General features: G+C 41.9%; 71 protein-coding genes and 2 other annotated features (1 of these 73 running past the window's edge). All 71 genes read right to left on the bottom strand.

Features of this window, described 5'->3' with window-relative positions; all coding sequences use genetic code 11:
* On the bottom strand, positions 1-912 hold the 5' portion of the coding sequence (locus tag RSX31_RS22350; protein ID WP_315636042.1) for a P-loop NTPase. It extends 138 nt beyond the left edge of the window; only the first 912 of its 1,050 coding nucleotides appear in the window; the start codon lies at positions 910-912; the stop codon falls past the left edge of the window.
* A 144-nt stretch (positions 913-1,056) separates the two neighbouring features.
* Positions 1,057-1,785 carry an N-acetylmuramoyl-L-alanine amidase CwlD gene (cwlD, locus tag RSX31_RS22345; RefSeq protein WP_148996564.1) on the bottom strand — a complete coding sequence of 243 codons (729 nt, stop codon included), beginning with the start codon at positions 1,783-1,785 and terminating at the stop codon, positions 1,057-1,059.
* Between the two features lie 93 nt (positions 1,786-1,878).
* Entirely contained in the window at positions 1,879-2,325 is a 447-nt protein-coding gene (locus tag RSX31_RS22340) for a DUF2521 family protein (protein ID WP_148996563.1), read from the bottom strand.
* 183 nt (positions 2,326-2,508) lie between these two features.
* The gene (rpsI, locus tag RSX31_RS22335) at positions 2,509-2,901 is read right to left on the bottom strand and encodes a 30S ribosomal protein S9 (protein ID WP_148971251.1); all 393 of its coding nucleotides are present in this window, start codon (positions 2,899-2,901) and stop codon (positions 2,509-2,511) included.
* Between the two features lie 22 nt (positions 2,902-2,923).
* Positions 2,924-3,361 carry a 50S ribosomal protein L13 gene (gene rplM, locus RSX31_RS22330; RefSeq protein ID WP_113970906.1) on the bottom strand — a complete coding sequence of 146 codons (438 nt, stop codon included), beginning with the start codon at positions 3,359-3,361 and terminating at the stop codon, positions 2,924-2,926.
* A 182-nt stretch (positions 3,362-3,543) separates the two neighbouring features.
* Complete coding sequence (truA, locus tag RSX31_RS22325; protein ID WP_315636041.1) at positions 3,544-4,296, bottom strand: tRNA pseudouridine(38-40) synthase TruA; 753 nt, start codon at positions 4,294-4,296, stop codon at positions 3,544-3,546.
* 14 nt (positions 4,297-4,310) lie between these two features.
* On the bottom strand, positions 4,311-5,108 hold the full coding sequence (locus RSX31_RS22320) for an energy-coupling factor transporter transmembrane component T family protein (protein ID WP_148971249.1): 798 nt from the start codon (positions 5,106-5,108) through the stop codon (positions 4,311-4,313).
* Positions 5,105-5,974 (bottom strand): energy-coupling factor ABC transporter ATP-binding protein, encoded by an 870-nt coding sequence (locus RSX31_RS22315; protein ID WP_315636040.1) that lies wholly within the window; start codon positions 5,972-5,974, stop codon positions 5,105-5,107. The genes RSX31_RS22320 and RSX31_RS22315 overlap by 4 nt, the downstream gene beginning before the upstream one ends.
* Positions 5,950-6,786 (bottom strand): energy-coupling factor ABC transporter ATP-binding protein, encoded by an 837-nt coding sequence (locus tag RSX31_RS22310; protein ID WP_315636039.1) that lies wholly within the window; start codon positions 6,784-6,786, stop codon positions 5,950-5,952. The genes RSX31_RS22315 and RSX31_RS22310 overlap by 25 nt, the downstream gene beginning before the upstream one ends.
* 282 nt (positions 6,787-7,068) lie before the next feature.
* Entirely contained in the window at positions 7,069-7,431 is a 363-nt protein-coding gene (gene rplQ / locus RSX31_RS22305; RefSeq protein WP_034765940.1) for a 50S ribosomal protein L17, read from the bottom strand.
* A gap of 46 nt (positions 7,432-7,477) precedes the next feature.
* Positions 7,478-8,422: a DNA-directed RNA polymerase subunit alpha gene (locus tag RSX31_RS22300; RefSeq protein ID WP_034765941.1), complete on the bottom strand. Its 945-nt coding sequence runs from the start codon at positions 8,420-8,422 to the stop codon at positions 7,478-7,480.
* Positions 8,423-8,593: 171 nt separating this feature from the next.
* The gene (gene rpsK / locus RSX31_RS22295; protein WP_032085294.1) at positions 8,594-8,983 is read right to left on the bottom strand and encodes a 30S ribosomal protein S11; all 390 of its coding nucleotides are present in this window, start codon (positions 8,981-8,983) and stop codon (positions 8,594-8,596) included.
* 25 nt (positions 8,984-9,008) lie between these two features.
* On the bottom strand, positions 9,009-9,374 hold the full coding sequence (gene rpsM / locus RSX31_RS22290; protein ID WP_034765943.1) for a 30S ribosomal protein S13: 366 nt from the start codon (positions 9,372-9,374) through the stop codon (positions 9,009-9,011).
* A gap of 24 nt (positions 9,375-9,398) precedes the next feature.
* Positions 9,399-9,512: a 50S ribosomal protein L36 gene (rpmJ, locus tag RSX31_RS22285; protein ID WP_003156543.1), complete on the bottom strand. Its 114-nt coding sequence runs from the start codon at positions 9,510-9,512 to the stop codon at positions 9,399-9,401.
* A 38-nt stretch (positions 9,513-9,550) separates the two neighbouring features.
* The gene (gene infA, locus RSX31_RS22280; protein ID WP_034765945.1) at positions 9,551-9,769 is read right to left on the bottom strand and encodes a translation initiation factor IF-1; all 219 of its coding nucleotides are present in this window, start codon (positions 9,767-9,769) and stop codon (positions 9,551-9,553) included.
* Positions 9,762-10,085: a KOW domain-containing RNA-binding protein gene (locus RSX31_RS22275; protein WP_148971246.1), complete on the bottom strand. Its 324-nt coding sequence runs from the start codon at positions 10,083-10,085 to the stop codon at positions 9,762-9,764. The genes infA and RSX31_RS22275 overlap by 8 nt, the downstream gene beginning before the upstream one ends.
* A gap of 15 nt (positions 10,086-10,100) precedes the next feature.
* Complete coding sequence (map, locus tag RSX31_RS22270) at positions 10,101-10,847, bottom strand: type I methionyl aminopeptidase (RefSeq protein WP_148971245.1); 747 nt, start codon at positions 10,845-10,847, stop codon at positions 10,101-10,103.
* Positions 10,847-11,497: an adenylate kinase gene (locus RSX31_RS22265; protein ID WP_113970899.1), complete on the bottom strand. Its 651-nt coding sequence runs from the start codon at positions 11,495-11,497 to the stop codon at positions 10,847-10,849. Before RSX31_RS22265 ends, map begins: the two co-directional genes overlap by 1 nt.
* A gap of 63 nt (positions 11,498-11,560) precedes the next feature.
* Positions 11,561-12,853, bottom strand: coding sequence for a preprotein translocase subunit SecY (secY, locus tag RSX31_RS22260; RefSeq protein WP_113970898.1), 1,293 nt, complete (start codon positions 12,851-12,853; stop codon positions 11,561-11,563).
* On the bottom strand, positions 12,853-13,293 hold the full coding sequence (gene rplO, locus RSX31_RS22255; RefSeq protein WP_113970897.1) for a 50S ribosomal protein L15: 441 nt from the start codon (positions 13,291-13,293) through the stop codon (positions 12,853-12,855). The genes secY and rplO overlap by 1 nt, the downstream gene beginning before the upstream one ends.
* A gap of 32 nt (positions 13,294-13,325) precedes the next feature.
* Positions 13,326-13,508 carry a 50S ribosomal protein L30 gene (gene rpmD / locus RSX31_RS22250; protein ID WP_044340532.1) on the bottom strand — a complete coding sequence of 61 codons (183 nt, stop codon included), beginning with the start codon at positions 13,506-13,508 and terminating at the stop codon, positions 13,326-13,328.
* A gap of 13 nt (positions 13,509-13,521) precedes the next feature.
* The gene (gene rpsE / locus RSX31_RS22245) at positions 13,522-14,022 is read right to left on the bottom strand and encodes a 30S ribosomal protein S5 (protein ID WP_113970896.1); all 501 of its coding nucleotides are present in this window, start codon (positions 14,020-14,022) and stop codon (positions 13,522-13,524) included.
* 23 nt (positions 14,023-14,045) lie between these two features.
* Complete coding sequence (gene rplR / locus RSX31_RS22240; protein WP_113970895.1) at positions 14,046-14,408, bottom strand: 50S ribosomal protein L18; 363 nt, start codon at positions 14,406-14,408, stop codon at positions 14,046-14,048.
* Positions 14,409-14,441: 33 nt separating this feature from the next.
* Positions 14,442-14,981 carry a 50S ribosomal protein L6 gene (gene rplF, locus RSX31_RS22235; RefSeq protein ID WP_148971243.1) on the bottom strand — a complete coding sequence of 180 codons (540 nt, stop codon included), beginning with the start codon at positions 14,979-14,981 and terminating at the stop codon, positions 14,442-14,444.
* Positions 14,982-15,011: 30 nt separating this feature from the next.
* Positions 15,012-15,410: a 30S ribosomal protein S8 gene (gene rpsH / locus RSX31_RS22230; RefSeq protein WP_060674108.1), complete on the bottom strand. Its 399-nt coding sequence runs from the start codon at positions 15,408-15,410 to the stop codon at positions 15,012-15,014.
* Between the two features lie 30 nt (positions 15,411-15,440).
* Positions 15,441-15,626, bottom strand: coding sequence for a type Z 30S ribosomal protein S14 (locus tag RSX31_RS22225; RefSeq protein WP_010191505.1), 186 nt, complete (start codon positions 15,624-15,626; stop codon positions 15,441-15,443).
* Positions 15,627-15,650: 24 nt separating this feature from the next.
* Entirely contained in the window at positions 15,651-16,190 is a 540-nt protein-coding gene (rplE, locus tag RSX31_RS22220; RefSeq protein ID WP_148971242.1) for a 50S ribosomal protein L5, read from the bottom strand.
* Between the two features lie 26 nt (positions 16,191-16,216).
* Positions 16,217-16,528: a 50S ribosomal protein L24 gene (gene rplX, locus RSX31_RS22215; protein WP_034765969.1), complete on the bottom strand. Its 312-nt coding sequence runs from the start codon at positions 16,526-16,528 to the stop codon at positions 16,217-16,219.
* Positions 16,529-16,568: 40 nt separating this feature from the next.
* On the bottom strand, positions 16,569-16,937 hold the full coding sequence (gene rplN, locus RSX31_RS22210) for a 50S ribosomal protein L14 (RefSeq protein ID WP_032085280.1): 369 nt from the start codon (positions 16,935-16,937) through the stop codon (positions 16,569-16,571).
* A 44-nt stretch (positions 16,938-16,981) separates the two neighbouring features.
* Complete coding sequence (gene rpsQ / locus RSX31_RS22205) at positions 16,982-17,245, bottom strand: 30S ribosomal protein S17 (RefSeq protein ID WP_032085279.1); 264 nt, start codon at positions 17,243-17,245, stop codon at positions 16,982-16,984.
* Between the two features lie 20 nt (positions 17,246-17,265).
* Entirely contained in the window at positions 17,266-17,469 is a 204-nt protein-coding gene (gene rpmC, locus RSX31_RS22200) for a 50S ribosomal protein L29 (RefSeq protein ID WP_032085278.1), read from the bottom strand.
* Positions 17,459-17,893 (bottom strand): 50S ribosomal protein L16, encoded by a 435-nt coding sequence (gene rplP / locus RSX31_RS22195; RefSeq protein WP_044340527.1) that lies wholly within the window; start codon positions 17,891-17,893, stop codon positions 17,459-17,461. The genes rpmC and rplP overlap by 11 nt, the downstream gene beginning before the upstream one ends.
* 2 nt (positions 17,894-17,895) lie before the next feature.
* Positions 17,896-18,552, bottom strand: coding sequence for a 30S ribosomal protein S3 (gene rpsC, locus RSX31_RS22190; protein ID WP_034765973.1), 657 nt, complete (start codon positions 18,550-18,552; stop codon positions 17,896-17,898).
* Between the two features lie 3 nt (positions 18,553-18,555).
* Positions 18,556-18,897 carry a 50S ribosomal protein L22 gene (gene rplV, locus RSX31_RS22185; RefSeq protein ID WP_034765976.1) on the bottom strand — a complete coding sequence of 114 codons (342 nt, stop codon included), beginning with the start codon at positions 18,895-18,897 and terminating at the stop codon, positions 18,556-18,558.
* A 19-nt stretch (positions 18,898-18,916) separates the two neighbouring features.
* Positions 18,917-19,195: a 30S ribosomal protein S19 gene (gene rpsS, locus RSX31_RS22180; protein ID WP_148971241.1), complete on the bottom strand. Its 279-nt coding sequence runs from the start codon at positions 19,193-19,195 to the stop codon at positions 18,917-18,919.
* Positions 19,196-19,255: 60 nt separating this feature from the next.
* Positions 19,256-20,086 carry a 50S ribosomal protein L2 gene (gene rplB, locus RSX31_RS22175; protein ID WP_044340525.1) on the bottom strand — a complete coding sequence of 277 codons (831 nt, stop codon included), beginning with the start codon at positions 20,084-20,086 and terminating at the stop codon, positions 19,256-19,258.
* Between the two features lie 31 nt (positions 20,087-20,117).
* The gene (gene rplW, locus RSX31_RS22170; RefSeq protein ID WP_058300085.1) at positions 20,118-20,402 is read right to left on the bottom strand and encodes a 50S ribosomal protein L23; all 285 of its coding nucleotides are present in this window, start codon (positions 20,400-20,402) and stop codon (positions 20,118-20,120) included.
* Positions 20,402-21,025 (bottom strand): 50S ribosomal protein L4, encoded by a 624-nt coding sequence (gene rplD, locus RSX31_RS22165; RefSeq protein WP_315636038.1) that lies wholly within the window; start codon positions 21,023-21,025, stop codon positions 20,402-20,404. The genes rplW and rplD overlap by 1 nt, the downstream gene beginning before the upstream one ends.
* A 30-nt stretch (positions 21,026-21,055) precedes the next feature.
* Positions 21,056-21,685: a 50S ribosomal protein L3 gene (rplC, locus tag RSX31_RS22160; RefSeq protein ID WP_148971239.1), complete on the bottom strand. Its 630-nt coding sequence runs from the start codon at positions 21,683-21,685 to the stop codon at positions 21,056-21,058.
* Between the two features lie 35 nt (positions 21,686-21,720).
* Complete coding sequence (gene rpsJ, locus RSX31_RS22155; RefSeq protein WP_007085291.1) at positions 21,721-22,029, bottom strand: 30S ribosomal protein S10; 309 nt, start codon at positions 22,027-22,029, stop codon at positions 21,721-21,723.
* Positions 22,030-22,665: 636 nt separating this feature from the next.
* The gene (gene tuf, locus RSX31_RS22150) at positions 22,666-23,856 is read right to left on the bottom strand and encodes an elongation factor Tu (protein WP_113970887.1); all 1,191 of its coding nucleotides are present in this window, start codon (positions 23,854-23,856) and stop codon (positions 22,666-22,668) included.
* A gap of 129 nt (positions 23,857-23,985) precedes the next feature.
* Complete coding sequence (gene fusA / locus RSX31_RS22145; protein ID WP_148971238.1) at positions 23,986-26,064, bottom strand: elongation factor G; 2,079 nt, start codon at positions 26,062-26,064, stop codon at positions 23,986-23,988.
* Positions 26,065-26,115: 51 nt separating this feature from the next.
* Entirely contained in the window at positions 26,116-26,586 is a 471-nt protein-coding gene (gene rpsG, locus RSX31_RS22140) for a 30S ribosomal protein S7 (RefSeq protein ID WP_034765993.1), read from the bottom strand.
* 44 nt (positions 26,587-26,630) lie between these two features.
* Complete coding sequence (gene rpsL, locus RSX31_RS22135; RefSeq protein ID WP_032085266.1) at positions 26,631-27,053, bottom strand: 30S ribosomal protein S12; 423 nt, start codon at positions 27,051-27,053, stop codon at positions 26,631-26,633.
* A 99-nt stretch (positions 27,054-27,152) separates the two neighbouring features.
* On the bottom strand, positions 27,153-27,401 hold the full coding sequence (locus tag RSX31_RS22130) for a 50S ribosomal protein L7ae-like protein (protein ID WP_148971237.1): 249 nt from the start codon (positions 27,399-27,401) through the stop codon (positions 27,153-27,155).
* Between the two features lie 160 nt (positions 27,402-27,561).
* Entirely contained in the window at positions 27,562-31,161 is a 3,600-nt protein-coding gene (rpoC, locus tag RSX31_RS22125; protein WP_315636037.1) for a DNA-directed RNA polymerase subunit beta', read from the bottom strand.
* A gap of 51 nt (positions 31,162-31,212) precedes the next feature.
* Positions 31,213-34,770, bottom strand: a complete 3,558-nt coding sequence (rpoB, locus tag RSX31_RS22120) for a DNA-directed RNA polymerase subunit beta (protein ID WP_148996557.1) — start codon at positions 34,768-34,770, stop codon at positions 31,213-31,215.
* Between the two features lie 232 nt (positions 34,771-35,002).
* On the bottom strand, positions 35,003-35,611 hold the full coding sequence (locus tag RSX31_RS22115; protein ID WP_148996569.1) for a class I SAM-dependent methyltransferase: 609 nt from the start codon (positions 35,609-35,611) through the stop codon (positions 35,003-35,005).
* Between the two features lie 156 nt (positions 35,612-35,767).
* Positions 35,768-36,127 (bottom strand): 50S ribosomal protein L7/L12, encoded by a 360-nt coding sequence (gene rplL / locus RSX31_RS22110; protein WP_148971233.1) that lies wholly within the window; start codon positions 36,125-36,127, stop codon positions 35,768-35,770.
* 57 nt (positions 36,128-36,184) lie between these two features.
* Positions 36,185-36,685: a 50S ribosomal protein L10 gene (gene rplJ, locus RSX31_RS22105; RefSeq protein WP_148971232.1), complete on the bottom strand. Its 501-nt coding sequence runs from the start codon at positions 36,683-36,685 to the stop codon at positions 36,185-36,187.
* A 42-nt stretch (positions 36,686-36,727) separates the two neighbouring features.
* Positions 36,728-36,872: a sequence feature (ribosomal protein L10 leader region), on the bottom strand.
* 51 nt (positions 36,873-36,923) lie between these two features.
* Positions 36,924-37,670, bottom strand: a complete 747-nt coding sequence (gene rplA, locus RSX31_RS22100; RefSeq protein ID WP_282139298.1) for a 50S ribosomal protein L1 — start codon at positions 37,668-37,670, stop codon at positions 36,924-36,926.
* 74 nt (positions 37,671-37,744) lie between these two features.
* Entirely contained in the window at positions 37,745-38,170 is a 426-nt protein-coding gene (gene rplK / locus RSX31_RS22095) for a 50S ribosomal protein L11 (RefSeq protein WP_032085258.1), read from the bottom strand.
* 175 nt (positions 38,171-38,345) lie between these two features.
* On the bottom strand, positions 38,346-38,879 hold the full coding sequence (gene nusG, locus RSX31_RS22090) for a transcription termination/antitermination protein NusG (protein WP_098353402.1): 534 nt from the start codon (positions 38,877-38,879) through the stop codon (positions 38,346-38,348).
* 169 nt (positions 38,880-39,048) lie between these two features.
* Positions 39,049-39,228: a preprotein translocase subunit SecE gene (gene secE, locus RSX31_RS22085; protein ID WP_044340513.1), complete on the bottom strand. Its 180-nt coding sequence runs from the start codon at positions 39,226-39,228 to the stop codon at positions 39,049-39,051.
* Positions 39,229-39,276: 48 nt separating this feature from the next.
* Positions 39,277-39,423, bottom strand: coding sequence for a 50S ribosomal protein L33 (gene rpmG, locus RSX31_RS22080; RefSeq protein WP_079534455.1), 147 nt, complete (start codon positions 39,421-39,423; stop codon positions 39,277-39,279).
* Positions 39,424-39,495: 72 nt separating this feature from the next.
* A complete protein-coding gene (sigH, locus tag RSX31_RS22075) occupies positions 39,496-40,140 on the bottom strand; it encodes an RNA polymerase sporulation sigma factor SigH (protein WP_374056919.1) in 645 nt (214 codons plus the stop codon).
* Positions 40,141-40,217: 77 nt separating this feature from the next.
* The gene (locus RSX31_RS22070) at positions 40,218-40,727 is read right to left on the bottom strand and encodes an NYN domain-containing protein (protein WP_148971230.1); all 510 of its coding nucleotides are present in this window, start codon (positions 40,725-40,727) and stop codon (positions 40,218-40,220) included.
* A 6-nt stretch (positions 40,728-40,733) separates the two neighbouring features.
* Positions 40,734-41,477, bottom strand: a complete 744-nt coding sequence (gene rlmB / locus RSX31_RS22065) for a 23S rRNA (guanosine(2251)-2'-O)-methyltransferase RlmB (protein WP_148996555.1) — start codon at positions 41,475-41,477, stop codon at positions 40,734-40,736.
* Positions 41,474-41,899 carry a Mini-ribonuclease 3 gene (locus RSX31_RS22060; RefSeq protein ID WP_148996554.1) on the bottom strand — a complete coding sequence of 142 codons (426 nt, stop codon included), beginning with the start codon at positions 41,897-41,899 and terminating at the stop codon, positions 41,474-41,476. The genes rlmB and RSX31_RS22060 overlap by 4 nt, the downstream gene beginning before the upstream one ends.
* The gene (gene cysS, locus RSX31_RS22055; protein ID WP_315636036.1) at positions 41,899-43,299 is read right to left on the bottom strand and encodes a cysteine--tRNA ligase; all 1,401 of its coding nucleotides are present in this window, start codon (positions 43,297-43,299) and stop codon (positions 41,899-41,901) included. The genes RSX31_RS22060 and cysS overlap by 1 nt, the downstream gene beginning before the upstream one ends.
* Positions 43,296-43,946 carry a serine O-acetyltransferase gene (cysE, locus tag RSX31_RS22050; protein WP_148971226.1) on the bottom strand — a complete coding sequence of 217 codons (651 nt, stop codon included), beginning with the start codon at positions 43,944-43,946 and terminating at the stop codon, positions 43,296-43,298. Before cysE ends, cysS begins: the two co-directional genes overlap by 4 nt.
* A gap of 338 nt (positions 43,947-44,284) precedes the next feature.
* Positions 44,285-44,505: a binding site (T-box leader), on the bottom strand.
* A gap of 43 nt (positions 44,506-44,548) precedes the next feature.
* Positions 44,549-46,006 carry a glutamate--tRNA ligase gene (gene gltX, locus RSX31_RS22045; protein WP_315636035.1) on the bottom strand — a complete coding sequence of 486 codons (1,458 nt, stop codon included), beginning with the start codon at positions 46,004-46,006 and terminating at the stop codon, positions 44,549-44,551.
* Positions 46,007-46,092: 86 nt separating this feature from the next.
* Positions 46,093-46,569 carry a 2-C-methyl-D-erythritol 2,4-cyclodiphosphate synthase gene (ispF, locus tag RSX31_RS22040; protein WP_315636034.1) on the bottom strand — a complete coding sequence of 159 codons (477 nt, stop codon included), beginning with the start codon at positions 46,567-46,569 and terminating at the stop codon, positions 46,093-46,095.
* Positions 46,562-47,266 carry a 2-C-methyl-D-erythritol 4-phosphate cytidylyltransferase gene (gene ispD / locus RSX31_RS22035; protein WP_148996550.1) on the bottom strand — a complete coding sequence of 235 codons (705 nt, stop codon included), beginning with the start codon at positions 47,264-47,266 and terminating at the stop codon, positions 46,562-46,564. The genes ispF and ispD overlap by 8 nt, the downstream gene beginning before the upstream one ends.
* Positions 47,267-47,341: 75 nt before the next feature.
* On the bottom strand, positions 47,342-48,433 hold the full coding sequence (locus tag RSX31_RS22030) for a PIN/TRAM domain-containing protein (RefSeq protein WP_148971222.1): 1,092 nt from the start codon (positions 48,431-48,433) through the stop codon (positions 47,342-47,344).
* Between the two features lie 214 nt (positions 48,434-48,647).
* Positions 48,648-49,721 carry a DNA integrity scanning diadenylate cyclase DisA gene (gene disA, locus RSX31_RS22025; protein WP_113970866.1) on the bottom strand — a complete coding sequence of 358 codons (1,074 nt, stop codon included), beginning with the start codon at positions 49,719-49,721 and terminating at the stop codon, positions 48,648-48,650.
* 3 nt (positions 49,722-49,724) lie between these two features.
* A complete protein-coding gene (radA, locus tag RSX31_RS22020; protein WP_148971221.1) occupies positions 49,725-51,101 on the bottom strand; it encodes a DNA repair protein RadA in 1,377 nt (458 codons plus the stop codon).
* A gap of 459 nt (positions 51,102-51,560) precedes the next feature.
* Entirely contained in the window at positions 51,561-54,008 is a 2,448-nt protein-coding gene (clpC, locus tag RSX31_RS22015) for an ATP-dependent protease ATP-binding subunit ClpC (protein WP_315636033.1), read from the bottom strand.
* Position 54,009: 1 nt separating this feature from the next.
* Positions 54,010-55,092, bottom strand: a complete 1,083-nt coding sequence (locus RSX31_RS22010; protein WP_148971219.1) for a protein arginine kinase — start codon at positions 55,090-55,092, stop codon at positions 54,010-54,012.
* Positions 55,089-55,637 (bottom strand): UvrB/UvrC motif-containing protein, encoded by a 549-nt coding sequence (locus RSX31_RS22005; RefSeq protein ID WP_148996548.1) that lies wholly within the window; start codon positions 55,635-55,637, stop codon positions 55,089-55,091. The genes RSX31_RS22010 and RSX31_RS22005 overlap by 4 nt, the downstream gene beginning before the upstream one ends.
* 19 nt (positions 55,638-55,656) lie before the next feature.
* The gene (locus tag RSX31_RS22000; protein WP_148971217.1) at positions 55,657-56,118 is read right to left on the bottom strand and encodes a CtsR family transcriptional regulator; all 462 of its coding nucleotides are present in this window, start codon (positions 56,116-56,118) and stop codon (positions 55,657-55,659) included.
* Positions 56,119-56,819 lie beyond the last annotated feature (701 nt).

The following is a 56,819-nucleotide window of genomic DNA, read 5'->3' as shown; positions in this document are numbered from 1 at the left end:
GGTACGGAGTTCTTCCGTTAGCTTCTCTCCCCCACCTTGACCGAATACGAATTCTTTTTCGCCTGTTAATTTACTTTCGAAATAAGACATGTTTTCAACCACACCAATAATGTCATGGTCAGTTTGCAGGGCCATGGCACCTGCTCGAGCCGCTACGAATGCTGCTGTTGGATGCGGTGTCGTGACGATGATCTCCTTACAATGTGGAAGCATCGTGTGAAGATCAAGGGCAACGTCACCTGTTCCAGGCGGCAGGTCCAGCAGTAAATAGTCCAGTTCTCCCCACTCTACTTCTGAGAAGAAGTTATTCAGCATTTTCCCTAGCATAGGACCTCTCCAAATAACGGGAGCATTGTCTTCAACAAAGAAGCCCATGGAAATGACTTTTACTCCAAAACGTTCTACTGGAATAATTCTCTCTCCCCGAACGACTGGTCTTTTCACGATTCCCATCATATCCGGCACACTGAAACCGTAAATATCCGCATCCACGAGCCCGACTTTTTTGCCTTGACGGGCCAAGGACACAGCTAAGTTAACAGAAACCGTTGACTTTCCTACTCCGCCTTTTCCGCTGGCAATCGCAATAAACGTTGTTTTACTTGCAGGTGATAATAAATCCGTTCCTTGTCCGCCGGATCCTCTATGCTTTTCAAGCTCTTCCTGTGGAAGCTCCGTGAACCGGATTCCGACAGAATCCGCTCCGTTATCCTTTAAGACTTGTACGATCTTTTGTTGGAATTGCATTTGTTCACCAGTACCTGTCTTGGCAATGGCGATCTTCACGCTTACATGCTTCTTTTCTTCCTTGATTGAAATTTCTGCGATACCGTTTGTTTCTTGTAACGTTTTATTTAAAAAAGGATCTTTTAATCCAAATAAAAGTTCGCGTGTCTGTTGTTCAGTTAACATGAATAACCACCCTTTTCTATGTATTCGTTTTCAATCTATCTGCTTTCAGTATAACATATTCTTAGTTGAATGAATGATCAAAAGGTTATGAATGCTTTTGTTGAATAATGAAATGATTCATTGAAAAAAATAAAAGCTGAGAGGTTATTCCTCATCAGCTTTTTCTTTATCTTCTTCTTCCATTGTTAAATAATTGAGAACACCCTGGTATACAGAGGCAGCGATTTTTTGCTGGTAGTCTTCTTTAAGTAAGTTAGCCCGCTCACCTGGATTGGATAAGAACCCGATTTCCACTAAGGCTCCCGACTTTTTGGCGTGTTTTAATATATATACATTCTGAATGCCCTTCGCTTCACGTGTGGTGTTTTCTAAATTACGAATAAGCTCTCCCTGAATGGCTTTTGCAAGGGCTTTATTTTCTTTATACTTTGGGTTATAGAATGTTTGTGCACCACTCCACTTAGCAGATGGAATGGAGTTTAGATGGATGCTTAAAAATAAGTCGGCTTCAGATTCATTGATTAAACTTAGCCTCTTCTTCAGATCTTCCACTTTCCGGCGGCTGTATCCTTTGGTTCCTTCATCGGCAAGATCTTCATCTTTTTCACGTGTCAGTATTACGAGAGCCCCTTGTTCCTGGAGATAATCCCTTACCATCAGAGAAACATTTAAAGCGATGTCCTTTTCCAGGGCATCCTGATCACCAGCCCCACCGTCCGGACCGCCATGTCCGGGATCTATATAGATGATTTTACCTGATAAGGGGAGATTCCAGGAATCCCACGTATCCTTGTCCAGAATCTTATATTGAATAATGAATAATAATATAGCCAGTGCAGAAATCATCCCGATTACCTTTAGTTTCTGAATCATTCCAGTCCTCCCATTTCAGTTTCAACCCGGAGTAAAGCTCCGCTGTCCTTACTAAAAAATATGGGACGAGAATGATTTTTAGAACTGAAATGATTAATTCAAACGCAGTTTATGACGCTTGATCCCCTTTTCATACCCTTCTGCCCACCATGTTTCCACAAAGTGCTCGCAGCAGTAATAGAAGGATTCATCCACTTGATTAGAGACGCCCATCTCTGACCAATACAACCAGAAATTATAAAGTGTATCAATAAAGTGTTTTAATTCTTCCTCGCACCGCTTTTTCACGAGGTCTGTGGGCTCACCGGTATAACCAAACTTGCTGACCTTTCCACCGAGCAGATAGGCTTCGATGGCCACATCAAAGCATGCCTCATCAAAACCCTGTTGCATAAATACTCCGCCTTGAACCTTTATATATCCAAAATGCTTTCGGACACTCTCCTGAAGCATTTTAATCGAAATCTCTTTCAGCAATGTTCTTTCCGTCTTAATTTGCTTTTCTCTTCTCTTTGTATTGAAAGTTGTAATAACGTTCAAAGATCATCCACCCCTTTGAACGTATTTTCCTACTTAACACACCACTTCATTCGAGTAACTGTTACCAATTTTTTTGAGGGACGGACCTCCGTTTTTTATGTAAAACAGAAGGTCCGTCCCTCTCTCACATAACAAAAAAAGCCCAACCGAATGAATCGGTTGAGCTTTTGTTTGAAATAATAATTAACGCTTAGAGAATTGTGGCGCGCGACGTGCACCTTTAAGACCGTATTTTTTACGCTCTTTCATACGAGAGTCACGAGTTAATAATCCAGCGCGTTTTAGAGTTCCACGGTACTCAGGGTCTGCTTGTAGTAAAGCACGAGCGATTCCGTGACGGATCGCACCAGCTTGACCAGCATAGCCTCCACCATGGACGTTTACTAAAACGTCATAGTTACCAAGAGTTTCAGTTGCAACTAGTGGTTGCTTAATTACTTCTCTTAGTGCTGCGAATGGGATATAAACTTCTACTTCACGATCATTGATAACAATGTTTCCGTTACCTGGTACTAAACGTACACGAGCTACTGAGCTCTTACGACGACCAGTTCCGTAATATTGAACTTGAGCCAAGATAATAACCTCCTCTTATTAATTATCCACGAAGTTCGTAAACTTCAGGTTGTTGTGCTTGATGCTTATGCTCTGCTCCAGCATACACATGTAATTTCTTGAACATTTGACGACCTAGAGAACCTTTTGGAAGCATACCTTTGATAGTAAGCTCTAACATTTTCTCTGAGTAGTTTGTACGCATTTCTAATGCTGTACGTTGCTTTAAACCACCTGGGTGATTAGTGTGACGGTAGTAAATCTTATCCGTTAACTTTTTACCAGTTAGTTCAATTTTTGAAGCATTAAGAATGATAACATGATCACCAGTGTCTACATGTGGTGTGAATGTTGGTTTGTGTTTTCCGCGTAGAATAGAAGCAACTTCACTAGCTAAACGTCCTAGAGTTTTGCCTTCAGCATCTACAACGAACCATTTACGATCGATTTCGTTGGCTTTTGCCATATACGTTGTACGCATGATTTAACCTCCTATTTAATGAATCCGTAGTATTTATTTTCTAATCACAATAAGTTTCCGGGGCTTATCGTGGGGTTAATAACATACCATATGCTATATTATCTTGTTCCCAGTCTATTGTCAAGAGAATGTTACACCAGGATTAGTTGTTTTAGAATTTTTTTTGAAAGTAAGATACAATACTACTTCACAGTAAGATCATAATCAACCTTCCACAGATATAACCCATGAGGTGGCGCTGTCTTCCCTGCCCTATTGCGATCCCGTGCTTCCAGTATTTCAGGGATCTCCTCTACCGGTAAATCCCCTGAGCCTACTTCTAATAAGGTACCCACCAATATCCTTACCATATTGTATAAAAATCCATTTCCCACAAAGGAAAAAATGAATTCTTCTTCATGCTCTTGAATGTCGATATGGTGAATGGTTCTTACTTTGTCTTCCACTTCCGTCTTAGCAGAACAAAAGCTCGTGAAGTCATGTTCCCCGATCAGATGCCGGGCAGCTTGTACCATATCCGTCACTGAAAGATCATGCGGATAATGAAGGGAAAAGTGACGGTTAAACGGACTTCTCGATTCTCCCGTATAAACACGGTATCGATATTCCTTCTGTAGGACAGAGAACCTTGAGTGGAATTCAGTTGGAACAAACTCAGCTTCTTTAACGGTTACTTCATCCGGTAAGCGTGTGTTCAGCACGACCGGCCATTTCTCTTCAGGGATGGATAAGGGTGTATCAAAATGAAAAACCTGCCCGTTCGCATGAACACCAGCGTCGGTCCGCCCAGACCCACTGATCCGGATTCTTTCCCCTTTATGGATAGTGGACAGAATATCTTCTATGAGCCCCTGGACGGTTCGCTGATTGGGTTGTACCTGATAACCATGAAAATAGGTGCCATCATAAGCGATGGTACACTTCACTCTCTGCATACACGACACTCCCGTTATCCTCTAAAAATAATCAATACAACTGTTAGAAGGGCCAGTACAACTAATGCCCCCGTATCCTTCTTGTGCCAGGATAACAGGCGGTATTTTGTCCTGCCCTCTCCACCTTGATACCCTCTTGCCTCCATGGCGGTTGCCAGGTCCTCAGCCCTTTTAAAAGCACTGACGAAGAGTGGGATCAATAGAGGGATGATGGCTTGGATCCGATCTTTGATGGGACCGGAAGAAAACTCAGCACCCCTTGCAATTTGGGCCTTCATGATTTTATCCGTTTCCTCCATCAAGGTCGGAATGAACCTCAAGGAAATCGACATCATAAGGGCCAGCTCATGAACGGGAAACTTCACTTTTTTCAATGGGTTCAATAGCGTCTCGAGTCCGTCCGTAATCGTGATGGGGGAGGTCGTCAGCGTTAATAAAGACGTGACGAGAATCAGATAAAAGAATCGTAAAGAAATGAATATCCCCTGCCTTAACCCCTCTTCATGAACAGATAATATGCCTAAGTCCAGGATGACGGGACCTTCCTTGGTGAAAAACACGTGTAAAAAGAACGTAAAAAGAATCAACCAGAGGATAGGCTTCAATCCACCGATAATAAAACGCAAGGAAAGATTAGAAAGAATGAGTGCGCTAAATGTAAAAAGACCGAGCAATGCATACGTAACAAAATTATTTGCAAGAAAGACGACACAAATAAATCCAAAGATAAATAATAGTTTTGCCCTCGGATCCATCTGATGAAGGATGGATTTAGCAGGTACGTAGCGGCCAAAGATCATTTTCTCCATCATAGGGCTTCACCTCCGTCCATGACTTTGCGGATGGCTGAAGCTAATTCCTCTATCGTTAAACAGGTCTTCGGTAGCTTCTTCCCTGTTTTGTGTTCAAGTTGATATTGAAAACGAACGACGTCCGGCACGTCCAATCCCATCTCAAACAGTTCATCCGCCGAAGAGAATATCTCTTCAGGACTTCCTTTTCTCTTAAGACGGCCTTTCTGCATAATCACAATCTCTTCTGCATAATGAGCAGCGTCTTCCATGCTATGGGTGACGAGAATGGTCGTCAGTCCTTTTTCCTTATGAAGGTCATAGAACATGTCCATAATTTCACGTTGACCCCTTGGATCGAGCCCCGCAGTAGGTTCATCGAGTACAATGACCTCCGGGTTCATAGCAAGTACACCTGCAATGGCTACACGTCTCATTTGTCCCCCTGATAAATCAAAAGGGGATTTATTAAGTACTTCTTCTGAAAGTCCAACCTTTACGATCAGTTCCTTGGCTCTTTTTATCGCTTCTTCTTCTGATACGCCAAAGTTCATTGGTCCGTAACAGATATCTTTAAGGACTGTTTCTTCAAACAACTGATGCTCAGGAAATTGAAAGACGATGCCTACCTTCTGTCTGACCGGCTTTAGACTTTTCGCCTTTTGTTTGGCTTTTATTTGATGTTCCCCTACTTGGACAACTCCCTTTGTAGGCTTTAACAGTCCGTTTAAATGCTGCAAGAGTGTTGACTTCCCTGAACCAGTGTGACCGATCACCGCAAGGAATTGACCTGTCGGGATGGTAAGATCGATATCTTGAATGGCGAGTTTTTCGAATGGAGTGTTGAATGAATACCGGTATTCTACCTGATGAAATGTGATTTGCATAATTCATTCACCAACTCTTCTTCTGTAAAATATGTTTTTGACAAGGGTATCCCCACTTCTTTAAGAGCCCCGGTAAGCTTTATTGTGAAAGGAGAGTCCAGGCCAAGCTTGATTAACTCGTCCTCTAATAAGAAAATTTCTTCCGGGGTTCCTTCCTTAAAGACCATCCCCTGATTTAATACAATCATTCGATCGGCTTTTGTCGCTTCTTCCAGGTCGTGGGTAATGGAGATCACCGTCAGGTTTTCTTCCTCTTTCAGCTTGCGTACTGTTTCAAGAACTTCTTTTCTTCCTTTGGGATCAAGCATCGATGTCGCTTCATCTAAAATGATGATTGATGGCTGAAGGGCTACGACCCCGGCAATTGCTACACGCTGCTTTTGACCACCTGATAAATGGTGCGGCTCTTGATTAAGAAAATCCTCCATATGGACACTTTTTAAAGCATCATTGACTCGCTGTACCATCGATTCATAAGGTACTCCATGGTTTTCTAACCCAAAAGCCACATCATCTTCTACTGTAGCACCAACAAATTGATTATCGGGATTCTGAAAGACCATACCCAGCTTTGAACGGATGTCCCAGATAGAGCTCTCTTCAAGAACGATCCCGTCCACCGTTACCTTTCCCTTTTCAGGAAAATGAAGTCCATTCAACATTTTGGCAAGAGTCGATTTACCGGATCCGTTATGACCGACAATCGCTAACCATTCACCTTGATTGACAGTCAGGCTAATCCCTTTAAGGGCGTAGGAATTCTGATCAGGGTATCTGAAATGTACATCGTCTACTTGAATGATTTCTTTCATTTTTTGCAACCTCCTCTACGCTCTTCATACTCAGCTCAGCTAAAAAATCTCTGCATATAAAAAAAAGCCTGCACCCCGACCAAAGAAAAGAGAACTTTTCTTGTTCAACCATTGAACAGCTTCTATGAAAATAGAAGTTGGAAGGGGTGCACGAGCTAGACGAGTCAGCCGGAGCTGCTCATCGTAACGCTCTGCTTTTCATCAACATGCACTTATACAAAAAGGGCAAAGAAGCAGTTAAGGATTAACTGTCCTGCCCTTAATGTTAGAAGTCACGAATTATTAAACTAATTCGATGATTGCCATTGGAGCACCGTCACCACGGCGAGGACCAACCTTCATAATGCGAGTATATCCGCCTTGACGCTCTGTGTAACGAGGAGCGATGTCAGAGAATAACTTTTGTAAAGCATCTTGGTTGTTTTCAGCGTTTGCAACTTCTTTACGAATGAATGCACCAGCTTGACGACGCGCGTGAATGTCACCACGTTTACCTAGAGTGATCATTTTTTCCACAACTGAACGAAGCTCTTTCGCACGAGTTTCAGTTGTTTCGATGCGCTCGTTAATGATTAGGTCTGTAGCTAAATCACGTAGCATTGCTTTACGTTGAGCACTGGTACGTCCTAACTTTCTGTAAGCCATTAAGGGTTCCCTCCTTTGTTGAATCTATATATGAAAGAAGATGTTATCAGTCGTCTTTACGTAAGCCAAGTCCAAGGTCTTCAAGTTTAACTTTAACCTCTTCAAGTGATTTACGTCCTAAGTTACGCACTTTCATCATATCTTCTTCTGTCTTGTTAGCAAGCTCTTGAACAGTATTGATTCCAGCACGCTTCAGGCAGTTATAAGAACGAACAGAAAGATCTAATTCTTCGATCGTCATCTCAAGAACTTTCTCTTTTTGGTCTTCTTCTTTTTCTACCATGATTTCAGCATTCTGCGCTTCATCTGTAAGGCCAACGAAAATATTTAAGTGTTCTGTTAGAATCTTAGCACCCAAAGAAATCGCTTCTTTTGGTCCAATACTTCCATCAGTCCATACATCAAGAGAAAGTTTATCGTAGTTCGTCATTTGACCAACACGAGTATTTTCTATTTGATAGTTAACGCGTGAAACTGGAGTGTAAATAGAATCGATTGGGATCACGCCAATAGGAAGATCCTCACGTTTGTTCTGGTCTGCCGGTCTGTATCCACGTCCACGTGATGCGCTTAAACGCACACGGAAGTGTCCACTCTTAGATAATGTTGCGATGTGTAAATCAGGATTCAGCACTTCTACATCACTATCATGAGTAATATCAGCAGCCGTTACAACTCCTTCGCCCTGTACATCAATTTCTAGCGTTTTTTCTTCATCAGAGTAGATCTTTAACGCTAACTTCTTGATATTCAAAATGATGGATGTGACATCCTCTACGACGCCTTCAATTGTTGAAAATTCATGCAGTACTCCATCTATTTGAATAGATGTGACAGCAGCACCTGGGAGTGACGATAGTAGGATACGACGTAAGGAGTTACCCAAAGTTGTACCATATCCACGCTCAAGTGGTTCTACGACGAACTTTCCATATGTGGCATCATCGCTGATCTCAACCGTTTCAATTTTTGGCTTTTCAATTTCGATCATTAATATTTACCCTCCTTCAAAACGTCGAAACTCCGGGCTAAATAAGTTAAAGTCCGAAATTCCCCATGTTTACGTTCCCTATTGTGCACCAACAACTGGTTACTTTTCTGAATGAACGTATCTTGTATCATATCCCATTATAGACAACGATACAAAATTTATACAGAAAAATTAAACGCGGCGACGTTTTGGTGGACGGCATCCATTATGAGGAACTGGAGTAACGTCTCTGATTGCAGTAACTTCTAGACCTGCTGCTTGAAGAGCACGGATAGCTGCTTCACGACCAGCACCAGGACCTTTAACTGTTACTTCAAGAGTTTTTAAACCATGTTCTTGAGAAGCTTTCGCTGCAGTTTCAGCTGCCATTTGCGCTGCGAATGGAGTGGATTTACGAGAACCTCTGAATCCTAGTGAACCTGCACTTGACCAAGCAACAGCATTTCCGTGAACATCAGTAATAGTTACGATTGTGTTATTGAATGTAGAACGAATGTGTGCAATACCAGCTTCGATATTCTTTTTCACACGACGTTTACGAGTGTTTGTTTTACGTGCCATACTAAGAAGTAACCTCCTTTACCTATTATTTTTTCTTATTAGCTACAGTCTTACGAGGACCTTTACGTGTACGAGCATTGTTCTTCGTATGTTGTCCACGAACAGGTAGTCCACGACGGTGACGAAGACCGCGGTATGAACCGATTTCCATAAGACGTTTGATGTTTAGTGATACTTCACGACGAAGATCACCTTCTACTTTTAATTTATCAACGATATCACGAATCTTTCCTAGTTCGTCGTCAGTTAGATCGCGAACGCGAGTATCCTCAGATACACCAGCTTCAGATAAGATTTTCGCTGCAGTATTTTTACCAATACCGTAGATGTATGTTAATGAAATGACAACACGTTTGTCACGTGGAATGTCTACACCAGCAATACGTGCCATAGTGATAGCGCACCTCCTTTAAGATTAGCCTTGTTTTTGTTTGTGTTTAGGGTTTTCACAGATAACCATGACTTTACCTTTTCTACGAATAACTTTACATTTTTCGCAGATTGGCTTAACAGATGGTCTAACTTTCATCTTATTCTAACCTCCTTAATAGTACGGAGTGCAATAGATTATTTATAACGATAAGTGATTCTACCACGAGTTAAGTCATACGGTGATAATTCTACTGTTACCTTGTCACCAGGTAGGATACGAATGAAATGCATACGGATCTTTCCTGAAACATGTGCCAGTACTGTATGACCATTTTCTAATTCTACCTTAAACATCGCATTGGGCAAAGTCTCGGCGACCTTACCTTCAACTTCAATTACATCATCCTTAGCCATCGAACATGTCTCCCTTCTTCTCATCATTTAAAACTTCGTTAACAAACTTTGAAACAGCATAACGCAGTTTACCGTTCGTAACTCTTCCTGTTTCTATAATACTGTTTTGAACTTCTGGAGAAACATAGTCACACAAGTGAAGATGAGCGATGTTCTTTCGCTTGGCGCGATCAAACTTTCTTCGATCTCCATCTGCTATGAGTACAAAACGTTCATCCAATTGCTGAACAACGACCGAGTAGCTTCCTGTTTCTCTCCCTTTAAGGGTTTGAACAATCTGGCCTATCCTCGGAATCGTCGAATCTGACTCGATCAATCCAATCACCTTCACTTAGGCTTTCGTCAATATCTCATAGCCGTCTTCAGTAATTGCAATGGTGTGTTCAAAGTGCGCACACATTTTATCATCTACTGTGACGACTGTCCAGTTATCTGATAACGTTCTAACATATCGACTTCCTGCATTAACCATAGGTTCAATAGCCAGTACCATGCCAGGCTTTAAACGAGGGCCTTTGTTGGGTGGTCCATAATGAGGAATTTGCGGGTCCTCATGTAAGTCTTGACCAACTCCGTGTCCCACATACTCTCGAACGATAGAAAAGCCATTAGCCTCAACAAATGTTTGTATACTATGAGAGATATTCGACAGACGCTCGCCTGGTTTAGCTTCCTTAAGTCCCAGAAATAATGATTCTTCCGTAACATCCAGAAGCTTCTGGGTTTCATCATCTATTGTTCCAACTGGATATGTCCAAGCTGAGTCACCGTGATAACCGTTATACTTAGCACCGATATCGATGCTGATAATATCGCCATCCTTCAATACCCGATCGCCTGGAATTCCATGAACCAACTCATTGTTGACGGATGCACAGATGCTGCCACGAAACCCATTATACCCTTTAAAAGATGGAATTGCATCATGTTTACGAATGAATTTTTCAGCAATTGCATCCAATTCTTTCGTCGATATTCCCGGAGAAATATGCTTTTGCAATTCCGCATGAGTTAATGCCACAATCTTTCCAGCTTGCCGCATAATCTCAATCTCCCTCGGAGTTTTAGAAATGATCATTATGAAAGGCCTCCAAGTAGTTCATCAATGTCATCAAACACTCTATGGATGTCTTGTTGACCGTCAATGTTTTTCAGATAGCCTTTATCTTCGTAGTAAGCCAATAGTGGTTGAGTTTGCTTGATGTTTACGTCTAAACGGTTTTGAACCGTTTCTTCGTTATCATCTGCGCGTTGATATAACTCACCGCCGCAGCGATCACAAACGCCCTCTTCTGTTGGCGGATTAAAGACAAGATGATAAGTAGCGCCGCACTCTTTACAGATCCTGCGACCTGTCAAGCGCTCCATCAGGATGTCCTTATCTACATTTATATTAATGACATAATTCATTTTTTTACCAAGATCAGCCAGGATGTTTTCAAGTGCTTCTGCCTGAGCAACCGTTCTTGGAAACCCATCCAGTAAGAAGCCTTTTTCACAGTCCTCTTTGCTTAAACGTTCACGAACGATACCGATTGTCACTTCATCAGGAACAAGATCGCCATTATCCATGAATGATTTAGCCTTCAAGCCTAGTTCAGTACCGCCTTTAATAGCTGCACGGAACATATCGCCAGTAGAGATATGGGGGATACCATATTTATCTACGATCTTTTCAGCTTGAGTGCCTTTTCCTGCGCCTGGTAAGCCCATAAGAACTATATTCACTCTCGAACTCCCCCTAATTGTCTATAAAATGGCTTCAGGAACAAAATGTTCCCGAAAACCCTCTTATTTAATAAATCCTTTGTAGTGACGTTTCACTAACTGTGCTTCCAGTTGCTTCATTGTCTCAAGTGCAACACCTACTACGATGAGTAAGCTTGTTCCACCGATTTGAGCTGCAGGAGGTAATCCCGCAAAGTTAATGAAGAAAACAGGAAGTATAGAGATGACAGCTAAGAAGATTGCCCCAACAAATGTTAGACGATACAGAACGCGAGTGAGATACTCTTGTGTGGTTTTACCTGGACGAATACCAGGGATATATCCACCTTGCTTCTTCAAGTTTTCAGCCATTTGTTCTGGATTCACTTGAATGAAAGCATAGAAATACGTAAAGGCAACGATCAGAGCTACATAGATGATCATACCAACTGGTTTAGTGTAATCAAAGATGTACTGAATAGTACTTGTCACATCGTTTTCTCCGAAGAAAGATGAAATGGTCTGTGGCGTGATTATGAAAGAAATCGCAAAGATAACTGGAATAACACCCGCAGCATTTACCTTTAACGGTAGATGTGTTGATTGTCCACCAACCGGACTACGCCCCACTAAACGTTTTGCATATTGAATCGGAATCTTACGAAGTGCTTGTTGAATAAACACGACACCAACCACGATTGCAATAACTGCTAAAACAAGAAGTGCAAGAACCACAATTCGAAGGAAGAGCTGTTCGCCTGCCCCTTCAATTTGTTGAGCATAGATTTGGTTTACTGTGTTAGGGATAGCAGCAACAATACCTGCAAAGATCAGGATCGAAATACCATTCCCTACACCTTTAGCCGTGATTTGTTCACCCAACCACATAAGAAAAGCCGTACCAGCTGTTAGAACTAACGCTATTAGTAGGTACGTACTAACTCCCGGGCTTTGGATAAGCATTCCACCATATATTCTATTGAAGCCATAGGACATACCTAAAGCTTGGATGAATCCGAGAACGATGGTGAAATAACGTGTGAACTGAGCTAATTTTCGGCGTCCGACTTCACCTTGCTTAGACCACTCTGTAAACTTCGGCACAACATCCATTTGCAGGAGTTGTACGATGATAGAAGCAGTAATGTAAGGCATAATTCCCATCGCAAAGATGGAGAAGTTTTGCAGTGCACCGCCACCAAATGTATTCAGGAATCCGAGAATTCCTGCCTGGTCTTGCATTTTCAATACATTAGCGTCTACGTTTGGCACCGGAATGAAGGTACCAAGACGAAAGACTATTAACATTAGAAGGGTGAAAATAATTTTATTTCTTATATCACCCACGCGCATAAAATTGGAGATAGTTTGAAACATTAGATCACCTCGGATGTACCGCCAGCAGCTTCGATAGCTTCTTTAGCAGTGGTTGAGAATTTTTGTGCTTTTACTGTAAGCTTTTTCTCGATTGAACCTTTACCAAGAATCTTAATTCCCGCTTTTTCGTTACTCACTACGCCAGTTTCTACTAGTAGAGCTGGAGTAACTTCTGTACCATCTTCGAAGCGATTCAATGCGTCAAGGTTGACGATTGCATATTCTTTACGATTGATGTTCGTGAATCCACGTTTTGGTAGACGTTGGAATAATGGTGTTTGACCACCCTCAAAGCCAGGACGAGTTCCGCCACCTGAACGAGCGTTTTGTCCTTTATGACCTTTACCAGAAGTCTTTCCATTACCTGAACCAATACCACGTCCTACACGATTGCGGACCTTACGTGAACCTTCTGTAGGCTTTAACTCATGTAATTTCATGTCGGCACCTCCTTTTTTTCGAAAGAAATCGATTATTTTTCTGTAACCGTTACAAGGTGAGCAACTTTATTGATCATACCGCGGATAGCAGCATTATCTTGTTGTTCAACTGTTTGATGCATTTTGCGAAGTCCTAAAGCTTCAACAGTTTTACGTTGATCTTGTGGACGACCAATTGTACTGCGAGTGAGGGTAATTTCTAGTTTGTTAGCCATCGTTATCCCTCCCTTATCCTAATATCTCTTCTACTGATTTACCACGTAATTTTGCAACGTCTTCAGCACGCTTTAATTGTTTTAAACCTTCGATAGTAGCGCGAACCATGTTAATTGGAGTGTTAGATCCTAAAGATTTAGATAGGATATCTTGAACACCAGCTAATTCAAGTACGGCACGAACAGGTCCACCGGCGATAATTCCTGTACCCGCAGAAGCAGGTTTGATCAGAATTTGACCAGCACCAAATCGTCCAGTTACTAGGTGAGGTGTAGTACCATCAACCATAGGAACTTCAATTAGATTTTTCTTCGCATCTTCAATCGCTTTACGGATTGCATCAGGTACTTCCTGAGCTTTACCAGTTCCGAAACCAACGTGACCGTTTTTGTCGCCTACTACTACAAGAGCAGCGAAACGGAAACGACGTCCACCTTTAACAACTTTCGCAACACGATTGATTGTAACTACGCGTTCTTCAAATTCTAGTTTACTTGGATCAATACGACGCATCTGGATTGTCCCTCCTTTTTTTATTAAAATTCTAAGCCGTTTTCACGAGCTGCTTCAGCTAAAGCCTTGATACGGCCATGATATAAATATCCTCCACGGTCAAATACCACGGATTTCATTCCTTTATCTACTGCACGTTTCGCAACTAGTTCTCCAACTTTTGCTGCTGCATCGATAGTAGCGGCTGAGTCTAGATCGAAATCTTTATCTTGAGAAGATGCACTTACTAGAGTAACACCGTTCACGTCATCGATAAGTTGAGCGTAGATATTTTTGTTAGAACGGAAAACGTTCAAACGAGGACGAGTTTCAGTTCCAGTAATTTTTGAACGGACACGAGCATGTCTCTTCTTACGTGTTTTGTTCTTATCTGGCTTAGTAATCACCTACGGTCACTCCTTTCTTTTGCCTACGCGGCATTATTTACCTGTTTTACCTTCTTTACGACGAACATATTCACCTTCGTAGCGAATACCTTTTCCTTTGTAAGGCTCAGGAGAGCGTACAGCACGAATGTTTGCAGCTAATGCTCCAACACGTTCTTTATCGATACCTTTAATAGATATCTTTGTGTTTGCCGGTACTTCGATCTCGATACCTTGTTCTGGTTCGATCTCAACTGGGTGAGAGTAACCAACGTTAAGTACAAGCTTAGTACCTTGTTTTTGAGCACGGTAACCTACACCGACTAGCTCAAGATTTCTTTGGAATCCTTTAGATACACCTTCAACCATGTTTGCGATTAGGGCACGAGTTGTACCGTGTAACGCGCGGTGTTCTTTTGCATCAGAAGGGCGAGTAACTGTTGCTACGTTTCCTTCCAATTCAACTTTAATATCAGAATTGAATGTACGAGAAAGTTCCCCTTTAGGTCCTTTTACAGTTACAGTGTTATCTTCACCTACTGTTAGAGTAACGTCAGATGGAATTTCGATTGGTAGTTTTCCTACACGTGACATCCTGTTGCACCTCCATTCATATAAAAAATATTACCAAACGTAAGCTAGTACTTCTCCGCCTACTTGTTGAGCACGAGCTTCTTTATCAGTTAAAACACCTGTAGAAGTAGAAACAAGTGCGATACCTAAACCGTTTAATACTCTAGGTACTTCTGTAGATTTTGCATATACACGTAAACCAGGTTTAGAGATACGCTTTAATCCAGTAATTACACGTTCGTTGTTTGCTCCATATTTTAAGAAAATGCGGATAACTCCTTGCTTGTTATCTTCTACATATTCTACGTCACGTACGAAACCTTCACGTTTAAGGATTTCTGCAATTTCTTTCTTGATGTTAGAAGCAGGAACTTCTAATCTTTCGTGACGAACCATGTTCGCATTACGGATGCGAGTAAGCAAATCTGCAATTGGATCTGTCATTGTCATAATAATTTACCTCCTTCCCAATATAGGGTATTACCAACTAGCTTTCTTAACGCCAGGAATCTGACCCTTGTATGCAAGTTCACGGAAACAAATACGGCAAAGCTTGAATTTACGGATAACTGAATGAGGACGTCCGCAACGTTCGCAACGTGTGTACGCTTGAACATTATGCTTTGGCGTGCGTTTTTGTTTCGCAATCATAGATTTTTTAGCCACATTTTCGCCTCCCTTATATAGCGATTACTTTTGGAATGGCATTCCGATTTGTGTCAATAATTCACGAGCTTCTTCGTCTGTGTTCGCAGTTGTTACGATTACGATATCCATACCACGTACTTTAGACACTTTATCATAGTCAATCTCAGGGAAAATCAATTGCTCTTTAACTCCTAATGTGTAGTTACCGCGACCGTCGAATGCTTTTTTAGAAACACCACGGAAGTCACGTACACGTGGAAGTGAAACAGAAATTAATTTATCTAAGAATTGGTACATACGCTCTCCACGAAGAGTAACTTTTGCACCGATAGGCATACCTTCACGAAGACGGAAGCCTGCGATAGATTTTTTAGCTTTCGTTACAACTGGCTTTTGACCAGTGATTTGAGTCAACTCATCAACAGCTACATCAAGAGCTTTTGAATTTTGAACAGCTTCACCGATACCCATGTTGACAACGATCTTTTCAACTTTAGGTACTTCCATTACTGATTTGTAATTGAATTTGCTCACTAGAGCTGGACTGATTTCTTGTTGAAATTTTTCTTTTAGGCGGTTCATTCAGAATACCTCCCTTCTTAATCGTACTATTTATCTAGAACTTCACCTGATTTTTTTGCTACACGTACTTTTTTGCCGTCTTCTGTCTTATAACCTACACGAGTTGGCTCGTTAGATTTCGGATCTAGAAGCATAACATTTGATACATGGATAGATGCTTCTTGGCTGATGATTCCGCCTTGCGGGTTCATCTGTGAAGGCTTAGCGTGTTTTTTTACAACGTTGATTCCTTCAACTAGCACTCGGTCTTTCTTAGGGAATGAAGCAAGAACAACACCTGTTTTGCCTTTATCTTTCCCAGTAATGACCATTACTTTATCGCCTTTTTTTACATGCATTTCATCGCACCTCCTTGAATGGCCCAATGCTAAATATCTATTAAAGAACTTCTGGAGCTAAAGATACAATTTTCATAAAGTTGCTGTCACGTAGTTCGCGAGCAACAGGTCCGAAGATACGAGTTCCACGTGGTCCCTTATCGTCACGGATAATTACACAAGCGTTCTCGTCGAACTTAATGTAAGTACCGTCTTGACGACGTACACCAGATTTAGTACGTACAACAACCGCTTTTACTACGTCACCTTTTTTAACAACGCCACCTGGTGTTGCTTGTTTTACTGTACACACGATAACATCACCGATGTTAGCTGTTTTGCGTCCAGAACCACCAAGCACCTTGATAGTTAATACTTCACGAGCACCAGAGTTGTCAGCAACTTTTAAACGTGATTCTTGTTGAATCATGTAGGTAACCTCCCTTCGGAATATAAAATATCCGAACAAATATATTAGATAATAACTGCTTTTTCAACAACTTCTACTAAACGGAAACGTTTTGTAGCAGATAGTGGACGAGTCTCCATGATACGTACGATATCGCCTACTTTTGCTTCGTTGTTCTCATCATGAGTTTTAAACTTCTTAGAGTACTTAACGCGCTTGCCGTATAGAGAATGCTTTTTATAAGTTTCTACCATAACCGTTACTGTTTTATCCATTTTGTCGGAAACAACACGGCCAGTGTATACCTTACGTTGGTTGCGGTCACTCATTTAAGCAAACCTCCTCTCATTTATCGATTGTTAACCCCGATCTCTCTTTCACGGATTACAGTTTTCATACGAGCGATCCCTTTGCGGACTTCACGGATGCGAGCTGTATTTTCTAATTGCCCAGTCGCAAGTTGGAAGCGAAGGTTAAATAACTCTTCTTTTAGAGTTTTTACTTTTTGTTCAATTTCAGCAGTGGTTAGGTCACGAATTTCATTAGTTTTCATTTGATTCACCACCAATTTCCTCACGTTTTACAAACTTCGTTTTGATTGGAAGTTTGTGTGATGCTAGACGAAGTGCTTCACGAGCTACCTCTTCAGACACACCAGCGATTTCAAACATGATTTTTCCAGGCTTAACTACTGCTACCCAACCTTCTGGAGCACCTTTACCTGAACCCATACGTACTTCTAAAGGTTTTGCAGTGTAAGGTTTATGAGGGAAGATTTTAATCCATACTTTACCGCCACGTTTCATGTAACGAGTCATAGCGATACGAGCTGCCTCGATTTGACGGTTTGTGATCCAAGAAGCTTCCACTGCTTGTAAACCGTATTCACCGAACGCTACCTCTTGACCGCCTTTAGCACGTCCACGCATTTTTCCGCGGTGTTCGCGACGATGTTTAACGCGTTTAGGTAATAACATAATTATTTGCCTCCTTCCTCAGATTTCTTTCTTGTAGGAAGAACTTCTCCACGGTAGATCCATACTTTAACGCCAAGCTTACCATAAGTTGTGTCAGCTTCTGCATGAGCATAGTCAATGTCAGCGCGTAGTGTATGAAGTGGAACAGTACCTTCACTGTAATGTTCTGCACGAGCGATATCTGCTCCGCCTAAACGACCAGATACTTGTGTTTTGATTCCTTTTGCTCCAGCACGCATAGCACGTTGGATTGATTGCTTTTGAGCACGACGGAAAGAAACACGGTTTTCTAATTGACGAGCGATGTTTTCTGCTACTAGTTTAGCATCAACGTCAGCTCTTTTGATTTCAACGATGTTGATGTGTACACGTTTTGAAGTAAGTTCGTTAAGTGCTTTACGAAGAGCTTCAACTTCTGTACCACCTTTACCGATAACCATACCAGGCTTAGCTGTATGAACAGTAATGTTAATACGATTTGCAGCGCGCTCGATTTCTACTTTAGAAACAGAAGCGTCTACTAAACGTTTTGCAATATATTCACGTACTTTAATGTCTTCGTGTAATAGATTAGCGTAATCTTTATCTGCGTACCATTTAGATTCCCAATCACGGATTATACCGACACGAAGTCCGACCGGATGTACTTTTTGACCCACAGCTTATCCCTCCTTCTTTTCTGATACGACAAGTGTAATGTGACTTGTACGTTTGTTAATTTGACTTGCACGTCCCATCGCACGAGGACGGAAACGTTTAAGTGTTGGTCCTTCATTTACATAAGCCTCAGTTACCACTAGGCTATTAATATCCATGTCAAAGTTGTGCTCTGCGTTCGCAATAGCAGACTTAAGTACTTTTTCGATTACTGGTGAAGCAGCTTTAGGTGTATGCTTTAAGATAGCAACCGCTTCTCCAACTTGCTTACCTCGGATTAGATCAACGACTAAACGTACTTTACGAGGAGCAATACGTACTGTTCTTGCAACAGCTTTTGCTTGCATTAGGATACCCTCCTCTCAATTAGCGTCTTGTTTTCTTATCATCACTTGCATGACCTTTGTAAGTACGAGATGGTGCGAATTCACCAAGCTTGTGTCCTACCATGTCTTCAGTGACGTATACAGGTACATGTTTACGACCATCGTAAACTGCGATAGTGTGACCGATGAATGCTGGGAAGATCGTTGAGCGACGAGACCAAGTTTTAACAACTTGTTTGCCTTCAGTTTCGTTCAATTTCTCAACCTTACTCATTAAATGATCATCAACAAAAGGTCCTTTTTTTAAGCTACGACCCATGTTTGAACCTCCCTTCGTGATTGATCTACGGCTCTTTTCAGGAACCGTAGTACAATCCCGTTATTTTTTGCGACGACGCACAATAAATTTATCAGATTTGTTGTTTTTCTTACGTGTCTTGTATCCAAGAGTAGGTTTACCCCATGGAGACATTGGTGATTTACGTCCGATTGGAGCGCGTCCTTCACCACCACCGTGTGGGTGATCGTTAGGGTTCATTACAGAACCACGAACTGTTGGGCGTTTACCTAACCAACGAGAACGTCCGGCTTTACCAATGTTGATAAGTTCGTGTTGTTCATTTCCAACTTGACCTACAGTAGCACGACAAGCAGAAAGAATCATACGAGTTTCACCAGAGTTAAGACGTACAAGTACATATTTACCTTCTTTACCAAGTACTTGAGCAGATGTTCCAGCAGAACGTACTAACTGGCCACCCTTACCTGGTTTAAGTTCGATATTGTGTACGATTGTACCAACTGGGATGTTGATAAGTGGTAATGCGTTACCCACTTTAATATCTGCTTCAGGTCCAGACATTACTTCCATACCTACTTCGATTGTTTTCGGTGCAAGAATGTAACGTTTTTCCCCATCAGCGTAGTTAATTAGTGCAATGTTTGCTGAGCGGTTTGGATCGTATTCGATCGTAGCAACGCGTCCAGGTATACCATCTTTTTCACGTTTGAAATCGATGATACGGTATTGGCGCTTATGACCGCCACCTTGATGACGAACTGTTAACTTACCTTGGTTGTTACGGCCACCCTTTTTGTGTAGGGGTGCTAAAAGTGACTTTTCCGGAGAATCTGTAGTGATTTCAGCGAAATCAGAACTAGTCATGCCGCGACGACCATTAGAGGTAGGTTTATACTTTTTAATCGCCATGTTTTTCCCTCCTCTTCTTAATTAAAGAATTTTATACTTCAAAGAATTCGATTTCTTTACTATCAGCAGTAAGCTTAACGATTGCTTTACGACGCTTGTTAGTGTAACCAGCGTGTTTACCCATACGTTTGAACTTACCTTTGTAGTTCATGATGTTAACTTTATCTACTTTCACGTCAAAGATTTCTTCAACAGCGTCTTTTACTTGAGTTTTGTTAGCTCTAGTATCAACTTCGAAAGTATACTTTTTCTCAGACATAAGATCAGTTGAAGCCTCTGTAATTACGGGGCGCTTAATGATTTCACGTACATCCATTATGCAAGCACCTCCTCTACTTTTTCAACAGCTGATTTAGTGATCACTAGTTTGTCGTGTCCTAATACATCCAGAACGCTAATTCCACCAGCAGGAACAACAGTTACACCAGGGATGTTACGAGCAGAAAGTGCTACGTTTTCGTCGATGCCATCAGTGATTACTAATGTTTTAGAATCAACAGATAGACCTTTAAGAACGTTAGCAAATTCTTTTGTTTTAGGAGCATCGAATGATAATGCTTCTAATACTAAGATGTTTTCTTCTACTACTTTAGAAGAAAGAGCAGATTTGATCGCTAAGCGACGGACCTTCTTAGGAAGTTTGTAGCTGTAGCTGCGTGGAACTGGTCCAAATACAGTACCACCACCGCGCCATTGTGGAGAACGGATTGACCCTTGACGAGCACGGCCAGTTCCTTTTTGACGCCAAGGCTTACGCCCACCGCCACGTACTTCAGAACGATTTTTTACTTTGTGATTCCCTTGACGTAAAGAAGCTCTTTGCATCAATACTGCTTCAAACATTACATGTTTGTTTGGTTCGATACCAAAAACAGTGTCATTAAGTTCGATATCACCAACTTTAGAACCGCTTTGGTTAAATAATGCTACTTTCGGCATTCTTGTTTCCTCCTTTCTTGAAAAGTTCTATTAGTTTGCTTTAATAGCTGATTTTACTTTGATCAGTTGTTTCTTAGGTCCAGGTACATTACCTTTAACTAAGATAAGGTTACGATCTGCATCAACTTTTACAATTTCAAGGTTTTGAATTGTAATTTGCTCTCCGCCCATACGTCCAGGTAGTAATTTACCTTTGAATACACGGTTTGGATCAACAGGACCCATTGAACCAGGACGACGGTGGTAACGAGAACCATGGGACATAGGTCCGCGAGATTGGTTATGACGCTTGATAGCACCTTGGAATCCTTTACCTTTTGAAACTCCTGTTACATCTACGATTTCGCCTGCCGCGAAAATATCAACTTTGACTTCTTGACCAACTTCGTACTCTTCTACGTTTACACCGCGGATTTCACGGATGAAGCGCTTAGGAGCAGTTTCAGCTTTAGCAACGTGGCCTCTCTCTGGTTTGTTAGAAAGCTTTTCACGTTTGTCTTCAAAACCTACTTGGATAGCTTCGTAGCCATCAACATCGATAGATTTCTTTTGAAGTACCACGTTTTGAGCAGCTTCGATAACAGTTACAGGGATAAGATCACCGTTTTCAGCGAAAACTTGAGTCATACCAATCTTTCTTCCTAAGATTCCTTTGGTCATAAGTCACACCTCCTAATAATTATGGTTTTTATGAATTAAAGTTTGATTTCGATATCTACACCTGATGGTAAGTCTAAACGCATAAGCGCATCAACTGTTTGAGGTGTTGGGTTTACAATGTCGATTAAGCGTTTATGAGTACGCATTTCGAATTGCTCACGAGAATCTTTGTATTTGTGTACAGCACGTAAGATTGTGTAAACAGACTTTTCAGTCGGTAGTGGGATCGGTCCAGAAACCGCCGCACCAGAACGTTTTGCTGTTTCAACAATTTTCTCAGCTGATTGATCAAGAATTCTGTGATCATAAGCCTTTAAACGGATACGAATCTTTTGTTTTGCCATTATTTTCCCTCCTTTATCGCCTATTTTTGAATAGACATTCTCCACAGAAATTTCCCACACACTCGCCATGGCAAAGCGGCCGTGTGTGTCAGCAACCTTCTGTTTCATCGCAGTCAAAGACCAACATTGTCTATTATAACTAAAACACCTAGAAGATGCAACTGTTTCTTACAAATTCTTTATGTTTTGCACACTTTCTTTATTATACAAACGAACCGTGGTATTTTCAAGGTTATGTGGTATTTTCACAATATTAAATATAACAATGTTAGTGGATTAAAGGACTTTAATCCAAAGGGAAATATTAATCATTCTTATATAGCTCTGATTTATAATATTTTCTCAAGAGTGAGTGCTTGTTGATTTCCATTTCCGCTCCGGGATGCTCCAATCAACTTAGTGTTTCAATTACTTATCAAGCAGTATATATAAAATGAAGTGTGTATCATAAGCCAAAATATTTCATTTTCAAAATATCTACTGAAGGTTGATCAACATAAATGAACAAGTACTATACTATATAGAAGAAACTCGTCAGCCCCATTATCAAAAACGTTGTAGTACGTCTAAATGGTATAGCTATTTTAAACAAAAAAACAGATGGACATGATGTCCATCTGTTTTTGATATCAATGATTACTCAGTGATTGTAGCTACTACTCCAGCACCTACAGTACGTCCACCCTCACGGATAGAGAACTTAGTACCTTCTTCGATAGCGATTGGAGCGATAAGCTCAACAGTCATTTCGATGTTATCGCCAGGCATAACCATTTCTACACCTTCAGGAAGGTTACAGATACCAGTTACGTCAGTTGTACGGAAGTAGAACTGTGGGCGGTAGTTAGTGAAGAATGGAGTGTGACGTCCACCCTCTTCTTTAGAAAGAACATAAACTTCTGCTTTGAACTTTGTGTGTGGAGTGATTGTACCTGGCTTAGCAAGTACTTGTCCACGTTGGATATCTTCACGAGCTACACCACGAAGTAGTGCACCGATGTTGTCTCCAGCTTCAGCATAGTCAAGAAGCTTACGGAACATTTCTACACCTGTTACAGTAGTAGATTTTGGCTCTTCAGAAAGACCGATGATGTCGATAGTGTCTCCAACTTTAACTTGTCCACGCTCAACACGACCAGTAGCAACTGTACCACGACCTGTGATTGAGAATACATCCTCAACAGGCATCATGAATGGCTTTTCAGTGTCACGCTCTGGAGTTGGGATGTAGCTATCTACAGCTTCCATAAGTTCGTAGATTTTTTCTTCCCACTCAGCTTCTCCTTCAAGAGCTTTAAGAGCAGAACCTTTGATTACTGGTACGTCATCGCCAGGGAAATCGTACTCAGAAAGAAGGTCACGTACTTCCATTTCTACTAATTCAAGTAGCTCTTCGTCGTCTACCATGTCACATTTGTTCATGAATACAACTAGGTATGGAACACCTACTTGACGAGAAAGAAGGATGTGCTCACGAGTTTGTGGCATTGGGCCATCAGCAGCAGAAACTACTAGGATCCCACCATCCATTTGTGCAGCACCAGTGATCATGTTTTTAACATAGTCAGCATGTCCTGGGCAGTCAACGTGTGCATAGTGACGAGTATCAGTTTCATACTCAACGTGCGCAGTAGAGATTGTGATTCCACGTTCTCTTTCTTCTGGAGCACCGTCAATTTGGTCATATGCCATTGCAGTTCCACGACCATACTTCTTGTGAAGTGTAGTTGTGATTGCAGCTGTTAGAGTTGTTTTACCGTGGTCAACGTGACCGATTGTACCGATATTCGCATGTTGCTTGGAACGATCAAATTTTTCCTTACCCATTTGAAAATCCTCCTTTGATTTTAAAGAAAATAAGTATATTTTGGATGCCTCAGAGATAGCTAAAAAACCACCTCTGACACAACTATTGCTTACATTAGTATTTATACTTTATAAAAGCGAATAAATCAATTATTCACCTTTATTTTTTTTGATGATTTCTTCAGAAATCGATTTAGGTACTTCTTCATAGTGATCGAAGTGCATGGAGTATGTTCCACGTCCTTGTGTGTTAGAACGAAGAGATGTCGCATATCCAAACATTTCAGATAGTGGTACGAACGCTTTAACGACTTGAGCGTTACCGCGTGCTTCCATACCTTCTACGCGTCCACGACGAGAAGTTACATCACCCATGATATCTCCAAGGTATTCCTCAGGGATAACAACCTCTACCTTCATCATTGGCTCAAGGATAACTGGCTTACATTTAGAAGCAGCATTCTTAAGTGCCATTGATGCAGCGATTTTGAACGCCATCTCAGAGGAGTCAACGTCATGGTATGAACCATCGAATAATCTTGCTTTAACATCAACAAGTGGGAAACCAGCTAAGACACCATTTTCTAAAGCATCAGATAGACCGGCTTGTACTGCAGGGATGTATTCACGAGGAACAACACCACCGACGATACCGTTCTCGAATTCGAAACCTTTACCTTCTTCGTTAGGTGAGAATTCGATCCAAACGTGTCCGAATTGTCCACGTCCACCAGATTGACGAGCGAACTTACCTTCAACTTTAGCCGTATCACGGAAAGTCTCACGGTAAGATACTTGAGGAGCTCCTACGTTTGCTTCTACTTTGAATTCACGTTTCATACGGTCAACGATGATATCTAAGTGAAGCTCACCCATACCTGCGATGATAACCTGTCCAGTTTCCTGGTCAGTATGCGCACGGAATGTTGGATCTTCCTCTTGAAGTTTTTGTAGAGCAGTAGTCATTTTATCTTGGTCGGCCTTTGATTTAGGCTCAACAGATAGAGAGATAACCGGCTCTGGGAACACCATTGATTCTAGAATAACAAGACTCTTTTCATCACATAGTGTATCTCCAGTACTTGTATCTTTCAGACCAACTGCCGCTGCAATGTCTCCAGCGTAAACAGTAGAGATTTCTTCACGGGAGTTAGCGTGCATTTGCAGGATACGTCCTACGCGCTCACGTTTACCTTTAGAAGAGTTTCTAACGTATGAACCAGAATCTAATGTTCCTGAGTACACACGGAAGAATGTTAATTTACCAACATAAGGGTCAGTTGCAACTTTGAACGCTAATGCAGAGAATGGCGCATCGTCAGCTGATGGACGAGTTACTTCTTCTTCTGTATCAGGAACAAAACCTTTGATATCTTCAACATCTGTTGGTGCTGGAAGATAGTCAATAACTGAGTCAATTAATAATTGAACCCCTTTGTTTTTAAATGCAGATCCACAAACTACCGGGTAGAACTCAACAGTCAGTGTAGCCGCACGGATAGCAGCTTTGATTTCTTCGTTAGAAAGCTCTTCACCTTCTAAGTACTTCATCATAAGCTCTTCATCAAGTTCAGAAACTGCTTCAATTAACTTTCCGCGGTATTCATCAGCTTGATCTTTGTACTCTTCAGGAATATCACGAGCTTCTGCACGTGTTCCAAGGTCATCTTCATAGAAGTAAGCTTTCATTTCAACTAAGTCGATGATACCTTCGAAATCATCCTCAGCACCGATTGGAAGCTGAATAGGATGCGCATTCGCTTGTAGACGTTCATGAAGTGTCCCAACAGAGTAAAGGAAGTCAGCACCGATTTTGTCCATTTTGTTAACGAACACAACACGGGGAACCCCGTAAGTTGTTGCTTGGCGCCAAACAGTTTCAGTTTGAGGCTCAACACCAGATTGAGCATCAAGTACTGCAACTGCACCATCAAGTACACGCAATGAACGCTCAACTTCAACAGTGAAGTCTACGTGTCCCGGTGTATCGATGATGTTAATACGATGGCCTTTCCATTGAGCTGTTGTCGCAGCAGAAGTGATAGTGATACCACGTTCTTGCTCTTGCTCCATCCAGTCCATTTGAGAAGCACCTTCGTGAGTTTCTCCAATTTTATGGATACGACCTGTATAAAATAGGATACGCTCAGTTGCAGTTGTTTTACCAGCATCGATGTGAGCCATGATACCGATATTACGAGTGTTTTCTAAGGAGAACTCTCTAGGCATGCGGTCTTTCTCCTTCCTTATATGAGAATGGTTTGTTTGTTTAAGATCAGATTACCAACGATAGTGAGCAAACGCTTTGTTCGCTTCAGCCATCTTGTGTGTATCTTCACGCTTCTTAACAGAAGCTCCAGTGTTATTAGCTGCATCAAGGATTTCGTTAGCTAAACGCTCTTCCATTGTCTTCTCACCGCGAAGACGAGAGTAGTTTACTAACCAACGAAGACCTAGTGTAGTACGACGCTCTGGACGCACCTCTACAGGTACTTGATAGTTTGAACCACCAACACGACGAGCTTTAACTTCTAATACCGGCATGATATTTTTTAGAGCTGCATCGAATACTTCCATTGCATCTTTACCTGAACGCTCGCTAATGATATCAAACGCAGCGTATAGTTTCTTTTGAGCTTTACCTCTTTTACCGTCAATCATGATTTTGTTGATTAAACGAGTAACTAATTTTGAATTGTACATTGGATCAGGTAAAACGTCTCTTTTTGCTACAGGACCTTTACGTGGCATGTGATTTCCTCCTTTCAACGAGAAATGAATTTATGATTTTTTTATTATTTTTTAGCGGCTTTAGGGCGCTTAGTTCCGTATTTAGAACGTCCTTGCATACGGCCTTCAACTCCAGCTGTATCAAGCGCACCACGTACGATGTGATAACGTACCCCCGGTAAATCCTTTACACGTCCTCCACGGATAAGAACAACACTGTGCTCTTGAAGGTTATGTCCGATACCAGGAATGTAAGCAGTAACCTCGATTCCATTTGTTAAACGAACACGAGCATATTTACGTAGCGCCGAGTTCGGTTTCTTTGGAGTCATTGTACCAACACGAGTACATACACCACGTTTTTGTGGAGAAGACAAGTTCGTGTGCACTTTCTTAAAGCTGTTATAACCTTTGTTAAGTGCAGGTGACTTTGATTTAGTTGATTTAGACTGACGAGGCTTGCGAACTAATTGGTTAATAGTTGGCATTTTGTTTTCCTCCCTTCTTATTTGGTAAGCCCACACATCCAGGTGGTTCTTTTTTGGGTAAAAGTAAAGTTTTTGCAGATAGCTTCTACAAAAACTATTTTACTGTATAATCGCAACAGCTGCTGCTCCAACATCTATTCCGCACGATTTACCAAGTTTCTTCATGGAATCCACTTTGTTAACCGGTACTTTAAGATCAATAGCGGCCTGAACTACTTTGGCTGTAACTTTGGGATCAGCATCCTCCGCAATAACAACCTCTAGTACATGACCTGTTTTTAGAGCTTTCACTGCTTGCTTTGTTCCTACAATAATTTCTTTAGCCTGCGCTACTTTTTCATAAGACATTTCATATCCTCCAAAGTAACAGGTTATTAATAGGAGCAACCTTGAATATATTATCATCTTAAAATCTCTATGTCAACATAGATTTAAAAGATTTATAAAAGCTAACTCTTAGAGCTTATGTTTGAGCAATCAAACACGCCTAAGAGTTAGCCTAAATAGATTACTCTACTGTTACTGTTTCTTCACTAGTATCTTCTGCTAATACCGGCTCTGCCTTGCGGTAACGTTGCATACCTGTACCGGCAGGAACCAATTTACCGATGATAACATTTTCTTTCAATCCAAGTAACTCATCACGTTTTCCTTTAATGGCAGCGTCCGTTAACACACGAGTTGTTTCCTGGAACGATGCTGCTGATAGGAAGGAGTCCGTTTCAAGTGAAGCTTTGGTGATTCCGAGCAGTACAGGACGTCCTGTTGCCGGAAGTTTTCCGCCAAATAGAGCTTTTTCGTTCGCATCTCTGAATTGATGGATGTCCATAAGAGTACCAGGTAGTACCTCTGATTCACCAGCATCAATAACACGAACCTTGCGTAACATTTGACGAACCATAACCTCAACGTGTTTGTCGCCGATTTCAACCCCTTGCATACGGTATACTTTTTGTACCTCACGCAGCAAGTATTCTTGAACGGCTGACACATCACGCACTTTAAGAAGTTCTTTTGGATCGATTGAACCTTCAGTGATTTCCTGACCGCGTATTACTTTATCATTCACAGCGAATTTCAAGCGGGCTGTGTAAGGAGCTGTGTAACTTCTCGTTTCCACATCACCTTGAACGGTAATTTCGTACTGACGATCTTTTCCTTCACTAATGGAAGTAATTACACCATCGATTTCAGAAATAACGGCTTGACCTTTAGGATTACGCGCTTCGAAGATCTCTTGGATACGTGGTAAACCTTGAGTGATATCGTCTCCTGCAACCCCACCAGTATGGAACGTACGCATCGTTAACTGAGTACCCGGTTCCCCGATGGATTGAGCAGCGATGATTCCCACAGCTTCCCCTACTTCGACTTTTTGTCCTGTTGCCAGGTTCGTTCCGTAACATTTCTCACATACACCATGTCTAGTGTTACATGTGAAAGCAGAACGGATCGAAACATGTTCGACACCAGCATCAATGATCGTCTTAGCTAAGTCTTCTGTGATCAGCTGATTTTCTGTGATGATGATTTCATCTGTCTCAGGATGACGTAATGTTTTACGTGAGTAACGACCAAGTAAACGTTCTTCAAGAGGCTCGATGATTTCTGTACCCTCTTTAATGGATCCTACAAGTAGGCCTCTGTCTGTTCCACAGTCTTCTTCACGAACGATTACATCCTGGGCCACATCAACAAGACGACGTGTCAGGTAACCTGAGTCAGCTGTTTTCAGTGCAGTATCGGCAAGACCTTTACGGGCACCATGTGTAGAGATAAAGTACTCAAGAACCGTTAAACCTTCACGGAAACTTGATTTGATCGGTAACTCAATGATACGACCAGCCGGGTTGGCCATCAGTCCACGCATACCAGCAAGCTGAGTAAAGTTAGATGCGTTACCACGGGCACCTGAGTCACTCATCATGAAGATCGGGTTGCGTTTATCGAGTGTCGCCATTAATTTACCTTGAATCGTATCTTTCGCAGCACTCCAGATTGAGATAACACGATCGTATCTTTCATCTTCTGTAATAAGACCACGTTTAAATTGTTTTAATACGTTGTCTACTTTACTTTGTGCTTCGATTAAGATTTCTTCTTTTTCCGCTAATACGACGATATCTGCGATACCAACCGTAATACCGGCTTTGGTAGAGTATTTGAATCCTAAGTCTTTCATCTTATCAAGCATACGGGACGTTTCTGTGATAGCAAACTTCTTGAATACTTCCGCAATGATATTCCCTAAGAATCCTTTTTTGAACGGGTTGATTAACTCACGGTTTTGGAATACTTCTTTAACGTCCGTTGACGGATCAACAAAGTAGTTCTCAGGAGTAGCTACTTCCAAGTTCGTTCTTGTTGGTTCGTTAATGAACGGGAATGTATCAGGTAAGATCTCGTTAAAGATTACTTTACCTACCGTTGTTAATAATAATTGTTTATTTTGCTTTTCTGTGAACGTTTTGTTATTGATGGTGCTGGCATGGATCGCAATACGGGTATGCAAGTGAACATAACCATTTTGATATGCAAGAATGACTTCATTTGCATCATTGAAGATCATACCTTCACCAACAGCATTTTCACGTTCAAGTGTCAGGTAATAGTTACCTAATACCATATCCTGGGACGGAGTAACAACTGGCTTACCGTCTTTCGGATTAAGGATGTTTTGGGCAGCAAGCATCAGCATGCGTGCTTCAGCTTGTGCTTCAGAAGATAGAGGTACGTGAACCGCCATTTGGTCACCATCAAAATCCGCGTTGTATGCAGTACATACAAGTGGGTGAAGACGGATCGCTCTACCTTCGACTAGAGTTGGTTCAAATGCTTGAATACCAAGTCTGTGAAGAGTAGGTGCACGGTTTAAGAGAACTGGATGTTCTTTAATAACCCCTTCTAATACATCCCATACTTCCGGTTGAACGCGTTCGATCTTGCGTTTTGCACTCTTAATGTTGTGAGCCAATCCTTTTTCAACAAGTTCTTTCATAACAAATGGTTTGAATAACTCAAGAGCCATTTCTTTAGGAAGACCACATTGATACATCTTAAGGTTAGGTCCAACGACGATTACAGAACGGCCTGAATAGTCAACACGTTTACCAAGAAGGTTCTGACGGAAACGACCTTGCTTCCCTTTAAGCATATGTGAAAGGGATTTTAATGGACGGTTACCTGGTCCAGTAACTGGACGGCCGCGGCGGCCATTATCAATTAAAGCGTCGACTGCTTCTTGAAGCATACGCTTCTCGTTTTGAACGATGATACTTGGAGCACCAAGGTCCAATAAACGCTTCAAACGGTTATTACGGTTAATAACACGACGATATAAATCATTTAAGTCAGAAGTTGCAAAGCGTCCACCGTCAAGCTGAACCATCGGGCGAAGCTCTGGAGGAATGACAGGCAATACATCAAGAATCATCCAATCCGGATCATTTCCTGAGTTTCTGAAAGATTCCACTACTTCTAAACGTTTGATTGCACGGGTACGTCGTTGACCTTGAGCTGTTTTCAGTTCTTCTTTAAGGAAATCAGCTTCTTTATCTAGGTCAATGTCCTGCAGAAGCTTTTTAATCGCTTCAGCTCCCATTGCAGCTTGGAATTTAACTCCGTATTTCTCACGATACGCACGGTACTCTTTCTCAGATAGAAGTTGCTTTCTTTCCAGAGCCGTGTCACCCGGTTCTGTTACAACATAGGAAGCGAAGTAAATAACTTCTTCCAAAGCGCGGGGAGACATGTCTAAAACAAGTCCCATACGGCTTGGGATTCCTTTGAAGTACCAGATGTGGGATACAGGGGCAGCCAGTTCAATGTGACCCATACGTTCACGGCGAACTTTAGCCTTTGTTACTTCAACACCACAGCGGTCACAAACGACGCCTTTATAACGGACACGCTTGTATTTTCCACAGTGACATTCCCAGTCCTTCGTAGGACCGAAGATACGTTCACAGAACAAACCGTCTTTTTCAGGTTTTAATGTACGATAGTTAATCGTTTCAGGTTTTTTAACCTCCCCGAAAGACCACGAACGGATCTTATCGGGGGAAGCTAAACCAATTTTCATATACTCAAAATTATTTACATCTAGCAAGGGGCCTACCTCCCTTTTAATCTACAGGCTCTAACCCTAATTGCTCTAAATTTATTCTTTTGACCCTACTGTCTGTGATTCTTGTGCATTAGATTCAGAGATATTTAGCGTGTCTGCTTGTTGTACTTCTTCTTCGTCCTCTAAGTCACGCATTTCAATTTCTTCTTCGTTACTAGAGAGGATCTTAACATCCATACCTAAACTTTGAAGTTCTTTGATCAGAACCTTGAATGATTCCGGAACTCCCGGTTCAGGAACGTTTTCACCTTTGACAATGGCTTCGTATGTTTTCACACGACCCACAACATCATCAGACTTAACCGTCAGAATTTCTTGCAGAGTGTAAGCAGCACCATAAGCTTCTAGTGCCCATACCTCCATTTCACCGAAACGCTGTCCACCGAATTGAGCTTTACCACCCAACGGTTGCTGCGTAACAAGTGAATAAGGACCTGTTGAACGTGCGTGAAGTTTGTCATCGACCATGTGAGCAAGTTTGATCATATACATGATCCCTACTGATACACGGTTATCAAACGGTTCACCTGTTCTACCATCATAAAGAACGGTTTTCGCATCACGTGCCATACCGGCTTCTTCGATGGTTGCCCATACGTCTTCTTCACGCGCTCCATCAAATACCGGTGAAGCGACATGTACACCAAGGTATCTTGCTGCCATACCTAAATGAAGTTCAAGCACCTGTCCGATATTCATACGTGATGGTACCCCTAATGGGTTCAACATGATATCGATCGGTGTACCGTCCGGCAAGAACGGCATGTCTTCTTCAGGAAGGATTCTTGAGATAACACCTTTGTTACCGTGACGACCAGCCATTTTGTCACCTTCAGAAATTTTACGCTTCTGAACGATGTATACACGTACAAGCTGGTTAACACCTGGTGGTAATTCATCGCCGTCTTCACGATTGAAGACTTTGACATCGAGGATGATTCCTCCCCCACCATGTGGTACACGAAGAGATGTATCCCGGACCTCACGAGCTTTCTCACCGAAGATTGCATGTAACAGGCGTTCTTCAGCAGTCAACTCCGTTACACCCTTAGGCGTTACTTTACCGACAAGTAAGTCGCCATCTTTTACTTCAGCACCGATGCGGATGATTCCACGCTCATCAAGATTGCGAAGTGCATCTTCACCAACGTTTGGAATATCACGAGTGATTTCTTCAGGTCCTAATTTCGTATCACGGGATTCAGACTCATATTCTTCAATATGAATTGAAGTATATACATCGTCTTTTACAAGACGTTCACTCATGATGATCGCATCTTCATAGTTGTAACCGTCCCAAGTCATGAATCCAACCATTACGTTACGTCCTAAGGCAAGTTCTCCTTTTTCCATTGAAGGACCATCAGCAAGGATTTCTCCTTTAACTACGCGGTCACCTTCACTTACGATCGGACGCTGGTTGTAACATGTACCCTGGTTAGAACGGATGAATTTTTGCATACGATATTTATCGAGGTCACCTTTTACTTCTTGACCGTCGATTTCTTTCACACGACGTACCCAAACTTGTTTCGCTTCAACCTTTTCTACAATACCTTCATATTTACAAATCACAGCTGCACCAGAGTCTTTCGCAGATACGTGTTCCATACCCGTTCCGACAATCGGTGATTCCGGATTCATTAAAGGAACTGCTTGACGCTGCATGTTCGCTCCCATAAGAGCACGGTTAGAGTCATCGTTCTCCAAGAAAGGAATACATGCTGTCGCAGCTGATACTACTTGTTTAGGAGATACATCCATGTAGTCCAGACGTTCACGTTTGATAACCGTGTTTTCTCCACGGAAACGAGCGATGACTTCTTCATCAAGGAATGCTCCGTCATCACCAAGACGCGCGTTTGCTTGTGCCACTACATAGTTATCTTCTTCGTCTGCCGTCAAGTAATCGATGCGATCGGTTACTTTCCCTGAATCAGGGTCAACACGACGATACGGCGTTTCGATAAAGCCGAATTTATTCACTTTCGCAAATGAAGAAAGTGAGTTGATCAGTCCGATGTTTGGTCCCTCAGGCGTTTCAATCGGACACATACGACCATAGTGGGAGTAATGTACGTCACGTACTTCGAATCCTGCACGTTCACGCGTTAATCCACCAGGTCCTAAAGCAGAAAGACGACGTTTGTGCGTTAATTCTGCAAGAGGATTCGTTTGATCCATAAATTGAGACAATTGAGAGCTTCCAAAGAACTCTTTAATTGATGCGATTACCGGACGGATGTTGATTAGTTGCTGAGGTGTGATCGTGTTCGTGTCCTGAATGGACATTCTTTCACGAACAACACGCTCCATACGTGATAAACCGATACGGAATTGGTTTTGAAGCAATTCACCCACCGAACGTAAACGACGGTTACCTAAATGGTCAATATCATCCGTTAGTCCTACTCCATGTAATAAGTTAAAGAAGTAAGAAATAGAAGAGATGATATCTGCAGGTGTAATGTACTTAACCTCTTCTTCAACATACGCATTGCTGATGACATTAATCTCAAATTCTCCCTCTTCGTTAGGAGAATAGATTTTGATAGATTGAAGAACGACGTCTTCTTCTAACACGCCACCAGACTGTTGGTAGTTTTTAAACCCGATGCCATTTTCTAAATAAGGAATAACCTTATCCAGAGCGCGGCGATCAAGAACCGTGCCTTTCTCCGCCAGAATCTCACCCGTTTCCGGATCTGCTAGAGTTTCTGCTAGAGTTTGACCGAATAAACGGTTCTTAATGTGAAGCTTTTTGTTCATTTTGTAACGTCCAACGTTTGCTAAGTCATAACGCTTAGGATCAAAGAAACGAGAAACGAGTAAACTTTTAGCATTTTCTACTGTAGGAGGCTCTCCTGGACGCAGACGCTCGTAAATCTCGAGCAATGCTTTGTCGATACCTTCCGTGTTGTCTTTCTCGAGCGTGTTACGAATGTACTCATTATCACCGATCAAATCGATGATTTCTTGATCAGAGCCAAACCCAAGGGCACGTAAAAGAACCGTTACCGGTAGTTTGCGAGTTCGATCAATTCGCACATATACAACATCTTTCGCATCTGTTTCATACTCAAGCCAAGCTCCGCGGTTTGGTATAACGGTAGCAGTAAACCCTTTCTTTCCGTTCTTATCTACTTTTCCGCTAAAGTAAACACTAGGTGAACGTACTAGCTGAGATACGATAACGCGCTCAGCACCATTAATGACAAAAGTACCTGTGTCTGTCATTAATGGGAAGTCACCCATAAATACGTCTTGATCTTTCACTTCTCCTGTTTCCTTGTTCACAAGACGGACTTTCACTCTAAGCGGTGCAGAGTAAGTAACATCTCTTTCCTTTGATTCTTCCACCGAGTACTTTGGCTCTCCCAGACTATAGTCAATAAATTCCAAAGAGAGATTACCAGTGAAGTCCTCAATCGGAGAAATGTCACGGAACATTTCTCTTAACCCCTCATCAAGAAACCATTGATACGAGGAAGTTTGAATTTCGATTAAATTCGGTAATTCTAAAACTTCACTGATACGCGCAAAACTTCTGCGTTGGCGGTGTCGTCCATACTGAACTAGTTGACCTGTCAACTGATTCACCCCTCAAATCAAGCGTTTTGGTTGTGTCTATATGCCTTCAAGTAGGAATGCTACTCTACACAAGACAAAAAGAAAAAGGGTTTTAATGATAAAACCTCATTTTCAAATGACGAACTATTATTTTATAATCTTTTCCAATTTATCCAATATGTATACATATGGACATAATACCGGAAAATAATATTTTTGCATTTTATAATGTTATCATAGCAGTAAAGCTACGTCAACGGATTTCTTTTACCGATTTCAAGATGTAGTATCCCTTTTTTCTAGCGACAATTTCTACATTTGAAAACAATTCTTCCATTTTATCCATGGCAGACGGAGCACCTTGTTTCTTCTGAATAACGACCCACAATTCACCATTTTCCTTCAGATAGTCATAACTACTTTCAAGAATCGAATGAACCGTTTCTTTCCCTGCTCTTATCGGCGGGTTCGTTAATACGGCCGCAAATTCCGTTTCAACGACATTCGTATATCGGTCACTTTGATAGATGCTCACGTTTTGAACTTTATTCCCTCTAGCATTTTCTTTCGCTAAAGACAACGCTCTCTCATTTACATCAATCATATGAACGATACGATCATCATTTTCTTTCGCTAAAGACAAACCGATTGGACCATACCCACAACCGACATCCAGTAACGGACCCGTTACGCCAGGCAATTCAAACGTTTCAATCAAAGCTCTTGAACCAAAGTCAACTTCCTTCTTCGAGAAAACACCTTGATCCGTTTTGAAACGGAATGCATGCCCTCTCAACTCGAAGGTAATCGTTTGGGGGTTACTCTCTACATCAGGGTTATGAGAATAATAGTGATTGGTCATTATATCATCTCCATCCATTCTTACAAATCGTCTAGTAATCATCATTCCCAACAGAACTGAAGATAACCGACGATAAACATCCATGTTTATATTCCGTTAGAAGCCAGACAAGAAAAAAGCCCGCCAAATATAGCGAGCTTTTCATCTATACAATCATTACTTAACTTCTACGCCAGCTCCAACTTCTTCAAGTTTAGCTTTAAGTTCTTCAGCTTCCTCTTTAGAAATACCTTCTTTAAGAGCTTTTGGAGTGTTATCAACAACTTCTTTCGCTTCTTTAAGGCCAAGACCTGTGATTTCACGAACAACTTTGATAACTTTGATTTTTTGAGATCCAGCGCTCTCAAGGATTACGTCGAATTCAGTTTTTTCTGCAGCAGCTTCTCCGCCACCAGCAGCTACAGCTACAGGTGCAGCAGCAGTTACTCCGAATTCTTCTTCGATTGCTTTAACTAGATCATTTAATTCAAGAACTGACATTTCTTTAATCGCGTCAATGATTTGCTCTTTACTCATTTTAAATTTCCTCCTTGTAATGTGTGCTTAATTTTTATTTAAACGACTTGCTTTAACTTACGCGCCTTGCTCTTCTTTTTGATCTGCAACGGCTTTTGTTGCCAATGCGAAGTTGCGCATTGGTGCTTGAAGCACGCTGAGTAGCATAGAAAGAAGTCCTTCGCGGCTTGGAAGTTCAGCGATTGCTTTAACATCCTCAACTGAAGTGATTGTTCCTTCGATGACACCCGCTTTGATTTCAAGCGCTTCGTGTTCTTTAGCAAAGCTGTTAAGAATCTTTGCAGGTGCAACTACTTCTTCACTGCTGAACGCGATTGCGTTAGGACCAGTTAGGAATTCGTTTAACCCTTCAAGACCAGCTTCTTCAGCCGCACGACGTACCATAGTGTTTTTGTACACTTTGAAGTCGATGCCAGCTTCACGGAGTTGTTTACGAAGCTCAGTTACTTCGGAAACATCAAGACCGCGGTAATCTACAACGATTGTAGATACGCTGTTTTTTAGCTTGTCAGAGATTTCTCCAACGATATGTTTCTTTTGTTCTAGAATGCTGCTCATCATTACACCTCCTGTAGATTGACTGATGAACATTTATACCGTCATCCAATAAAAAATGCCCTTATATCAAGGTAGACATAAGGGCATTGCAAACACGCTATAAGCGGTTATTTTATCGCAATTACCTCGGCAGGGCATTAAGCTCTTAACGAGCACCTACTGTCTACGGTACAAATGTATTCGTTTTTTAACAACAGAACTAATTATAATCACTAGTCCCTAGTAAGTCAATACCAAATTATGCCTTAACTGCGAAAGATGAAGGATCGACTTTAACGCCAGGTCCCATAGTGGAAGTTACAGAAACGTTTTTCATGTAAGTTCCTTTTGCAGCAGCAGGTTTAACTTTAAGCATTGTTTCATACATTGTAGCAAAGTTTTCAACAAGCTTGTCGTTGTCGAATGAAATCTTTCCAACAGGAACATGAACGTTACCTGATTTGTCAGCACGGTATTCAACTTTACCTGCTTTGATTTCATTAACAGCTTTCGTTACGTCGAATGTAACTGTTCCAGTTTTAGGGTTTGGCATTAAACCTTTAGGTCCTAATACACGACCAAGTTTACCAACTTCACCCATCATGTCCGGAGTTGCTACGATTACGTCGAACTCGAACCAACCTTGGTTGATTTTGTTGATAAGTTCTGCATCACCTACGAAATCAGCGCCAGCAGCTTCTGCTTCTTTTGCTTTATCGCCTTTAGCGAATACAAGGACCTTTTGAGTTTTACCAGTTCCGTGTGGAAGTACAACTGCTCCGCGGATTTGCTGGTCGTTTTTACGAGTATCTACACCTAAGCGGAACGCTACTTCAATCGTTGCGTCAAACTTAGCGAAGTTTGTTTTCTTAACTAGTTCGATTGCTTCTTCAACTGAGTAAGCTGTAGTACGATCTACAAGCTTTTGAGCTTCAAGAAACTTTTTACCTTTTTTTGCCATTTTATATTTCCTCCTATATGTGGTTTTAGCGGAATAACCTCCCACGAAATAAGGTTGCGAGTGAAACGTACATTTCATCATCGCAACCTCGTTCAACAGGACCTTTGACGAAGCAGGGATTAGTCTTCGATGACGATACCCATGCTGCGCGCAGTTCCTTCTACCATGCGCATAGCTGATTCAACACTAGCTGCATTTAAGTCAGGCATTTTTGTTTCAGCAATTTCACGTACTTTGTCGCGTTTAAGTGTTGCCACTTTCTTGCTGTTTGGTTCGCCTGAACCAGACTCGATACCAGCTGCTTTCTTAAGTAAAACTGCAGCGGGTGGAGTTTTTGTGATGAATGTAAATGAACGGTCTTCAAATACCGTAATTTCAACAGGAATGATTAAGCCAGCTTGATCTGCTGTACGAGCATTGAATTCCTTACAGAATCCCATGATGTTAACACCTGCTTGACCTAGTGCAGGACCAACTGGTGGAGCTGGATTAGCTTTACCGGCAGGAATCTGCAATTTAACCATTTTGATAACTTTTTTAGCCACGAGACACACCTCCTTAAGTCCGTGATGTGGTTATTGGGTTTTTCACCCTCCCACTCATGTAAAAAATGTCTTTATCAACATAAAGAACGTCTATTAGTTTCAGTATCTCTTTGTGGAGACGCACTGACTTATGAAATAGTACCATTTTTTCAGAATGATTTCAAGTTCTTTTCCATTATAATTTATCAATTTGGGAGAAATCCAGTTCTACCGGGGTATCTCTGCCAAACATATTAACATGGACTTTCACTTTTGCTTTCGCATTATCGATCTCTTCGATTGAACCAGTGAAGTTCGCAAACGGACCTTCGTTTACTTTTACTGTTTCTCCTAATTCGAAGTCGATCTCTACCTTTTTCTCTGTCATGCCCATTTGCTTCAGAAGATTCGTTACTTCTTCGGGCAGTAACGGAGTAGGCTTTGATCCGGATCCAGATGAACCGACAAATCCGGTAACTCCAGGTGTATTACGTACAACATACCAGGAATCATCCGTCATGACGATTTCAACAATCACGTAACCAGGGAATACTTTCTTCTTAACGACTTTCTTCTTACCGTTCTTAAAATCTGTTTCTTCTTCTTCAGGTACGATCACGCGGAAGATTTTGTCTTGCATCCCCATCGTTTCAACACGTTTCTCAAGGTTTGCTTTAACCTTATTCTCGTATCCTGAATAAGTATGAACTACATACCAATTCTTCTCCATTTAATAGGACTAAACGTCCGTCCCTCCTCGCTATTTAAGAATACTCTTTCGCCTTTTTCTCCAAATGAAAAAACCCGTAAAAAGATAACGGGCTCTAAGGTCATGTACTCTATTAACATTCATTATACCATGCTTTTACGGTATATATACAACTAATTCTATGTTTCTCTTACTTAGAACCAATGATCAATCGCATAAGTTCTGAGATGCCCAGGTCAATGACAGCAAAGAAAAGGGCAACAAATACCACTGTTGTAATAACGGTAATCGTATAGCGTGTTAACTCTTTACGTTTAGGCCAGCTGACCTTTCTCATTTCTGATGCAACATTGCGAAAGAATTTAAACATCCGTTTGTAACCTCCAACTAATATCAATACGCAAGACTTGGTGCTCCACTATTTTGTTTCTTTGTGTAGGGTGTGAGCATTACATGTATTACAGAATTTCTTTAATTCTAATCGAACTGCTTGATTACGATTACCCGGTACACTATAGTTCCTGGAACCACACACCGTACAAGCAAGTATTAATTTAGTAGTCATATATTCCACCTATACTATCCATAGTAAGTCCTATCAAAAATAACACGACCACCAATTTGTGTCAATATGACTTTACATCGTTATTTCGCGAACTTCCAAGTATCGTTCGAGCTTTCTCTTCACTCGCTGCAAGGCATTGTCAATGGATTTTACATGGCGGTTCAGCTCTTCAGAAATCTCCTGATAGGATTGCCCGTCTAAATAAAGAGCCAGGACTTTCCTCTCAAGATCACTTAATAACTGAGCCATCTTGTCTTCCATATTATCGAATTCCTCACGATTGATAATCAGCGCTTCCGGATCCATTACTTTCGCACCTGAAATAACATCTAAGAGCGTTCGGTCTGACTCGTCATCATAAATGGGCTTATCCAATGAAACATACGAATTTAACGGTATATGCTTCTGTCTCGTGGCTGTCTTAATGGCTGTAATGATTTGTCTTGTGATACAAAGCTCTGCAAACGCTTTAAAAGAGGTCAGCTTGTCCTCCTTATAATCACGTATCGCTTTGTATAATCCGATCATACCCTCCTGGACGATATCTTCCTTATCTGCTCCAATTAAGAAATACGAGCGGGCTTTCGCTCTAACAAAATTACGATATTTCCTGATTAAAAAATCTAACGCTTCGCTGTGACCCTGATGGACGGCTTCTATTATCTCTTCATCATCCATGCCTTCTAATCGATTATCAAATGCTTCTGTCCTGGTGATATTGCTCACACACATCCCCCCGCGCAAAACAATAGATAGAAATATTATACATTACAGAAAATTCAATCGTCAACCTCTCATTGTTCCCCGCGGCGCCATTTTTCGAAAATTTCAGCAACTTCATCTGATAATTGGATCTTGGAAGCCGGCCTTTTATCACTTGAATTCCGTACTTTTCTTTCAATTTTTTTTTCGATGACTTTTACTTCCGTCAGAAGCTCCCTTGCTGATTTACGGAGGGCTCCCTGGCCAAAGATCGCCCATTGCTCCGTGAAATCAGAAGTCGCTACATGAATTTGAGTTTTAATATTACTTAACTCAATGGCTAATTTTTCAATTCGTTCGTCCGCTGTTTCATTTTCTTTCGTGAAAATGACTTCTACCTTATAATTTCTATATTTACGGGCAATTCCCTGAACGTAATAAGCATCAAAAACGACAATGACCCGGTAGCCGGTATATCCTTGATATTCTGCCATTAGTTCTACAAGGCGATCTCTCGCTGCGGCCAAATCCTTATGTTTCAACTCATTCAGCTCTGACCAGGCACCGATTATGTTATAGCCGTCTACAAGGAGAATATCCATGTCTCTCTATTCTCCCAACGGGTGGCGTTTACGATAGACCTCATACATTAAAATACTAGCTGCCACCGAAGCGTTTAATGATGTTACATGACCGACCATTGGCAACTGAACAAGGAAATCACATTTATCTCTAAGTATTCGGCTCATCCCTTTACCTTCACTACCGATAATTAAGCCGATAGGCAGCGTACCATCCAATTGGCGAAAATCCTGCTTTCCTTTCGCATCCGTTCCTGCCACCCATACACCACGTTCTTTCAATTCATCAACCGCTCTGGAAAGGTTGGTTACACGTGCAACCGGAATGTGCTCAATGGCACCCGTTGATGCTTTCGCTACCGTTGACGTCAGCCCCACTGCTCTCCTCTTCGGGATGATGATTCCATGGGCACCAGCAGCATCCGCTGTTCTCATGATCGAACCCAGGTTATGAGGATCCTCTAATTCATCCAGGATCAGTATGAATGGATCTTCACCTTTTTGTTCGGCCCTATGAAACAAATCATCGATTTCCGCATACTGATAAGCAGCTACAGAGGCCACGACCCCTTGATGATTTTCCGCTACCATTTGTTCTATCTTCTTCTTCGGGACGTATTGAACCATCACATTCGATTCCTTGGCAAGTCCAACAATTTGCTGGATGGAGCCTTTCTGAGAACCTTCTGCAATCCAAATCTTATTAATATCCCTTCCTGACTTCAATGCTTCCAAAACCGGATTTCTTCCTCCGATAAAATCTTTACTCATTTCTTCTCCTCCTTTCCTGCCTGGGCTTGTTCAAATATAATCTTCAACAGTTCCTCTAATCGCTCTGTACGATTAAGTAAAAACAAATATCCAATAAGCGCCTCAAAAGCAGTGCTGTGTTTATACGTTTGTACATCCGTGTTTTTTGGAGTTGTCCCGGATTTCGCATTCCGGCCGCGCTTGACAATCGAAATCTCTTCTTCCGTTAAGACGTCCTGATCGAACAACGTTCTGAGAATAGCCGCTTGAGCTTTAGCTGACACATACTTAGTCGCTGCTCTGTGCAGCTGATTCGGTTTGATCTTTCCTTTTGTTAAGAGGAGCTGCCGTACATACGTTTCATATACAGCATCCCCCATATAAGCAAGTGCAAGTGCATTGATTTGTTTCGCATCGATTTGTTCATTTATCTCGTGAAGCATTAAGACCCTCTTTTCCAGCGAATGCCTTGAGGAGTATCTTCCAGGATGATATTCATCTCTTTCAACGTGTCACGAATTTCATCTGCTAATCGGAAGTTCCGATCTTTACGTGCCTGAACGCGTTTCTCGATCAGTTCTTCCACTTCCTCGTCCAACAGTTCTGCTTCCTGAAGGCTTAGCCCCAGGACAGAGAAGAAGTCTTCGAATTGGCTTAAGAACGTATCAATTACTTCTGTAGCTGTATTCTTCTCCATCAAATAATAATTGGCTTGCCTGGATAATTCGAATAATACGGAAATTCCGTTGGCTGTGTTAAAATCATCATCCATTTCAGAGATGAACTGCGCTTTTAACTCAGCGATTTTGTCCAGCCATTCCCGGTTGTTATCCGTTAAGTCTGTACTCGATTCCTTACGGTGCTTCAAGTTCTCATAAGCAGTCTTAATTCTATCTAAAGCGGACTCTGCATTTTGAAGAAGCTCTAAATTGTAGTTGATAGGATGACGGTAATGAACAGATAGCATAAAGAAACGAAGGACTTGTGGATCCTGTTCTTTAATGATGTCATGAACCAATACAAAATTCCCAAGTGATTTAGACATTTTCTCATTATCAATATTAATATATCCATTGTGCATCCAGTACTTAGCGAATGGCTTACCTGTAAGTGCTTCTGATTGTGCGATTTCATTCTCGTGATGAGGGAAGGTTAAATCCTGGCCCCCGGCGTGAATATCGATGGTATCCCCCAAGTAGCGCTTTGCCATGGCAGAGCACTCAATATGCCAGCCGGGACGGCCTTCACCCCAAGGACTTTCCCAAGAAATTTCCCCTTCTTTCGCTGCTTTCCATAATACGAAATCAAGAGCATCTTCTTTTTTATCCCCTACATCTATGCGGGCGCCTGCTTTAAGCTCATCGATCGGCTGATGAGAAAGCTTACCGTAGCCATCAAACTTTCTTGTACGATAATAAACGTCGCCTTGTGATTCGTAAGCAAACCCTTTTTCAACAAGAGCAGAGATGAAATCAATGATGGCATCAATATTGTCTGTTACAGTCGGATGAACATCCGCTTTCTTGCACCCAAGTGCTCCGGTATCTTCAAAGTACGCCTGGATAAAGCGCTGGGCAACCGTCGGAACATCCATTCCCAGCTCCTTTGCCGCCCGAATCAATTTATCATCTACATCTGTAAAATTAGATACAAAGTGAACATCAAAGCCTCTGTATTCCAAATAGCGTCTCACCGTATCGAAGACAATGGCCGGGCGTGCATTTCCTATATGAATATAGTTATAAACCGTCGGCCCGCACACATACATTTTGACTTTACCCTCTTCCAGGGGTTTGAATTCCTCTTTTTTTCTTGTCAGTGTGTTATATAAACGAATCGTCAATATGATCGACTCCTTCCTTCGTATTCCCTTAATAATGATTTTACCTCGTTCAATTCCATTTCCAGTTGCTTCATACGATCATTCATCGGATCCGGGAGGTCACAGTGATTCAGATCCTTCTGTATCTTGACGCCATCCTGAATGACGACCTTCCCCGGAATCCCGACGACGGTTGAGTTGGGAGGAACATCTTTCAGCACGACCGATCCAGCCCCTACTTTAGAATTTTCCCCAACTACAATCGATCCTAATACTTTCGCTCCCGTGGCGATAAGGGCATTATCCTGAATCGTAGGATGCCGCTTCCCTTTTTCTTTGCCTGTTCCACCAAGGGTCACCCCTTGAAAGAGCGTAACATTATCTCCGATTTCACACGTTTCACCAATCACGACTCCCATACCATGATCAATGAAGAATCGGCGGCCGATCTTTGCCCCTGGGTGAATCTCAACCCCGGTGAAAAAGCGGCTTACCTGTGAAATAACGCGAGCGATAAAAAAGAATTTCCTTTTGAAAAAAGCATGGGCTATGCGGTGGGCCCATATGGCATGAAGACCCGAATACGTAAGGATGACCTCGAGATAATTCCTCGCAGCCGGATCCTGATCAAACACTACTTCTATATCTTCCCTAAATGACTTAAACATTCGGATCCCCTCTCTCAAAAAAATTGGACAATCAGAAAAGCGTAAGGGCTTCGTCCAGAGGCGACAAGCATAAGGCCAGCCCTCCGGAAAGGCGTTCTTTGCCTTTTTGGTGGGATTGACTTATGACCTCGAGCCTCTAGCCGCTGGAGCTGGATAAAATAAAAGCGCAGGCGGCTTGGTCAGGCCCGACAAGCATAAGATGAATGGGCCGGGATGGCGTTTTTTGCCTTCCTGGACCATTTAGCTTATGACCTCGAGGGCCTAGCTGCCGGAGCTAGATAAAATAAAAGCGCAGGCGGCTTGGTCAGACAATAAAAAAACGCCTCTGTCAATAATCTGACAGAGACGCTTAGGTAGCGCGGTTCCACTCTGATTGAGAAGAAAATATCCTTCTCCAACTCGAATCCTGTTAACGGCAGGAAACCGCCTTTACCTACTATATTTCAGTAACGGGCTCAGAGGTGCATTTCAGAATCGGAGGGGCTTAAACCACTTTCAGCCGGTGATGGTTCTCTCTACTAAGCATCCTTTTCTTACTTCTCCTCATCAACGCGATATCATTTATTGTGATACTCTTACTATATTACATAACATCCAAAATGTTAACCTAAAAGACTTTGCAGACGGTGTTTAACGGTATTTTTCCCTAAAAGCTCAATCGCATTCGGTAATTCAGGACCATGCGTCTGACCTGTTACCGCTACACGGATCGGCATAAACAGCTTCTTCCCTTTATGACCAGTCGACTTTTGCACCGCTTTGATCGACGATTTAATTTCTGCTGCTTCATAATTTTCAAGAGCTTCAATCTCATTCAAGAAAGCCTGAAGTACTTCAGGGACCTGCTCCTCTTCCAACACCGCTTTGGCATCCTCGTCATATTCAAGATCTGTCTTGAAGAACATTTCAGACAGTTCCACGATTTCAGCACCGAAGCTCATTTGCTCCTGGTATAAAGAAATGACGCGACTTGCCCATTCACGCTGCTCGTCAGACATTTTCTCATCCAGTTTACCCGCACTGATTAAGTGAGGAAGGGATAGCTCCACAACTTGACTTAAGTCAAGATTCTTCATGTACTGATTGTTCATCCATGTAAGCTTTTGATTATCAAACAGAGCAGAAGAAGTCGATAGACGCTCAGGGTCAAAGATTTCAATAAACTCTTCTTTAGAAAATAGCTCTTCTTCTCCTTTTGGAGACCAGCCCAGTAACGCAATGAAGTTGAATAAAGCTTCAGGTAAATAACCTAACGCTTCGTATTGCTCGATGAACTGAATGATACTTTCATCACGCTTACTAAGCTTTTTACGGCTTTCATTAACGATTAATGTCATATGTCCATAAACAGGTGCTTCCCATCCAAAAGCTTCAAAAATCATCAATTGCTTTGGTGTATTGGAAATATGATCTTCCCCGCGTAGAACGTGTGAAATCTTCATCAAGTAATCATCTACCGCAACGGCAAAGTTATACGTTGGTGTACCGTCTTTTTTCGCAATGACAAAGTCACCGATGCCATCTGATTCAAATGACACATCTTCTTTCACGATATCATTGAAAGTATATACTTTCCCTGCAGGCACACGGAAACGAATACTCGGTTGACGCCCTTCTGCAGCTAATCTCTCTTGATCTTCTTGTGTCAAGTTGCGGCATTTACCGGAATAGCGGGGCATTTGACCGGATGCTGATTGAGCTTCACGTTCCGCTTCCAGCTCTTCTTCCGTACAGTAGCATTTATACGCTTGACCGCTTTCTAACAGCTCACTTAAATACTGCTCATAAATATGATTACGCTCTGATTGGCGATAGGGGCCATAGTCACCAGGCATATCTACGCTTTCGTCCCAATCAATTCCAAGCCACTGAAGATATTTAAGCTGACTTTCTTCTCCGCCATCAATATTACGTTTCTTATCCGTGTCTTCAATGCGGATGATGAACTTTCCACCTACACTGCGAGCGTATAAGTAATTAAATAAAGCGGTTCTTGCATTCCCAATATGTAAATGACCCGTTGGACTTGGAGCATAACGGACGCGTACTTCTTTTGTCATTTGGTTTCCTCCTCTATGATACCTGCATTAAAGTCTATGACCTATTTTAACACCGTTATGAAAGGGAATAAAGCAGATTTCTCCCCTTACTTCTTTTTGATCAACACGGTTGTCTGCGCTGCGATCCCTTCGCCTCTCCCGGTAAAACCAAGCTGCTCAGAGGTTGTGGCTTTTACATTCACTTGCGTAATATCCGCTTCCAATAACGTTGCAATGCTTTGTCTCATTGCATCAATATAAGGAGCCATCTTCGGTTTCTGCGCAATGATCGTGCAATCGATATTCCCTAATTCATACCCTTGCTCTTTCACAAGAGACCATACATGCTCTAGAAGCTTAGCTGAATCTGCATCCTTGAACTCAGGGTCTGTGTCTGGAAAATGCTTGCCGATATCCCCTGCTGCAACAGCCCCCAAACACGCATCCGCTACAGCATGTAATAGTACATCTGCGTCTGAATGACCTAATAATCCTTTTTCATATGGTATCGTTATGCCCCCCATAATAAGAGGTCTTTCTTCTACTAATTGATGAACATCAAATCCTTGTCCGATCCTAAACATGGTTGTCTCCTCCACTCATTTCCTCTTGCTTCTTCAAAATCGCCTCAGCAAAATATAAGTCCTCAGGTGTTGTCAGTTTAATATTGTCATAATCACTTTCTACGACAGCAACCTCAACATCCATTCGTTCCACTAGAGAAGCATCGTCTGTTCCAAGAAAACCATCTTGCTCCGCTTCCCCGTGCGCTCTTTTCAACAATGAAACACGAAAAGCTTGTGGAGTTTGAACCATCCACAAGCTTGAGCGTTCAATCGTTTCCTCGACTTCCCCATCCAGTACTTTTTTAATCGTATCTTTAACAGGAACAGCAGCAATGGCGGCTCCTGCAAAATGAGTTTTCTCTACTAATTGGTGAATCGTGGATTCTTTAATAAATGGTCTTGCCCCGTCGTGTACAAGAACAATTTCATGATCAACCTCAAGCAATGCATTGTATACACTATGCTGTCGTTCCTCACCGCCATCTACAAGCTTAACGACCTTTGTGATACCAAAACGGTGTAATAAACCTTTGAACTCATCTCGCTCCGATGGATGAATCGCTAAATAGATTCCCTGACAAAGGGAGTCATGCTCAAAGACCCGAAGTGTATGAATAATGACTGGACAGCTATTCAGCTCGAGGAGCAGTTTGTTCTTGCCCGCTTTCATTCGTTTCCCTTGCCCTGCAGCAGGAATGACAACTTCATATTCCATACGATAACTCCTTTAACTCTCTAGTAATACTATTTATTATACCTTACTGAATCAATAGAGTCAGGGCATGATTACTTATAAAGCTTTTTCTAACTGTTTGGGCTTGGCAAAGATCATCCGGCCCGCAGAGGTTTGAAGAACAGATGTTACCAGTACATCGATGTACTTGCCGATATAATTGCGTCCTTCTTCTACAACGATCATCGTACCATCATCGAGATACGCGATCCCTTGGTTATGTTCTTTCCCATCTTTGATGACCTGAACCTTCAATTCTTCTCCAGGCAATACAACCGGCTTAACGGCGTTAGCTAAATCATTGATATTCAATACTTGTACACCTTGAAGATCACACACTTTATTCAAGTTGAAATCATTCGTTACAACGATCCCATTCGTAAGCTTAGCTAATTTCACCAGCTTCGAATCAACTTCCTGAATTTCCTCGAAGTCACCTTCATAAATCTGAACCTCAACAGGAAGCTCCTTTTGAATACGATTCAGGATATCAAGCCCTCGTCGTCCACGGTTTCGTTTCAACACGTCTGAAGAATCCGCAATATGCTGAAGCTCTTCCAGCACGAACTGTGGGATCACGACAATTCCTTCTAAGAATCCAGTTTGACAGATATCTGCGATACGACCATCGATAATCACACTCGTATCCAGTATCTTCAGGGTTTTCACACCCGCTTCATCAGAATCTTCGTCAGTCCCTTTTTTCTTGCCTCTATTTGTAGTACCAAACAGACTGACCAGTTCATCCCTTTTCTTAAAGCCAACTTGAAATCCTAAATATCCAAGAATCAACGTTAATAGAATCGGAACCACTGTGTTGACAATTGGGATCTCCATTTGATTGAAAGGAATCCCAAACAGATATGCAACAAAAAGACCGATAATAAGTCCTAAACTGCCAAATAACAGATCCGTTACTGGAGCTTTTACTAAACTATCTTCAAACCACTTGACGAAATTGACGACATACTCGACTGCCCAAAACGTAAGAATATAAAAAATAATGGCACCAAATATAGCAGTCATATAAGGGTTATTAATTAAAGGAATGTCTGATAAATTTATGACGGTAAATAATTCGGGAAGCAGAAATATCCCCAGTGTTCCCCCGACGATAAGGAAGCACGCTTGAACGATTTTTTTTAACATTCCCTCACCTCCTCCTATTCATTATAAACAATTTGCTATTTTTGAAACGTCATAGCCCTTGAAAATTTTAAATTTAATACTATGGAAACCATTTTGATATACTTATCCCATTTTACTAGCTTCCTTAAGTGAAGGCTAACATGTCTCATAATGACTGTCAATTTTTTGAAAATGCTTCAATTATCCCATATATGGCAAATACAGGACCACATACCTATAACTGTCGATCGGCAAACGTTTGTTCTTTGATCAGTTTTAATCCCTCTTTGATTTTCCGTGCCCTGACCTCTCCTATTCCTTCCACTTCATCCAAATCATCCACTGAAGCACTCACTACATGAGGGAGGGTTTCGAACCTGGTAATAAGGTTTTCGATGATTACAATCGGTAAACGCGGGATCTTATTCAACACGCGATATCCTCTTGGATAGATGGCATCATCGTGATGAACATACCCATGATAGCCTAATAATTTTAATAGGACATTATCCTCTAATACTTCTGAATGGACAAGCTCCTGAAATTTATAGAGTAGTTCGAACGGCTTTATATTTCTTTCCTGGGAATAATCCCTTATAATGAGCATCGCCTCATCTTCAATATCTGCCAATAGCTCATTCATCTGAAGGCGTATCAATCTACCTTCGACACCCAGCTCGCTTAAATAGGTCAATAACTCGTTCTTAATTCTTAATACCATTTCGAATCTGTGAAGAACCTGCAGTAGGTCGCTTTGTGTCACAAGCTCCTCAAACTCCAGCACCGATAAATTAGAAATGCTCTGATCCAGAACCACCTTATACTTCTCCAATGTTTGAATCGCCTGGTTGGCCTTCGTCAAGATGACAGAGATGTCCTTTAATGCATATCGAAAGTTACCTTGATACAGGGTGATGACGTTCCTCCGTTGAGAGATGGCGATGACAAGGGCATTGGTTTGTCTTGCAACCCGTTCAGCCGTACGGTGCCTCATTCCAGTTTCAGTTGAAGGAACGTACACATCGGGAGCCAACTGGGCATTGGCCAAAATAATCTTCGTACCCGCTTCATTCAGGATGATGGCCCCATCCATCTTGGCCAGCTCATATAGATAGCTAGGAGAAAAAGCGCAATTGATATGAAATCCGCCGTCCAGTACAGATTTCACCTTATCATTGTAGCCAACAACAATGAGCCCTCCTGTATTGGCTCTCAGCACATTATCAATACCATCCCTGATCGGGGCACCAGGAGCAACGAATTGTAAAATATCCGACATGGACTTCTCTCTTGCCTTCTTATCTTCCATTTCCTATCCTCCTAAAATAATAGCCAGCGCTTCATTTATATTTGATACTCCTGTGACTTCTATATCAGTAGGCGGATGCCACCCACTTAAGTTATTTTGGGGAATAATCACACGTTTAAAACCTAATTTAGCCGCTTCCTGGACACGTTGCTCAATCCTCGAAACCCTTCTTATTTCACCTGTCAAACCAACTTCTCCAATAATACAATCGTGGGCCCTTGACGCTTTATCACGAAAGCTCGACGCAATACTCGCTGCAACGGCCAAATCAATCGCCGGTTCATCCAGTTTCACTCCACCTGCCACTTTCAGATAGGCATCCTGCTGCTGCAATAGCATTCCTGCCCGCTTCTCCAATACGGCCATGATGAGTGAAACCCGGCTATGATCAATCCCCGTCGCCATTCGTCGTGGGTTGTTGAAGCTTGTTGGAGTGACAAGAGCTTGTATCTCCACTAGAACAGGTCTTGTACCCTCCATGGAAGCAACGACCGTTGAGCCTGCCGCGCCTTGGGAGCGCTCCTCCAGGAATATCTCAGAAGGATTTGCGACTTCCTCCAGACCAAGCTCTTTCATTTCAAAAATCCCCATCTCATTCGTCGATCCAAAGCGGTTCTTCACGGCTCTTAAAATACGATACGAATGATGACGTTCCCCTTCAAAATACAGCACGGTATCAACCATATGCTCCAATAAACGAGGCCCTGCAATCGATCCTTCTTTTGTAACATGCCCTACGATAAAGATGGCGATGCCTTTTGTTTTCCCTATTCTCATTAATTCCGCTGTACATTCCCTTACCTGAGAAACACTGCCTGGAGCAGAGGTCACTTCAGGGTGAAAAATCGTTTGAATCGAATCGATGATGACAAAATCAGGTGAGATCTGTTCAATCGTCTGATGAATCAATTCAAGATTTGTTTCTGCAAATATATATAGATCATCGGATTTCACATGTAATCGATCTGCCCGAAGTTTTGTTTGCTTGATGGATTCTTCACCGGATATATATAAAACCTTCTGCTTTTGATCAGCCAGCTGGGCAGAAACCTGTAGCAATAAAGTAGATTTACCAATGCCCGGATCTCCACCGATCAATACGAGGGATCCCGGAACGACTCCCCCACCCAACACCCGATTCAGCTCTTTCGACTCGGTCAATACTCTTGGTTCTTGCTTTGTTTCGATTGAGATAAGCTTCTCTGCTTTAGTTGGCCCGCTATTTTCAGAATGCATAAACGACCCACGAGGCTTCTTCCCGGTCATCTCAACCTCTTCCACCATCGTGTTCCACTCGTTACATCCCGGACATTTCCCCATCCATTTAGCAGACTCATATCCACATGATGAACATACAAACTTTGTCTTTTTCTTTGCCAATCTATTCTTCTCCTCTTTTACTCTATTTGTACTCTAATCATTCCATGAAAATACCCTTTTGGAATGATTGTATCGGTTTTATGTAATGGTTACAAGAAAAGCGGAGCCGGCTTGCTCAGAGGCGACAAGCATAAGACGAATCAACCGGAAAGGCGCTCTTTGCCTTTTTGGTTGATTTGACTTATGACCTCGAGCCTCTAGCCGGCGGAGCTAGACAACAAGAAAAGCGGAGCCGGCTTGCTTAGGCCCGACAAGCATAAGGCGAGCTCGCTGAAAAGGCGGTCTTTGCCTTTTTGGCGAGATTGACTTATGACCTCGAGGGACTAGCCGGCGGAGCTAGACAATAAGAAAAGCGGAGCCGGCTTGCTTAGAGGCGACAAGAATCCCTCGTAAAGCCATATTATGATAAAAGAGGTACACGAAAAACATATACGTGTACCTCCTTTTCTAGCGATTGTATTAAGTAGGAGTATTTGCTGCTTCTTCTTCTTTTACCTTCACAACAAACTCACTATCTTCTACATCGATCAATATATTCTGTCCTGTCAGCACCTTGCCTCTTAACAGCTCTTCTGACAGTTTATCCTCTACATGCTTCTGAATGGCACGACGCAGTGGCCGCGCACCGTATTCAGGATCGAATCCTTCATCTGCTATTTTTTCTTTAGCAGCAGCTGAAAGCTCTAAATGAATATCCTGCTCTTTCAAGCGAGTTGTCAATTGGTTGGACATCAAGGTCACAATCTCTTTTAAGTGATCTTTTTCAAGGGAATGGAACACAATGATTTCATCGATACGGTTAAGGAACTCTGGTCGGAAAGCTCGTTTCAGCTCCTCCATTACCTTGCCTTTCATATCCTTATAATCCTGTTTTCCATCTTGAATATTGAACCCCACATATTTATTGCTCTTAAGGGACTGGGCACCAACGTTAGATGTCATAATTAACACTGTGTTTCTAAAGTCTACCGTTCTTCCTTTAGAATCCGTCAAACGCCCGTCTTCCAACACTTGCAGAAGGATGTTAAATACATCAGGGTGTGCTTTTTCAATTTCATCCAATAGAACGACGGAATATGGTTTGCGGCGAACTTTCTCCGTTAACTGGCCACCTTCTTCATATCCTACATACCCTGGAGGAGAACCTACTAAACGGGAAGTCGAATGTTTCTCCATGTACTCCGACATATCAATACGGATCATGGCATCCTCGTCACCGAACATGGATTCCGCCAGCGCACGGGCAAGTTCTGTTTTCCCTACACCAGTCGGACCTAAGAAGATGAAGGAACCGATTGGGCGCTTCGGATCTTTCAGGCCGGCTCTTGCTCGACGGACGGCTTTTGATACTGCTACGACTGCTTCGGATTGACCGATGACTCTGGAATGTAGGATCTCTTCCAGCTTTAGTAATCGATCCGTCTCAGTCTGAGCAAGCTTCGATACCGGTACTCCCGTCCAGTTCGATACAACTTTCGCAATATCTTCAACGGTCACTTCTGTATTTTCCTGGCCTTGCTTTTCTTTCCATGTGTTCTTCGTTTCTTCCAGCTCTTCACGAAGTTTCTGCTCTGAATCTCTTAGAGAAGCTGCCTTTTCAAACTCTTGGCTTTGAACCGCTGCATCCTTCTCTTTGCGGATTTCTTCCAGCTTGGCTTCAAGCTCTTTCAAGTTTGGCGGCGTTGTATAAGAACGTAAGCGCACTTTAGAGCCAGCTTCATCAATTAAATCGATCGCCTTATCCGGTAAGAAGCGGTCTGAGATATAGCGATCAGAAAATTTCACTGCCGCATCAATCGCTTCATCTGTAATCGACACGCGGTGATGGGCTTCATAACGATCACGTAAACCTTTAAGAATCTGAATGGACTCTTCTGCCGTTGGTTCATTGACTTGGATTGGTTGGAAACGGCGCTCTAACGCAGCATCCTTTTCAATATATTTTCGGTACTCATCTAATGTCGTTGCACCGATACACTGTAATTCACCGCGAGCAAGAGATGGTTTTAAGATGTTTGAGGCATCAATGGCACCTTCAGCCCCACCTGCTCCAATTAATGTATGAAGTTCATCGATAAACAGGATGATGTTACCTGCTTGACGGATTTCATCCATTACTTTCTTTAATCGATCCTCGAACTCACCACGATATTTCGTACCGGCTACCACTGTACCCATATCCAGTGTCATCACTCGTTTGTCCCGGAGAATTTCAGGAACTTCATTGGCAATGATCTGCTGGGCAAGACCCTCTGCAATCGCGGTCTTACCTACACCAGGCTCACCAATCAGAACCGGGTTATTCTTCGTACGTCGACTTAGCACTTCAATGACACGCTGAATTTCTTTGCTTCGTCCGATCACCGGATCTAAGCTGCCTTCACGGGCAATCGCCGTCAAGTCACGGGCTAAGCCATCAAGGGTAGGCGTATTGGCATTTGCATTGCCCCCGCCCTGGTGGTTACTTGAATCATTGCTGCCAAGTAACTGCAATACCTGCTGTCTTGCTTTATTTAAGCTGACTCCAAGATTACCAAGCACACGAGCGGCTACTCCTTCACCTTCACGAATCAACCCTAGTAAAATATGTTCCGTTCCTACATATGAGTGACCCAGTTTACGAGCCTCATCCATAGAAAGCTCAATCACTTTCTTCGCTCGGGGTGTATAATGGATCGTTTGAGATTTCTCGGTACCTTTTCCGATTAATCCTTCCACTTCTTTCTGAATCTTTTCAGGGCTCAGTCCCAACGCCGTAAGTGCTTTAGCGGCAATCCCTTCACCTTCGCGGACAAGTCCCAATAAAATATGTTCAGTACCAATATTACTGTGCGCCAGACGAATAGCTTCTTCTTGAGCTAATGCCAATACCTTTTGTGCTCTTTCTGTAAATCGACCAAACATCATATTATTTTTCCTCCTCACATGTATCCTTATCTAACTTAATTCGCTCCCGAATCAAAGAAGACCTTCTTATATCTCTTTCATTTGGTCTCAATGGACCTCCAGAATATTGTTGTAAAAATCCAGGTTGGGTTAAAATCATTAGTTCATTCAATATATTCTTAGATATAACTTTGATGTATCCTAAATCAATTCCAAGTCTGACATCCGATAAACACTTCGCTGCTTCCTTGGACTCAATAATTCTACTATGCTCCAACACGCCAAGTGAACGAAAGATCCTATCTTCTAATTGTATGTTAGACGTTTTAACTAATGCGTCCCGCGCCGAGTGTTCTTTATCAATGATCTGCTTCACGACGCTCAATAAATCTTCCACGATATCTTCTTCAGATTTACCAAGTGTCGTTTGATTCGAAATCTGAAAAATGTTCCCTAACGCTTCGCTGCCTTCTCCATAAATCCCTCTAACCACCAGACCTAATTGGTTAATGGCAGGAATGATCCGATTTAATTGCTGGGTCAGAACCAGACCAGGCAAGTGCATCATCACGGAAGCTCGAAGCCCGGTCCCCACATTAGTGGGGCAAGTCGTTAAATATCCATGTTTCTCATCAAAAGCAAAATCAAATTCACTCTCAAACCAATCATCGATCTGATTCGCTCTCTGTAAAGCTTCCTTCAATTGCAATCCTGGATATAAACACTGTATTCGAATGTGGTCCTCTTCGTTTACCATTATGCTAATATCTTCTTCATTGGATAGAAGGACAGCTCCATGATTCGTGTCCTCCGCTAAGTTAGGACTAATAAGGTGTTTCTCCATCAATACCCTCTTTTGGAGAGGCTGAATCTCACTTGTAGGTAAAAATTCTAATTCTCCTAAATTCTTTGGGTATAAAGAGAGCTTATCCTTGACGCGATCCACGATCTCTTTAGCTTCTTCAGAAGAATATAAAGTAGAAAAACGAAAGTCCGTCATGTTTCTTGCGAGCCGGACCCGCGAACTAAGGACAATATCTGAATTCGGTCCTTCTTCATTCATCCAGGAGCTAACAGCATTTTGTAAAAACTTCTCCAGACTCATCCTTTATCTCCCCCCTCTTTATGAACATCTTTCTCCAGGGAGCGAATTTCGTCTCGTATCTCTGCTGCTTTTTCGAACTCTTCATCTGCAATCATCGTTTGCAGATCCGATTTCAACTGCTGAATCTTCTTCTTGATGTGAATGGCTCCACCCATGCGTTCCGGAACCTTCCCGTGGTGCTCAACATTCCCACTATGAACGCGCTTTAAAAGAGGAGTAAGTTCATCTTTAAACGTTTCATAACAATGGGCACAGCCGAAGCGTCCTACATTAATGAATTGCTGAAAAGTCATTTTACACTTTTCACACTGTAAAACCTCTGTCTTAGGAATTTCCGTTTCTTTTGCCTGCTTAAATGCAGGGGCTATATTAAGAAGACCTGCCAATAGATTGTTCACAGAGAACCCTGAAGAAGAATCAAACATAAACATTTCACCCTTATCCTGAGCGCATTGTTCACATAAATGAACCTCTGTCTTTTCCCCATTTATCACCTTGGTAAAATGAAGGGTTGCAGGTCTTTCATTACACTCTTGACAAACCATCCTACTCACCTCTCAAAACTTACTCATATTTCAATGTATCCAACATGGCCCTGAGCATTCTTCCCCTCAATACATCCCGTTCAGGTAAATCTACCATGATCACCGAACGGTCCATTACGCTCAGCATAATCTTCGCTTCCCTCTCAGAAATAATATCCTCTTCCACTAATCGAAACACAATATCAGCCGCCGTATTCTGACTGATGGTTTGTGTTATTAAAGCTACTAGCTGGTCAATAAGATGAACTTGATCGTGGGCCTTAACCTTCATGATTCGGATGTAACCCCCGCCACCTCGTTTACTTTCTACTACATACCCTCGTTCTATCGTGAACCGGGTATTGATCACATAATTAATTTGAGAAGGAACACATTGAAACTTATCAGCAATCTCGCTTCTTTTAATCTCGACTATCTCACTTTCGCTCAGTTCTAAAACATTCTTTAAATAACGTTCAATGATGTCGGATATGTTCCTCATCAAACCTCCTCCTCATTTTGACTTTGACTATATTTGACTATAATTATACAACCGTGTTTTAAACTTTGCAATTATGAAGTATGACCTTAGAAGTTTTCCTGTTTTAGGAAGGTTTTAAACGTGGGAATGTGAGATTGTTGGATAGAAATAAGGAATTGGGGCATTGGGAGTGCGGTGTTTTGTTTAGGAAGTGCTGTGGTATGGGATGGGAGTTGATTATAGGGATGGAGGAAGAGTAGAAATTAATTAATTAGGATTAAGATGGATTCTCTCAGAAAGGTTGTGGCTAATTGGGGGATTAGATAAGGAAAGTGCTTTATTTTGTATCAAAGCTGGGAGTTTTCAATGGTGAACTAAATGTTAATAGTCGAGGATTCGTGGTAATTGCGTGGTTTTTTATTTTTATGCGTCGTTTTCGGCTGTTATTGCGTCATTATTTTATTATATGCGTCATTTCCGGCTATTTTTGAGTCATTTTTTTCGTTTTATGCGTCATTTTCCAATTATCAACTAGCCTCTCGTAGGATTACCAACTAATTAAATTATCTTTTCCAAAGCTTAGATGTATAGAGGATTGATGTTCAATCCACAATCACATAAATTCAAACCAAAAAAAAAGCAGCCCCTAAGAGCTACTCTTTCTTCACATTTGCCTGGCGACGTCCTACTCTCACAGGGGGAGATCCCCCAACTACCATCGG

The organism is Rossellomorea yichunensis, from assembly GCF_032337515.1.
In the GTDB taxonomy this organism is placed as follows: Bacteria; Bacillota; Bacilli; order Bacillales; family Bacillaceae_B; genus Rossellomorea; species Rossellomorea yichunensis.
This window is presented reverse-complemented; position numbering and strand designations above follow the sequence as displayed.

Bases quoted from the DNA above. Each gene is read 5' to 3' on its own strand.
- cwlD (WP_148996564.1), bottom strand. From the start codon at position 1,785: ATGATTCAGAAACTAAAGGTAATCGGGATGATTTCTGCACTGGCTATA.
- rplM (WP_113970906.1), bottom strand. From the start codon at position 3,361: ATGCGTACAACGTATATGGCAAAAGCCAACGAAATCGATCGTAAATGG.
- truA (WP_315636041.1), bottom strand. From the start codon at position 4,296: ATGCAGAGAGTGAAGTGTACCATCGCTTATGATGGCACCTATTTTCAT.
- RSX31_RS22320 (WP_148971249.1), bottom strand. From the start codon at position 5,108: ATGATGGAGAAAATGATCTTTGGCCGCTACGTACCTGCTAAATCCATC.
- RSX31_RS22315 (WP_315636040.1), bottom strand. From the start codon at position 5,974: ATGCAAATCACATTTCATCAGGTAGAATACCGGTATTCATTCAACACT.
- RSX31_RS22310 (WP_315636039.1), bottom strand. From the start codon at position 6,786: ATGAAAGAAATCATTCAAGTAGACGATGTACATTTCAGATACCCTGAT.
- rplQ (WP_034765940.1), bottom strand. From the start codon at position 7,431: ATGGCTTACAGAAAGTTAGGACGTACCAGTGCTCAACGTAAAGCAATG.
- RSX31_RS22300 (WP_034765941.1), bottom strand. From the start codon at position 8,422: ATGATCGAAATTGAAAAGCCAAAAATTGAAACGGTTGAGATCAGCGAT.
- rpsK (WP_032085294.1), bottom strand. From the start codon at position 8,983: ATGGCACGTAAAACAAACACTCGTAAACGTCGTGTGAAAAAGAATATC.
- rpsM (WP_034765943.1), bottom strand. From the start codon at position 9,374: ATGGCACGTATTGCTGGTGTAGACATTCCACGTGACAAACGTGTTGTC.
- rpmJ (WP_003156543.1), bottom strand. From the start codon at position 9,512: ATGAAAGTTAGACCATCTGTTAAGCCAATCTGCGAAAAATGTAAAGTT.
- infA (WP_034765945.1), bottom strand. From the start codon at position 9,769: ATGGCTAAGGATGATGTAATTGAAGTTGAAGGTAAGGTCGCCGAGACT.
- map (WP_148971245.1), bottom strand. From the start codon at position 10,847: ATGATCATTTCTAAAACTCCGAGGGAGATTGAGATTATGCGGCAAGCT.
- secY (WP_113970898.1), bottom strand. From the start codon at position 12,853: ATGTTTCAAACTATCTCCAATTTTATGCGCGTGGGTGATATAAGAAAT.
- rplO (WP_113970897.1), bottom strand. From the start codon at position 13,293: ATGAAATTACATGAGTTAAAGCCTACAGAAGGTTCACGTAAGGTCCGC.
- rpmD (WP_044340532.1), bottom strand. From the start codon at position 13,508: ATGGCTAACAAACTAGAAATTACCCTCACTCGCAGTACAATTGGTCGT.
- rpsE (WP_113970896.1), bottom strand. From the start codon at position 14,022: ATGCGTCGTATTGATCCAAGTAAACTAGAATTTGAAGAACGCGTAGTT.
- rplF (WP_148971243.1), bottom strand. From the start codon at position 14,981: ATGTCACGTGTAGGAAAACTACCAATCGAAATTCCATCTGACGTTACT.
- rpsH (WP_060674108.1), bottom strand. From the start codon at position 15,410: ATGACAATGACAGATCCAATTGCAGATTTGCTTACTCGCATCCGTAAT.
- rplE (WP_148971242.1), bottom strand. From the start codon at position 16,190: ATGAACCGCCTAAAAGAAAAATTTCAACAAGAAATCAGTCCAGCTCTA.
- rplX (WP_034765969.1), bottom strand. From the start codon at position 16,528: ATGCATGTAAAAAAAGGCGATAAAGTAATGGTCATTACTGGGAAAGAT.
- rplN (WP_032085280.1), bottom strand. From the start codon at position 16,937: ATGATTCAACAAGAATCACGTTTAAAAGTTGCTGACAACTCTGGTGCT.
- rpsQ (WP_032085279.1), bottom strand. From the start codon at position 17,245: ATGAGTGACCGCAACCAACGTAAGGTATACACTGGCCGTGTTGTTTCC.
- rpmC (WP_032085278.1), bottom strand. From the start codon at position 17,469: ATGAAAACTAATGAAATTCGTGACCTAACCACTGCTGAAATTGAACAA.
- rplP (WP_044340527.1), bottom strand. From the start codon at position 17,893: ATGTTATTACCTAAACGCGTTAAACATCGTCGCGAACACCGCGGAAAA.
- rplV (WP_034765976.1), bottom strand. From the start codon at position 18,897: ATGCAAGCAAAAGCTGTTGCAAGAACAGTACGTATTGCTCCTCGTAAA.
- rpsS (WP_148971241.1), bottom strand. From the start codon at position 19,195: ATGGGTCGTAGCTTAAAAAAAGGACCTTTTGTTGATGATCATTTAATG.
- rplB (WP_044340525.1), bottom strand. From the start codon at position 20,086: ATGGCGATTAAAAAGTATAAACCTACCTCTAATGGTCGTCGCGGCATG.
- rplW (WP_058300085.1), bottom strand. From the start codon at position 20,402: ATGGATGTACGTGAAATCATTAAGCGCCCCGTAATTACAGAGGCTTCA.
- rplD (WP_315636038.1), bottom strand. From the start codon at position 21,025: ATGCCGAAAGTAGCATTATTTAACCAAAGCGGTTCTAAAGTTGGTGAT.
- rplC (WP_148971239.1), bottom strand. From the start codon at position 21,685: ATGACCAAAGGAATCTTAGGAAGAAAGATTGGTATGACTCAAGTTTTC.
- rpsJ (WP_007085291.1), bottom strand. From the start codon at position 22,029: ATGGCAAAACAAAAGATTCGTATCCGTTTAAAGGCTTATGATCACAGA.
- tuf (WP_113970887.1), bottom strand. From the start codon at position 23,856: ATGGGTAAGGAAAAATTTGATCGTTCCAAGCAACATGCGAATATCGGT.
- fusA (WP_148971238.1), bottom strand. From the start codon at position 26,064: ATGCCTAGAGAGTTCTCCTTAGAAAACACTCGTAATATCGGTATCATG.
- rpsG (WP_034765993.1), bottom strand. From the start codon at position 26,586: ATGCCACGTAAAGGTCCTGTAGCAAAAAGAGACGTTTTACCTGATCCA.
- rpsL (WP_032085266.1), bottom strand. From the start codon at position 27,053: ATGCCAACTATTAACCAATTAGTTCGCAAGCCTCGTCAGTCTAAATCA.
- RSX31_RS22130 (WP_148971237.1), bottom strand. From the start codon at position 27,401: ATGTCTTATGAAAAAGTAGCGCAGGCTAAAGAAATTATTGTAGGAACA.
- RSX31_RS22115 (WP_148996569.1), bottom strand. From the start codon at position 35,611: ATGACCAATCACTATTATTCTCATAACCCTGATGTAGAGAGTAACCCC.
- rplL (WP_148971233.1), bottom strand. From the start codon at position 36,127: ATGAGTAAAGAGCAAATCATTGACGCGATTAAAGAAATGTCAGTTCTT.
- rplJ (WP_148971232.1), bottom strand. From the start codon at position 36,685: ATGAGCAGCATTCTAGAACAAAAGAAACATATCGTTGGAGAAATCTCT.
- nusG (WP_098353402.1), bottom strand. From the start codon at position 38,879: ATGGAGAAGAATTGGTATGTAGTTCATACTTATTCAGGATACGAGAAT.
- secE (WP_044340513.1), bottom strand. From the start codon at position 39,228: ATGTTTAAATTCTTTCGCAATGTTGCATCAGAAATGAGAAAGGTCAGC.
- rpmG (WP_079534455.1), bottom strand. From the start codon at position 39,423: ATGACTACTAAATTAATACTTGCTTGTACGGTGTGTGGTTCCAGGAAC.
- RSX31_RS22070 (WP_148971230.1), bottom strand. From the start codon at position 40,727: ATGGATATTCTCCTTGTAGACGGCTATAACATAATCGGTGCCTGGTCA.
- rlmB (WP_148996555.1), bottom strand. From the start codon at position 41,477: ATGAGTAAAGATTTTATCGGAGGAAGAAATCCGGTTTTGGAAGCATTG.
- RSX31_RS22060 (WP_148996554.1), bottom strand. From the start codon at position 41,899: ATGCTTCACGAGATAAATGAACAAATCGATGCGAAACAAATCAATGCA.
- cysE (WP_148971226.1), bottom strand. From the start codon at position 43,946: ATGTTTAAGTCATTTAGGGAAGATATAGAAGTAGTGTTTGATCAGGAT.
- gltX (WP_315636035.1), bottom strand. From the start codon at position 46,006: ATGACAAAAGAAGTACGCGTCCGTTATGCTCCAAGTCCAACGGGTCAT.
- ispF (WP_315636034.1), bottom strand. From the start codon at position 46,569: ATGTTTAGGATCGGACAAGGATTTGATGTTCATCAATTAGTAGAAGAA.
- ispD (WP_148996550.1), bottom strand. From the start codon at position 47,266: ATGGAATATGAAGTTGTCATTCCTGCTGCAGGGCAAGGGAAACGAATG.
- RSX31_RS22030 (WP_148971222.1), bottom strand. From the start codon at position 48,433: ATGTTAAAAAAAATCGTTCAAGCGTGCTTCCTTATCGTCGGGGGAACA.
- disA (WP_113970866.1), bottom strand. From the start codon at position 49,721: ATGGAAGATAAGAAGGCAAGAGAGAAGTCCATGTCGGATATTTTACAA.
- clpC (WP_315636033.1), bottom strand. From the start codon at position 54,008: ATGATGTTTGGTCGATTTACAGAAAGAGCACAAAAGGTATTGGCATTA.
- RSX31_RS22010 (WP_148971219.1), bottom strand. From the start codon at position 55,092: ATGAGTCTGGAGAAGTTTTTACAAAATGCTGTTAGCTCCTGGATGAAT.
- RSX31_RS22005 (WP_148996548.1), bottom strand. From the start codon at position 55,637: ATGGTTTGTCAAGAGTGTAATGAAAGACCTGCAACCCTTCATTTTACC.
- RSX31_RS22000 (WP_148971217.1), bottom strand. From the start codon at position 56,118: ATGAGGAACATATCCGACATCATTGAACGTTATTTAAAGAATGTTTTA.